Origin of the sequence: Nocardia sp. NPDC051929 (assembly GCF_044548645.1) — a bacterium.
GTDB classification, from domain to species: Bacteria; Actinomycetota; Actinomycetes; order Mycobacteriales; family Mycobacteriaceae; genus Nocardia; species Nocardia sichangensis.
Genome location: NZ_JBIUCG010000019.1, coordinates 113,807 through 170,458, shown reverse-complemented (window position 1 = coordinate 170,458; position 56,652 = coordinate 113,807). Strand labels below are relative to the sequence as shown.

53 protein-coding genes (2 of these 53 only partly in view) are annotated in these 56,652 nt (G+C 68.9%); 25 read left to right on the top strand and 28 right to left on the bottom strand.

The window, feature by feature from the left end; genetic code table 11:
* Positions 1–196, bottom strand: partial view of a CoA transferase gene (locus tag ACIHAX_RS25945; RefSeq protein WP_397280063.1) — the 5' end (the start) only. 1,145 nt of this gene lie to the left of the window's left edge; 196 of the gene's 1,341 nt are visible here — the first part of the coding sequence; the start codon lies at positions 194–196; the stop codon falls past the left edge of the window.
* Positions 197–761: 565 nt separating this feature from the next.
* Between ACIHAX_RS25945 and ACIHAX_RS25940 the strand changes: the two genes are divergently transcribed.
* Positions 762–1,304, top strand: a complete 543-nt coding sequence (locus ACIHAX_RS25940) for a hypothetical protein (RefSeq protein ID WP_397280061.1) — start codon at positions 762–764, stop codon at positions 1,302–1,304.
* 56 nt (positions 1,305–1,360) lie between these two features.
* Positions 1,361–2,230, top strand: a complete 870-nt coding sequence (locus ACIHAX_RS25935; protein ID WP_397280059.1) for a serine hydrolase — start codon at positions 1,361–1,363, stop codon at positions 2,228–2,230.
* Here ACIHAX_RS25935 and ACIHAX_RS25930 read toward each other — a convergent pair.
* Positions 2,215–3,165, bottom strand: a complete 951-nt coding sequence (locus ACIHAX_RS25930; protein ID WP_397280057.1) for a LysR family transcriptional regulator — start codon at positions 3,163–3,165, stop codon at positions 2,215–2,217. The two genes, ACIHAX_RS25935 and ACIHAX_RS25930, sit on opposite strands and share 16 nt — an antisense overlap.
* Before the next feature lie 83 nt (positions 3,166–3,248).
* On the opposite strand from ACIHAX_RS25930, the gene ACIHAX_RS25925 reads away from it, so the two are divergent.
* Together ACIHAX_RS25925 and ACIHAX_RS25920 are read left to right on the top strand one after the other, a co-directional pair.
* Positions 3,249–4,229 (top strand): MBL fold metallo-hydrolase, encoded by a 981-nt coding sequence (locus tag ACIHAX_RS25925; protein ID WP_397280055.1) that lies wholly within the window; start codon positions 3,249–3,251, stop codon positions 4,227–4,229.
* 134 nt (positions 4,230–4,363) lie between these two features.
* The gene (locus tag ACIHAX_RS25920; RefSeq protein ID WP_364436240.1) at positions 4,364–5,122 is read left to right on the top strand and encodes an alpha/beta fold hydrolase; all 759 of its coding nucleotides are present in this window, start codon (positions 4,364–4,366) and stop codon (positions 5,120–5,122) included.
* A gap of 14 nt (positions 5,123–5,136) precedes the next feature.
* On the opposite strand, the gene ACIHAX_RS25915 is transcribed toward ACIHAX_RS25920, so the two are convergent.
* From ACIHAX_RS25915 to ACIHAX_RS25905, 3 genes are all read right to left on the bottom strand, one after another.
* Positions 5,137–5,526, bottom strand: coding sequence for a DUF2784 domain-containing protein (locus ACIHAX_RS25915; RefSeq protein WP_355078435.1), 390 nt, complete (start codon positions 5,524–5,526; stop codon positions 5,137–5,139).
* A 46-nt stretch (positions 5,527–5,572) separates the two neighbouring features.
* A complete protein-coding gene (locus ACIHAX_RS25910) occupies positions 5,573–7,003 on the bottom strand; it encodes an SDR family NAD(P)-dependent oxidoreductase (protein WP_364436244.1) in 1,431 nt (476 codons plus the stop codon).
* A 98-nt stretch (positions 7,004–7,101) separates the two neighbouring features.
* Positions 7,102–8,034 carry an alpha/beta fold hydrolase gene (locus tag ACIHAX_RS25905; RefSeq protein ID WP_364436247.1) on the bottom strand — a complete coding sequence of 311 codons (933 nt, stop codon included), beginning with the start codon at positions 8,032–8,034 and terminating at the stop codon, positions 7,102–7,104.
* A gap of 351 nt (positions 8,035–8,385) precedes the next feature.
* On the opposite strand from ACIHAX_RS25905, the gene ACIHAX_RS25900 reads away from it, so the two are divergent.
* A complete protein-coding gene (locus ACIHAX_RS25900) occupies positions 8,386–9,531 on the top strand; it encodes an acyl-CoA dehydrogenase family protein (RefSeq protein WP_364436250.1) in 1,146 nt (381 codons plus the stop codon).
* Entirely contained in the window at positions 9,515–10,210 is a 696-nt protein-coding gene (locus tag ACIHAX_RS25895; protein ID WP_355078431.1) for a helix-turn-helix domain-containing protein, read from the top strand. The genes ACIHAX_RS25900 and ACIHAX_RS25895 overlap by 17 nt, the downstream gene beginning before the upstream one ends.
* Here the strand turns inward: ACIHAX_RS25895 and ACIHAX_RS25890 are convergent.
* Complete coding sequence (locus tag ACIHAX_RS25890) at positions 10,192–10,518, bottom strand: hypothetical protein (protein WP_355078430.1); 327 nt, start codon at positions 10,516–10,518, stop codon at positions 10,192–10,194. The two genes, ACIHAX_RS25895 and ACIHAX_RS25890, sit on opposite strands and share 19 nt — an antisense overlap.
* 230 nt (positions 10,519–10,748) lie before the next feature.
* Here ACIHAX_RS25890 and ACIHAX_RS25885 point away from each other — a divergent pair, with 230 nt between their 5' ends.
* Positions 10,749–11,507 carry a hypothetical protein gene (locus ACIHAX_RS25885; RefSeq protein WP_364436255.1) on the top strand — a complete coding sequence of 253 codons (759 nt, stop codon included), beginning with the start codon at positions 10,749–10,751 and terminating at the stop codon, positions 11,505–11,507.
* A 6-nt stretch (positions 11,508–11,513) separates the two neighbouring features.
* On the opposite strand, the gene ligD is transcribed toward ACIHAX_RS25885, so the two are convergent.
* The 5 genes from ligD to ACIHAX_RS25860 all read right to left on the bottom strand — a co-directional run bounded on the left by ligD (position 11,514) and on the right by ACIHAX_RS25860 (position 15,511).
* Positions 11,514–12,515 carry a non-homologous end-joining DNA ligase gene (gene ligD / locus ACIHAX_RS25880; RefSeq protein ID WP_364436258.1) on the bottom strand — a complete coding sequence of 334 codons (1,002 nt, stop codon included), beginning with the start codon at positions 12,513–12,515 and terminating at the stop codon, positions 11,514–11,516.
* On the bottom strand, positions 12,512–13,597 hold the full coding sequence (locus tag ACIHAX_RS25875; RefSeq protein ID WP_355078452.1) for an ATP-dependent DNA ligase: 1,086 nt from the start codon (positions 13,595–13,597) through the stop codon (positions 12,512–12,514). Before ACIHAX_RS25875 ends, ligD begins: the two co-directional genes overlap by 4 nt.
* Before the next feature lie 126 nt (positions 13,598–13,723).
* A complete protein-coding gene (locus ACIHAX_RS25870; RefSeq protein ID WP_397280050.1) occupies positions 13,724–14,155 on the bottom strand; it encodes a cold-shock protein in 432 nt (143 codons plus the stop codon).
* A 2-nt stretch (positions 14,156–14,157) separates the two neighbouring features.
* A complete protein-coding gene (locus ACIHAX_RS25865) occupies positions 14,158–15,258 on the bottom strand; it encodes an SPFH domain-containing protein (RefSeq protein ID WP_356969673.1) in 1,101 nt (366 codons plus the stop codon).
* A gap of 19 nt (positions 15,259–15,277) precedes the next feature.
* Positions 15,278–15,511, bottom strand: coding sequence for a hypothetical protein (locus ACIHAX_RS25860; RefSeq protein ID WP_364436260.1), 234 nt, complete (start codon positions 15,509–15,511; stop codon positions 15,278–15,280).
* A gap of 107 nt (positions 15,512–15,618) precedes the next feature.
* Between ACIHAX_RS25860 and ACIHAX_RS25855 the strand changes: the two genes are divergently transcribed.
* Complete coding sequence (locus ACIHAX_RS25855) at positions 15,619–18,666, top strand: tetratricopeptide repeat protein (protein WP_397280047.1); 3,048 nt, start codon at positions 15,619–15,621, stop codon at positions 18,664–18,666.
* A gap of 12 nt (positions 18,667–18,678) precedes the next feature.
* Here the strand turns inward: ACIHAX_RS25855 and ACIHAX_RS25850 are convergent, their stop codons facing one another.
* Entirely contained in the window at positions 18,679–19,308 is a 630-nt protein-coding gene (locus tag ACIHAX_RS25850; RefSeq protein WP_355078424.1) for a TetR/AcrR family transcriptional regulator, read from the bottom strand.
* A gap of 171 nt (positions 19,309–19,479) precedes the next feature.
* On the opposite strand from ACIHAX_RS25850, the gene ACIHAX_RS25845 reads away from it, so the two are divergent.
* Positions 19,480–20,979: a condensation domain-containing protein gene (locus ACIHAX_RS25845; protein WP_364436267.1), complete on the top strand. Its 1,500-nt coding sequence runs from the start codon at positions 19,480–19,482 to the stop codon at positions 20,977–20,979.
* A 12-nt stretch (positions 20,980–20,991) separates the two neighbouring features.
* Here ACIHAX_RS25845 and ACIHAX_RS25840 read toward each other — a convergent pair whose 3' ends face one another.
* Genes ACIHAX_RS25840 through ACIHAX_RS25825 form a run of 4 tightly spaced genes read right to left on the bottom strand, consistent with a single transcriptional unit; the run spans position 20,992 to position 26,376 of the window.
* A complete protein-coding gene (locus ACIHAX_RS25840) occupies positions 20,992–22,317 on the bottom strand; it encodes a pyridoxal-phosphate dependent enzyme (protein WP_364436270.1) in 1,326 nt (441 codons plus the stop codon).
* Entirely contained in the window at positions 22,317–23,831 is a 1,515-nt protein-coding gene (locus ACIHAX_RS25835; RefSeq protein WP_364436273.1) for an alanine racemase, read from the bottom strand. Before ACIHAX_RS25835 ends, ACIHAX_RS25840 begins: the two co-directional genes overlap by 1 nt.
* Positions 23,828–25,114: a heavy-metal-associated domain-containing protein gene (locus ACIHAX_RS25830; RefSeq protein WP_397280043.1), complete on the bottom strand. Its 1,287-nt coding sequence runs from the start codon at positions 25,112–25,114 to the stop codon at positions 23,828–23,830. Before ACIHAX_RS25830 ends, ACIHAX_RS25835 begins: the two co-directional genes overlap by 4 nt.
* A complete protein-coding gene (locus ACIHAX_RS25825; protein ID WP_397280041.1) occupies positions 25,111–26,376 on the bottom strand; it encodes an aminotransferase class V-fold PLP-dependent enzyme in 1,266 nt (421 codons plus the stop codon). Before ACIHAX_RS25825 ends, ACIHAX_RS25830 begins: the two co-directional genes overlap by 4 nt.
* A 138-nt stretch (positions 26,377–26,514) precedes the next feature.
* Here ACIHAX_RS25825 and ACIHAX_RS25820 point away from each other — a divergent pair, with 138 nt between their 5' ends.
* Positions 26,515–26,946, top strand: a complete 432-nt coding sequence (locus ACIHAX_RS25820) for a pyridoxamine 5'-phosphate oxidase family protein (protein ID WP_355078418.1) — start codon at positions 26,515–26,517, stop codon at positions 26,944–26,946.
* On the opposite strand, the gene ACIHAX_RS25815 is transcribed toward ACIHAX_RS25820, so the two are convergent.
* The 4 genes from ACIHAX_RS25815 to ACIHAX_RS25800 all read right to left on the bottom strand — a co-directional run bounded on the left by ACIHAX_RS25815 (position 26,943) and on the right by ACIHAX_RS25800 (position 30,227).
* Entirely contained in the window at positions 26,943–27,377 is a 435-nt protein-coding gene (locus ACIHAX_RS25815) for a CBS domain-containing protein (protein WP_397280039.1), read from the bottom strand. The genes ACIHAX_RS25820 and ACIHAX_RS25815 overlap by 4 nt on opposite strands.
* Positions 27,378–27,479: 102 nt before the next feature.
* Positions 27,480–28,784, bottom strand: a complete 1,305-nt coding sequence (locus ACIHAX_RS25810; protein ID WP_364436284.1) for a helix-turn-helix domain-containing protein — start codon at positions 28,782–28,784, stop codon at positions 27,480–27,482.
* Between the two features lie 186 nt (positions 28,785–28,970).
* Positions 28,971–29,207 carry a hypothetical protein gene (locus tag ACIHAX_RS25805; RefSeq protein ID WP_356969653.1) on the bottom strand — a complete coding sequence of 79 codons (237 nt, stop codon included), beginning with the start codon at positions 29,205–29,207 and terminating at the stop codon, positions 28,971–28,973.
* A gap of 222 nt (positions 29,208–29,429) precedes the next feature.
* Positions 29,430–30,227, bottom strand: a complete 798-nt coding sequence (locus ACIHAX_RS25800; RefSeq protein WP_355078414.1) for an SAM-dependent methyltransferase — start codon at positions 30,225–30,227, stop codon at positions 29,430–29,432.
* A 326-nt stretch (positions 30,228–30,553) separates the two neighbouring features.
* Here ACIHAX_RS25800 and ACIHAX_RS25795 point away from each other — a divergent pair, with 326 nt between their 5' ends.
* Positions 30,554–30,775 (top strand): DUF397 domain-containing protein, encoded by a 222-nt coding sequence (locus ACIHAX_RS25795; protein WP_039797917.1) that lies wholly within the window; start codon positions 30,554–30,556, stop codon positions 30,773–30,775.
* Positions 30,776–30,865: 90 nt separating this feature from the next.
* Positions 30,866–31,753, top strand: coding sequence for a helix-turn-helix transcriptional regulator (locus ACIHAX_RS25790; RefSeq protein WP_355078413.1), 888 nt, complete (start codon positions 30,866–30,868; stop codon positions 31,751–31,753).
* Positions 31,754–31,911: 158 nt separating this feature from the next.
* Here ACIHAX_RS25790 and ACIHAX_RS25785 read toward each other — a convergent pair whose 3' ends face one another.
* From ACIHAX_RS25785 to ACIHAX_RS25770, 4 genes are all read right to left on the bottom strand, one after another.
* Positions 31,912–32,139, bottom strand: a complete 228-nt coding sequence (locus ACIHAX_RS25785; protein WP_355078412.1) for a hypothetical protein — start codon at positions 32,137–32,139, stop codon at positions 31,912–31,914.
* Between the two features lie 294 nt (positions 32,140–32,433).
* A complete protein-coding gene (locus ACIHAX_RS25780; protein ID WP_043690427.1) occupies positions 32,434–32,736 on the bottom strand; it encodes a putative quinol monooxygenase in 303 nt (100 codons plus the stop codon).
* A gap of 64 nt (positions 32,737–32,800) precedes the next feature.
* Positions 32,801–33,460, bottom strand: coding sequence for an SDR family oxidoreductase (locus ACIHAX_RS25775; protein WP_356968221.1), 660 nt, complete (start codon positions 33,458–33,460; stop codon positions 32,801–32,803).
* Between the two features lie 34 nt (positions 33,461–33,494).
* Complete coding sequence (locus tag ACIHAX_RS25770) at positions 33,495–34,064, bottom strand: DUF2599 domain-containing protein (RefSeq protein ID WP_364436293.1); 570 nt, start codon at positions 34,062–34,064, stop codon at positions 33,495–33,497.
* A 99-nt stretch (positions 34,065–34,163) separates the two neighbouring features.
* Between ACIHAX_RS25770 and ACIHAX_RS25765 the strand changes: the two genes are divergently transcribed.
* Complete coding sequence (locus ACIHAX_RS25765) at positions 34,164–35,291, top strand: lipase family protein (RefSeq protein WP_397280035.1); 1,128 nt, start codon at positions 34,164–34,166, stop codon at positions 35,289–35,291.
* A gap of 10 nt (positions 35,292–35,301) precedes the next feature.
* On the opposite strand, the gene ACIHAX_RS25760 is transcribed toward ACIHAX_RS25765, so the two are convergent.
* Positions 35,302–35,544, bottom strand: coding sequence for a hypothetical protein (locus ACIHAX_RS25760; RefSeq protein ID WP_355078408.1), 243 nt, complete (start codon positions 35,542–35,544; stop codon positions 35,302–35,304).
* Positions 35,545–35,888: 344 nt separating this feature from the next.
* Here ACIHAX_RS25760 and ACIHAX_RS25755 point away from each other — a divergent pair, with 344 nt between their 5' ends.
* From ACIHAX_RS25755 to ACIHAX_RS25725, 7 genes are all read left to right on the top strand, one after another.
* The gene (locus ACIHAX_RS25755; protein WP_355078407.1) at positions 35,889–37,064 is read left to right on the top strand and encodes a lipase family protein; all 1,176 of its coding nucleotides are present in this window, start codon (positions 35,889–35,891) and stop codon (positions 37,062–37,064) included.
* A gap of 234 nt (positions 37,065–37,298) precedes the next feature.
* The gene (locus tag ACIHAX_RS25750) at positions 37,299–38,672 is read left to right on the top strand and encodes a lipase family protein (protein WP_355078406.1); all 1,374 of its coding nucleotides are present in this window, start codon (positions 37,299–37,301) and stop codon (positions 38,670–38,672) included.
* A 187-nt stretch (positions 38,673–38,859) separates the two neighbouring features.
* On the top strand, positions 38,860–39,924 hold the full coding sequence (locus tag ACIHAX_RS25745; RefSeq protein WP_355078405.1) for a fused (3R)-hydroxyacyl-ACP dehydratase subunits HadA/HadB: 1,065 nt from the start codon (positions 38,860–38,862) through the stop codon (positions 39,922–39,924).
* A 304-nt stretch (positions 39,925–40,228) separates the two neighbouring features.
* Entirely contained in the window at positions 40,229–41,173 is a 945-nt protein-coding gene (locus ACIHAX_RS25740; RefSeq protein ID WP_356968212.1) for a helix-turn-helix transcriptional regulator, read from the top strand.
* Between the two features lie 85 nt (positions 41,174–41,258).
* Entirely contained in the window at positions 41,259–42,209 is a 951-nt protein-coding gene (locus ACIHAX_RS25735; protein ID WP_356968210.1) for a helix-turn-helix transcriptional regulator, read from the top strand.
* A gap of 139 nt (positions 42,210–42,348) precedes the next feature.
* Complete coding sequence (locus ACIHAX_RS25730; protein WP_355078402.1) at positions 42,349–43,008, top strand: helix-turn-helix domain-containing protein; 660 nt, start codon at positions 42,349–42,351, stop codon at positions 43,006–43,008.
* Positions 42,990–43,571, top strand: a complete 582-nt coding sequence (locus ACIHAX_RS25725; protein ID WP_355078401.1) for a hypothetical protein — start codon at positions 42,990–42,992, stop codon at positions 43,569–43,571. Before ACIHAX_RS25730 ends, ACIHAX_RS25725 begins: the two co-directional genes overlap by 19 nt.
* A 215-nt stretch (positions 43,572–43,786) precedes the next feature.
* Here the strand turns inward: ACIHAX_RS25725 and ACIHAX_RS25720 are convergent, their stop codons facing one another.
* Positions 43,787–45,337, bottom strand: coding sequence for an acyl-CoA carboxylase subunit beta (locus ACIHAX_RS25720; RefSeq protein ID WP_355078400.1), 1,551 nt, complete (start codon positions 45,335–45,337; stop codon positions 43,787–43,789).
* 564 nt (positions 45,338–45,901) lie between these two features.
* On the opposite strand from ACIHAX_RS25720, the gene ACIHAX_RS25715 reads away from it, so the two are divergent.
* The 4 genes from ACIHAX_RS25715 to ACIHAX_RS25700 are packed head-to-tail and all read left to right on the top strand — an operon-like array spanning position 45,902 to position 49,954.
* Positions 45,902–46,846 carry a transcriptional regulator gene (locus tag ACIHAX_RS25715; protein ID WP_364436310.1) on the top strand — a complete coding sequence of 315 codons (945 nt, stop codon included), beginning with the start codon at positions 45,902–45,904 and terminating at the stop codon, positions 46,844–46,846.
* Between the two features lie 57 nt (positions 46,847–46,903).
* Complete coding sequence (locus tag ACIHAX_RS25710; protein ID WP_364436313.1) at positions 46,904–47,854, top strand: acyl-ACP desaturase; 951 nt, start codon at positions 46,904–46,906, stop codon at positions 47,852–47,854.
* An 8-nt stretch (positions 47,855–47,862) separates the two neighbouring features.
* A complete protein-coding gene (locus tag ACIHAX_RS25705; protein ID WP_355078397.1) occupies positions 47,863–48,879 on the top strand; it encodes an alpha/beta hydrolase family protein in 1,017 nt (338 codons plus the stop codon).
* 40 nt (positions 48,880–48,919) lie between these two features.
* Positions 48,920–49,954, top strand: a complete 1,035-nt coding sequence (locus tag ACIHAX_RS25700) for an LLM class flavin-dependent oxidoreductase (protein WP_397280030.1) — start codon at positions 48,920–48,922, stop codon at positions 49,952–49,954.
* 15 nt (positions 49,955–49,969) lie between these two features.
* Here the strand turns inward: ACIHAX_RS25700 and ACIHAX_RS25695 are convergent, their stop codons facing one another.
* Both ACIHAX_RS25695 and ACIHAX_RS25690 read right to left on the bottom strand, forming a co-directional pair.
* Complete coding sequence (locus tag ACIHAX_RS25695; protein WP_355078395.1) at positions 49,970–51,007, bottom strand: fused (3R)-hydroxyacyl-ACP dehydratase subunits HadA/HadB; 1,038 nt, start codon at positions 51,005–51,007, stop codon at positions 49,970–49,972.
* Positions 51,008–51,051: 44 nt separating this feature from the next.
* Positions 51,052–51,657, bottom strand: coding sequence for a YdcF family protein (locus tag ACIHAX_RS25690; RefSeq protein ID WP_397280028.1), 606 nt, complete (start codon positions 51,655–51,657; stop codon positions 51,052–51,054).
* Positions 51,658–53,235: 1,578 nt separating this feature from the next.
* Here ACIHAX_RS25690 and ACIHAX_RS25685 point away from each other — a divergent pair.
* Positions 53,236–56,652 carry the start of an SDR family NAD(P)-dependent oxidoreductase gene (locus tag ACIHAX_RS25685; protein WP_397280026.1) on the top strand. Its footprint extends 13,278 nt past the window's final position, so the window shows 3,417 of its 16,695 coding nt (coding positions 1–3,417); its start codon is at positions 53,236–53,238; the stop codon falls past the right edge of the window.

Sequence of the window (56,652 nt, the reverse complement as noted above, 5' to 3'; positions counted from 1 at the left end):
CCACCGGGGCCAGACCGCGGGCCGCTCGCATGCGGTTCGCCGCGGCGGTCAGCGCCGCCACCGAACCGGCGGCGAGTGCCCAGACCGGTAGTGTCGCGGCGAGATTGCTACCCGGATCGGGCGCGGGGGAGATGGGCGAGGCGGTGACACCGATACCGGCCTCGTAGTCCTGGACGAGCCGTGCGTGCGTGTTCACTCGCTTCAGCGTAGTTGGCGGTACGGCGAACTCGGGTGCGGTGGTCGTCACAGCCGCGCCGGATGCGGTCCGCGGCTTCCGCACCGCACCGTCGTTCCGTGGCGTCACCTGCGCCGATTCGGTCCGGCGACCAGTGCGACCCGCATGCGGGCGCGCCGCGCCTCGATGCGGCGGGGTGGTCGACGAACGGATGGCGCGCCCGTCCAAGTGGGACCCATGGACAGGCCCGAACGGCGACCGCAGGATCGCACAAGGGCGACGCCGGGATAGCGGATGAAATGCTGACGAGCTCGAGGCCCCGGCGTCTCGGACGGTGGTGGATGCGTGCCGTGGCAGCACCATGCCACACCAAAGAGACTGTCCGAGCGCACTTCTCGCCAGTGAAAATAGTGGGGGGCGCGAAGACCGGACGTATCGGCCAGCATGTCCACATGCTGCACCGCAGCAGCCGGCGCGGTGACGTCGCGCCGATCCGATGACCTGTCCGTCGCGTGCGGGCAGAGGGGCAGAGCATGGCCGGCGCACCGAACTGCCACGCGTCGGCCATAGGTGAGGTCGATCGACGATGACGAACGTCTACGCCGGAAGCGCGGAATACACGGTGCCGACGATCAGAAAGAAGCCGAATTCACCCGCGCGAGAACGCGTGCCGGTCTTCGGCATCGACCTGCGGCCGCGCGCGGCTCTGCTCCCGGACCGGGTCCGCTCCGCGCCGATCGCACTCGACTACGAGCTGATGGCCGTGCAGGACGCGCAGAACGCGGGGTACCTCCGGGAGATCCAGGACCTCGCCGCCGAGCGCGCGGCACTCGGCACCGCCGGTCACGACCAGGCGACGCGATTGCGCGTGGAGCAGCTCGAGGCGGGGCTCGCGGCGGCGATGACGGACGCGGCGGCGGCGGGAGTCGCCGCGGGCGACGTCGATCGTGCGGTGGAGTACGGCCGCGCCGGCGCCTACTGGGCCGACCGCCCCGCGCACCGCTACCTCGGCCGGATCGCTCAGTTGACCGACGAGATGAGTTCTCGTCTCACGGAATTGGCCGACTATCGGCAGCGGATCGCCGAACTCGAACAGCGAATCGCGCGGACGAGCCCCGGCGGGGCCTGAGCCGTCCGGTACGCCCCGGTGCCGTACCCGCTCCCGCCGACGGGGATGCTGCATCGGTGCAGGAGATCTTTCGGACTGTCGGCGTCGAGGGGTGGTTGCATGCCCGGTGCGTCGATTGCGGCGCCGAGGCGGGCCTCCGGGCGGACGAACCGGTGGTGCTCGCCTCGGTGGTGAAGGTGCCGCTGGTCCTGGAGTTCGCCAGGCAAGTAGCGGCGGGACAGTTGGACCCCGCCGACCGAGTGCGGGCGCGGGCGGCGGATCGGCTCGGCGGCGTCGGCACCGCGGGCTGCGCCGACGACGTCGAGTTCAGCCTGCGCGACGCGGCGTACTTCGCGCTCACCGTCAGCGACAACACCGCGGCGGACCTGCTGTTCGACCGGGTGGGGCTGGACAACGTGCGCTCGCTGCTGCGCGAACTGGGCCTCGCCGCCACCCGTGTGGTGGGTTCGCCGCGCACCGTGGTGCAGTCCATGGCCGAGGACATCGGCGCCGCCGACGCGGTCGAGTTCGCCCGCCGGTTTCCCGCGCTCGACGCCGAGCAGGTGCTGCGCACCCGCGCGCTGGACCCGCTGCGCACCACCGCGAGCACCCCGCGGGAGATGGCGCGGCTGCTCAGCATGATCGCCCGGGACGAGGCGGGCGCACCGGAGGCGTGCCGGTGGGTGCGTGATCTGATGCGCCAGCAGGTGAACTGGTACCGGCTCGCCGCCGCCTTTCCGCCGGACGTGCAGGTCTGGGCCAAGACGGGGACGCTGCCCGGGGTGCGCAACGAGGTCGGCGTCGTCGAATTTCCTGATGGAAAGCGTTATGCCGTAGCGGTTTTCACTCGAGCGGCGACCTTGGCGCAGCGGCTGCCGGAGGTGGATCGCGCCATCGGCGCAGCCGCCGTCGAGGCGATCGGCCGGATCGTTCACGGCGGGCCGTAGACGACGTTCCATGGCCGTTGCGGCGGGTCCGCGACCGGACTCGGCCGTGACGCGCCGTCGCCTTGCAGCACCGCGACGACCAGTTCGGCCAGCTCGCCCACCAGTGGATGCGCCACGCCCACCGGCCAGGCCAGCGACAACCGATGACTCAGCGTGCCCTCGGGCAGTGGCCGCCAGACCACGCGGGGTTCCTTCTGCGCCACCATCCCCTGGTCGAAGGCCACGCCCCGCCCCGAGAGCACCATGCCCAGGACGAATTCGGGATTGCGCGCGTGCTGCACCGAGGCCGGGCGGAAGCCGTGCTCCCAGCAGCGGCGCAGCGTGGCGTCGTAGAGTCCGGGCGCGGCCGCGCGCGGGAAGATCACCAGGCCGTGCCCGGCGAGGTCGGCCAGTTCCAGCGCCGACCGCGCGGCCAGCGGCGAATCGCGGGGCAGCACCACGCCGAGCGGTGTCTCCACCACCGGGCCGAGTTCCAGGCCGACCACGTCGACCGGGTGTTGCAGGACCCCGGCGTCCAATTGACGGTCGGCGAGCAGCCGGACCTGCTCGGCGGTGGTCAGTTCCTGCAGATCCACCCGGAGGTCTCTGGCCTCGAACGCGGTGAGCAGCGCGGCGAGCACCCGCCCGGCCAGTTCGGGCGGCACTCCGATCCGCACGGCGTCCATCTCGCCCCGATGCGCCTTCCCGACCAGCGTTCTCGTCCGCTCCCAGCGCGCGAGCAGGTCTCGCGACTCGGCGAGCAGAATCTGCCCGGCCTCGGTGAGTTCGACGCGGCGGCTGTCGCGCTCGAACAGACGCGCGCCGAGGTCGGCCTCCAGGCGGCGGATGCGCTGGCTCAGCGGCGGCTGGGCGATGCCGAGCCGCTCGGCGGCCCGCCCGAAATGCAATTCCTCGGCGACGGCGACAAAATACCGGAGCTGGCGCAGCTGGTCCACGCTGCGACGATATCTCTTCCGATATCACCGAGCGTCGACACCGGTCTTGGACACGGCCGCAGGGCATGTGGTGTGGTGCCCGCATGACAGGTTTCGGACGGCGTGAATTTCTCGGCGCGACGGCGGGCGCGGCCGCGCTGGCAGGGTTAGTCGCTTGCGCTACAACGGATTCCGCCGACAATGGTGCGGCGACTTCGGTTCCCGGGGGCGGATCGCCCGGCGGGGTGACGCTGCGGTGGTGGGGCAACAACAGCTGGGAGATCCGCCTGCCGGGGGGCAAGGTCGTGCTCATCGACCCCTGGCTGACCAGGTTCCATACCGGAACCTACACCGCCGAGGGCGCGGATCCGCAGACCCCGATCGCCGTGGACACCGCGCTGATCGACCACTACGTCGACAGCGGTGAATTGCGCGCCGATCACATCCTGGTCACCCACGGCCACTACGACCACCTCACCGACGTGCCGTATCTGGCGAAGAAGACCGGAGCGACGGTGCTCGGCACCGAGACGCACCTGAACCTCATGGCCGCGCTCGGCGCCCCGGAGCAACAGCTCGCCTTGGCGACAGGCGGCGAGTTCCTCCGTTTCGACGGATACACCATCCGGGTGCTGCGTTCGCTGCACTCCGCATCCGGGGCGCGCGCCACGGTGGCTTTCGCGGGTACCCGTCCAGGCCTGGGCGCGGGAGAACTACCGCAGCCCAGAGTGATTCGTGATCTGGTCGAGGGCGGCACACTCGCCTACGAGGTGAGCGGCGGCGGCGTGAGCGTGCTGAACTTCGGCGGCTCGAACTACATCGAGTCGGAACTGGCGGGCTTGCGCCCGGACGTGCTGCTGCTGCCCGCCGGAGGCGGGAAGATTCAGGACTACGTCGGGCGCCTGCTGCGCGCCACCGGCAATCCGCGCTACGTGCTGCCCACCCACTGGGACGACTTCGACCATCCACTCACCGAACCCGCTCGCGACTGGGGCGGTCTGGAGCCGCTACGAGCGGCGGTGCGTGCGGCGAGCCCGCAGAGCACTTTCGTCACCGTGGACCATCTACAGACCTTCACGCCGTGACCGGCCTGGATCTCGCCGGGGCCGATCGGGCCGGGTGCCACAGCACAAGCGTCACCCGATGCGGCGGCCGTGGCGACTACCGTGGTCTGGTCCGGCCGCGCGCCGGGACATGCGACGGAGAAGGGAGATCGAACATGGCAGGCGGTATCACCGACTCGGAGTGGTTGCGGACGCTGCGATCCGAGGCGGTCGTGCGGCATCACCTGCTGTGCTTCCCGCCGGGCGGAGGCTCGGCCACGGCATACCGAGATCTCGCACAGCGGTTCGGGCCGGGTGTCGCGGTGTCCGCGGTCCAGTATCCCGGGCGGCAGGACCGGTTGGGCGACGACCTGATCACCGACCTGGCCGCACTGGCGGACCGGATCGCGCGAGAAGTGCTCGCGCAGGGCGAGATCGCGTCGCTGTCCTTGTTCGGCCACAGCATGGGCGCGACTGTGGCGTTCGAGACCGCGCGCAGGCTCGAGCGCGCCGGGCAGCCGCTGGCCGCCCTGTTCGTCTCCGGCCGTCCCGCACCGACATTCGAGGAGACGCAGCGGCTGCACCTGGCCTCCGACGACGCGCTCATCGATGAGCTGGTACGGCTGGCCTCGGATCCCGCTCCGCTGGAGATGCTGCGCGCCGAGCCGGGCCTCGCCGAACTCGTGCTGCCCGCCGTGCGCGCGGATTATCGAGCGGTCGAGACCTATCGTCATCAGCCGGGAGAACCGTTGCGCGTCGACATCGCGGCGCTGGTCAGCACCGAGGACCCGACGATGCGACCCGAACAGGCCGACGAGTGGCGAGCGCACACCAGGGGCGGATTCGATCGCGCGACGTTCCCCGGCGGGCATTTCTACCTGGACGAGCACGGCGCGCAGGTCGCGAGCTTCGTGGAGCGCCACCTCGGCGCCTGAGCACGGCCGCCTCGTCAGTGCGGTGCGTGCACACGGGTGGCCGGGGTGGCCCGCCTGCGCAGCGCCCACCCATAGCCGATCCAGGACGCCACCACCAGCGCGGCCACGACTGCCCGCACCAACCCGAGTGCGCTTTCGGGGTAGATCACGCCGGTGATGTAGTGATCGATGAACCCGCTCGACGGCAGCCGCTGCTCCCCGGCACGCTCGCGCGCCCAGTTCTCCAGATACGTGAGCGGGCAGTCGATGCCGAACACGATCGTGCTGAATCCCCAGCAGACCGCGAGCACATGCAGCCAGATCGTGCGCCCGAAGCGCCACGCGAGGAACCCGCCGACCACCACGTAGGCCACGAACGCGAAATGCGTGACGGCGGTGGCGTCGGCCAACAGCCGGTACAGCACGCCTCCAGCGTAACCTTCCCTCGCGCGGCGGGACCCGTGTCGGCCGCTACCACGGGGAAGGCTGATAGTCCTTGAGGAAGCAGCCGAACAGATCGATCCCGTTCTCACCCTGCACGATGGGGTCGTAGACCCGCGCCGCGCCGTCGACCAGGTCCAGCGGGGCGTGGAAACCCTCTTCGGCGAGGCGGAGCTTGGTGTAGTGCGGGCGCTCGTCGGTGATCCAGCCGGTATCGACCGCGGTCATCAGGATGCCGTCCTGCTCCAGCATCTCCCTGGCGCTGGTGCGGGTCAGCATGTTCAGCGCCGCCTTGGCCATGTTGGTGTGCGGGTGTCCCGGGCCCTTGTACGCGCGGGAGAACTGCCCTTCCATCGCGGAGACGTTCACGACGTATTTCCGGCGCGCCGCGGCGGCCGCCATCGCCGGGCGCAGGCGCGAGACGAGGATGAACGGCGCGACCGAGTTGCACAGCTGCACTTCCAGCAGTTCGGTCGGATCCACCTGCGCGACGGTCTGCACCCAGCTGTTGGTGTGCGCGAGGTCGGGCACCAGGCCGCCCGCGTCGATCGCGACGCCGCGAGCGATCCGTTCCGGCGTCGCCGATCCGGCGACCAAGGCCAGCTCGGCGACATCGGCGGCGGTGAGCGCCGGGGTGAGCGAGGCGGTCAGCGCGGTGGGGTGCGCCTGCATGGTCTTGCCGAAGCTGACCACCTCCGGCAGCGCGCCCGCGGGCAGCGGACCCGATTCCGCCTCGACCAAAGCGCTGTAGGCGCCGGGGGAGCGACGGACCGTCTGTGCGGCGTTGTTGATCAGGATGTCCAGCGGGCCCTGGGCGGCGACATCGTCGGCCAAGGCGACCACCTGGGCCGGATCGCGCAGATCGATGCCGACGATGCGTAACCGGTGCAACCAGTCGGCGCTGTCGTCCATCGCGGCGAAACGCCGGATCGCGTCGTTGGGGAAGCGGGTCGTGATGGTGGTGTGCGCGCCGTCGCGCAGCAGGCGCAGCGCGATGTACATGCCGATCTTGGCGCGGCCGCCGGTGAGCAGTGCCCGCCTTCCGGTCAGATCGGTACGAGCGTCCCGTTTGGTGTGGCTGCGCGTCGCGCAGTCCGGGCACAGCTGGTGGTAGAAGGCGTCGACCCGGGTGTAGCGCTGCTTGCAGATGTAGCAGGGACGCGGGCGGATCAGCGTGCCCGCGCTGGCTCCGGTGGTGGTGGAGCTGATCGGGATGCCCGAGGTCTCGTCATCGATCCGGTTCGGCGAGCCGGTCGCGGTCGCGGCGACCACCGCGCGGTCGGCGGCCGACACCGCCGCGCGCGCATCCGAGCGGCGCCGCTGCTTGAGCTTCTTGAACATGTGCCCGACCGCGCGCTGCACCGCCACCGAGTCGGGATGGTCCTTCTCCAGCGCTCCGGCCTGCTCCAGGACCCGAAGACAGGTCGCGAGGTCCTCGGGATCGATCATGCTTTCGGCCATCGCGGCGGGGGACATCCTTCATCGAGCTGGGCAGACGACCGGCCCATTGTCGCAAACTCGCCGGACCGGTCGCCCGCGCCCCGTCCGGTACGCCGTGGTCAGCTGCTGCGCGGGGTGATCGCCGCGCGGTCGGCGCGCAGGTCGTCGACGAAGTTGGCGATGGCCTCGGCGACCAACAACGGCTCGGTGATCGGCAGCCAGTGATTCGCCGGGACGGCGCAGCGCCACAGCTTGTCGACCCAGCGCGCGGAGGCGTCGTAGACGGCGGCCGGGACGAACGGGTCGGTGGTGTCGACCAGCAACTGGACCGGGACGGCGGTCCGGCGCACCCGCGGCTTGCCCAGGTGGTGCAGCAGATTCGCCTGCGCGATGCGCGCGCCCGCGAGCAGATCGCCACGCCAGGTGGGCGCGATCCGCGCGGGCAGCGGTGATACTCCTCCGAGCCCGCGCACGAACAGGCCGCGCAGGCGGGGCGGGTAGAGCCTGCGGGCCATGGGACCGGGCGTCAGCGCCCAGCGCGCACCGTGCAACCACCAGCCCAGATCTCGGAGTTCGCGGCCGGCGCGGGGCGCCAGCGCGCGCAGCCACAGGCCGAGATGATCGAGGTTCGGTCCGGCGATCGCGGTGAACGAGGCGATGCGGGTGTTGGCACGCTCGTCGCAGACCGCTTCCCACAGTTGCACCGCGCCCCAGCCGTGGCCGCATGTGTGCACCGGCCTGCGCGGGCTGGCGGCGTCGATCACCGCGAAGAAGTCCTCCGCCAGCGTGCCGAGGCGATATTCCGACAGTACGGCGGGAACGGCCGAATCGCCGTGGCCGCGAACGTCATAGGTGATGACCCGGAAGCCGTCGGCCAGCAGGGCCGCGACCGTGGACCACACGCTATGAGTGTCGGTGAGGCCGTGCACCAGCACCAAGGGCTCCGCGGCGGCATCACCCCATTCGAAGACGGCGAGTTCGGCGCCGTCCCGGTCGACCGTCCAGGTGCGGTCCGGTCGGGGCGTTTCGGTGGTGTCGAGCAGTTCGGTCATGTCCTTACCTCATTCGCTGCCGGCTACCGATCCGATGGCACGTCGCCGTCGTGCCCGATGTCAGTAATTCCGATACGGACAGTACGAAGGATTGACCCTTGGAGGGAAAGGTAAAACGTCCGAATATGGCGCAGCTCACCACCGGAATCGCGGCACGGGCGGCGGTTTCTCCTCAGCACTCGGCAGGCTGCCCGCCTCCGCTCGCGGTCGGGCCTGCTCATCCGGGCGCGGGCTCGCATTCGGGTGGCCGTGACGGTGGCTCGCTTCCCTTGTTGACAACTCGCCAATAGTTCGGGAATCTGAGGCGTAACCGGCGAAGGGGCCGGACCGGAGCTAGCAAAGGATCCAGCGATGGCGCGCGCGGCGTGGAGTGACGACGAGGTCGAGGCGGTACGAGATCTGGCGAAGACCTTCTTCGAGAAGGAGGTCGTGCCTCATGAGGAGAAATTCGTCGCGCAAGGGCACCCCGATCGCGCGCTGTACAACCGGGCCGGTGAACTCGGCCTGCTGTGTCCCGCGATTCCCGCCGAATACGGCGGTGGCGGCGGTACGTTCGCGCACGAAGCCGCCATCATCGAGGAGCAGGCCCGCGCCGGGGACGGATCGATGGGCATCCCCGTGCACAGTTCGATCATCGCGCCGTACCTGTACGAGTTCGGTTCCGAGGAACTCAAGCGGCGTGTGCTGCCCAAGGCCGCGAGCGGCGAGATCGTGCTTTCCATCGGCATGACCGAGCCGGGCACCGGATCGGACCTGCAGAACATCAAGACCCGCGCGGTACTGGAGGGCGACGAGTACGTCATCACCGGCTCGAAGATCTTCATCACCAACGGCTGGCTCTGCGATGGCATCATCATCGCCGCCAAAACCGACCCCACCAAGGGCGCGGCCGGTGTCTCGCTGATCTTCGCCGAAGTCGGTGACGACACTCCCGGTTTCAAGCGCGGGCGCATCCTGAACAAGATCGGCGGCAAGGCCCAGGACACCGCGGAGCTGTTCTTCGACGGCCTGCGTGTGCCCGCGTCCAACCTCCTCGGCGGCGCCGAGGGGCAGGGCTTCTACCAGATGATGCAGATGCTCGCGCAGGAACGCCTGGTCACGGCGATCATCGCGGTCGCCATGATGGAGAAGGCGGTGCAGCTCACCGTCGATTACACCAAGGGCCGCGAAGCGTTCGGCAAACCGCTGTTCGCCATGCAGAACACCAAGTTCGAACTCGCCGAGTGCGCGACCATCACCAAGGTCTCGCGCACCTTCCTCGACGACTGCATCGACAAGCACCTGCGCGGTGAACTCGACATTCCCAGCGCTGCCATGTCGAAATACTGGCTGACCGATCAGCTCGGTATCGTGGTGGACCGCTGCCTGCAACTGTTCGGCGGCTACGGCTACATGACGGAGTATCCGATTTCCCAGCTCTACACCGGCGCCCGCGTCCTGCGCATCCTCGCGGGCAGCAACGAGGTGATGAAGGATCTCATTGCCCGGTCTCTCTGACACCAGGAGTGCGGCCGCGGACGGTGGCGCCGACCCGGCGCTACCGCGCCGCCGCAGGCTCGAACCCGACGAGCGGCGCGCGCAGATCCTCGCCTGCGCGATCGACATGTTCGGCGAGCGCCCGTACGCGGCCGTCTCCACCGCCGAACTGGCGCAGCGCGCGGGCGTCGCGCGCGGTCTGATCAACCACTATTTCGGCAACAAGCGCGACCTTTATCTCGCGGTGGTGCGGCGCATGGTGACGTTGCCCAAACTCGACAACATGGTCGTGCCCACCGGCAGCTGGCGTGAGCGGGTCGATGCCAGCGTGCGCTGGCTGCTGGACACCATCGCCGAGCACGGCAGCACCTGGGTGAAGGTCACCAGCCACGAGGGCGTCGGCGACGATCCCGAGGTGCAGCAGATCCTCGACGCCGCCGACGACGCGGCGGCCGAGCGCCTGCTGCTGATGGTCGGCCTCGCCGATTCGGCACACGACGCCGAACTGCGCGCGATGGTGCGTGCCTATGGTGGTCTGGTCAAGGTCGCGGGCCGGGAATGGATCACGCGCGGCACGCTCACCCGCGCGCAGGTGCACGAGCTGCTGTGCGACATGCTGCTGACGCTGGTCACCGAATCGCTGCCCAAGGTCGACCGCAGGCAGTCACCCGGCGGCCCGGATCACCGCTCGCCGCTGTAGCGAATCGGACGCAAGGCGCCCGGCCCGTGGCCGTGGCGGCCGTGCTTCAGTTCGATCGCCTGTTCCCGGTGATGTTCGACGAGCAGGGCGCCGACGCCGGTGATCCACAGCGCGGCCGTCACGACCACACCGACGCCGGTCCAGCCGGTGAACCCGTATCCGGCGGCGGTCAGAGTACAGGCCAGCGCTACGACGCCGAGGGTGCACAACACGATGCCCGGGAGGTTGAAGTTGTCATCGAGCAAATCTCCGGCCCTGGCATGCCAATGCGGGGTATCCCGGCCGCTCGAGGTCGTCTTATCGGACATGGATCCTCCTGAAGAAAGGCTGCGGTCAGGTGGGTCGTATGTCGACCAGCATGCGCCTCGGCTAACAGATTCGCGAGAGTTGCGACACGTTTGTTATTACGGCCCGATCACAAATATCCGACACTTCGAATCAACTTTTCGCCGCGCGCGCCCTATTCTGTGTCGGTATATCGGGGCGGGTCCGGGCAGTCCGAGGTTCCTGCGCGGTGTTGGTGTGGAGAGGGACCTGAATGACACGGGCAGAACGGCGTGATACGGATCGCTGGCCGCAGGCGCGGCCGGAGGATCGCTGGTCGGAGCCGGAGCCCGACGGCGGCTGGGCGGACGAGGAGGACGAGCGCTGGCCCGAGCAGCCGCCGAGCCGCCGCCGAACCGGCCGACTGCGGGTGGAGATCCCGCCGATCGTCAATCCGTACGCGATTGTCGCGCTCGTGGCGGCGCTGCTGGGACTGTTCCCGGTCGCCATCGTGTTCGGCTTCATCGCCTTCAGCCACCCGCGCGGCCGGGTCATGGCGATGTTCGCGCTGCTGCTCGGCGTCGCCGAGATCACCGCGGTGGCCGGGTTCGTCCTGCTGACGGGCAACTGGCTGCCGGACGTGATGAACCGTCAGTCCGTGATCGCGCCCACGCCCGTCGCGTCGATGCCGACGACCGTCGAGCGTCCGGTGGTGACGACCACGGCGGCAGCGCCGAGCCCCGCTGTCACCACTACGCCGTCAGCGAGCCAGGGGCCGGTCACGAAAGGTTCGTCGTGCAGCGAGGCGCAACTCGGCCAGATCGGCAGCGCCGCCGACGGTGGCACCCTGATCTGCCTCACCACCTCCGGCGGCTACCAGTGGGCGGGCCCGCACGTCGTCGCGACCGCCGTGCAGCAAGCGGGGTCGAAGTGCGACGCCTCCGGGGCGAAGACCGGACGCACCGCCGACGGCCGGGCCCTGGTGTGCGAACTCAGCGGCCGCAGCGGCACCTGGGTGTTGTGGACCGAATAACGCTCGCTATTCGGCCTTCTTGGCGCGGCTCGGCTGCACCCTGGGCGGTTCGTTGGGCATCTTCGGATATTGCGGGGGCCACGGCGCGTCCATGAGACCGGCCGCCATGTCCCGGTCGGACATCTCCAGCAGCGGGGCGATGGACTGAGGCGCACGATCGGCCCACGGGTCCCCCGATGCGGCGTAGCGTGCGGGGACGGTCGCGATGGTCAGCTCGTCGGGCACCACCGAATCCAGATCCGCCCAGCTGATCGGCGTCGAGACCTGCGCGCCGACCTTCGGCCGCACGCACCAGGCGCCGAACACCGTTTTGTGCGGCGCGTTCTGATTGAAATCGATGAAGACCCGGTTGCCGCGTTCTTCCTTCCACCACTGCGCGGTGATGTCCTCCGGGAACCGGCGCTCCAATTCGCGGGCCAGCGCCACCGCGGCGGCCCGCACCTGATAACCGTCCCACTTCGGTTCCAGCGCCGAGTAGAGATGCAAGCCGCGTGAGCCGGAGGTCTTGATCCAGGATTCGATGCCGAGTTCGGCGAGCAGATCCCTGGTGCGTATCGCGGCGTGCCGGAGATCGGCGAAGGTGATTCCCGGCGAAGGATCGAGGTCGATGCGCAGCTCGTCGGCGATCTCCAGATCGTCGGCGCGGTTGGGCCAGACGTGGAACCCGAGGCATCCCTGGTTCACCGCCCACAGGATGTGGGCGAGATCGTGGGCGACGAGGGCGTCGCTGGTGGTGCCGTTCGGTGTGGACACCTCCACGGTGTGCAGCCAGTCCGGCGCGGATTTCGGCACCCTTTTCTGGAACCAGGACTTGCCGGACGCTCCGTCGGGATACCGCTCCAGCAGCAGCGGACGCCCGCCCACCACATTCAGGAACGGCTCGGCGATCGCCTGGTAGTAACGCACCAGATCGAGTTTCGTCTCGCCGCGCTCGGTGAAATAGATCTTGCCCGGATTGCTGATCGTGACGGTCCGGCCGTCGGTCTCGATGTCGACGGACTCGGTCATCGCGCCGCGCCTTCGCCGAACAGCGTGCTCAATTCCGCGGGCGCGACCTCGTCCAGCTGCGCGTAGGTACACGATTCCGGCGTCCGATCGGTGCGGAAGCGCACCAGCCTGCCGCCGTGGCGCAGCCGTCCCGACTGCACGTGCTCGTAGCGCACCTCGGCGACCAGCTCCGTCCGCAACGCCTCCCAGGACAGATCCTTGCCGCCGGTCCAGCGGCTGACGCCGCCGGGCATCTTGCCCTCCGCCGCCGCCTGCGCCGCGGCGTCGGCCCAATCCCGCCAGGGATGGTTGTCGAGCGCGTTCTCCCGCAGTGGCGCGAGCTCCTCGACCAGTTCCTTGCGCCGGGCCGCGGTGAAGCTGCTGGCCACGCCGACGTGGTGCAGGCGGCCCTCGTCGTCGAAAAGTCCGAGCAGCAGCGAGCCGACCCCGGCACCGTCCTTGTGCCAGCGGAAACCCGCCACCACGCAGTCGGCGGTGCGCTCGTGCTTGACCTTCAGCATCACCCGCTTGTCCTGGAGATAGGCGAGGTCGTCGGATTTGACCATCACGCCGTCGAACCCCGCGCCCTCGAAACGGGTGAACCAGTCCTCGGCGACGTCGGGATCGTGGGTGAGCGGAGTCAGGTGCACGCGCGCGAGCGCGGTGTCCAGGATCGTTTCGAGCAGCCGCCTGCGTTCGATGAACGGCTCCCCGGTCAGATCCTTGTCGCCGAGGGCGAGCAGATCGAAGGCCACGAAACTGGCCGGCGTCTCCGCGGCCAGCTTGGCGACCCTGGACGCGGCCGGATGCAGCCGGTTCTGCAAGGTGTCGAAATCCAGACCCTGTTCGGTGACCACCACGATCTCGCCGTCCACCACGCAGCGGTCCGGCAGCGCCTGCTTCAGCAATTCGGCGACCTCGGGAAAATACCTGGTCAGCGGCCGGTCATTGCGCGAGCCGAGTTCCACTTCGGCGCCGTCGCGGAACACGATGCAACGGAAACCGTCCCATTTGGGTTCGTAGCTCAGGCCCGGCTCGCGCGGCACCGCGGGCGCGGATTTGGCCAGCATCGGCCGCACTGGTGGCATCACCGGTAGCTCCACGCGATCCTCCTCGGGTTCGATCCTCACCCATGTCGACGGTGCGCGCGGACCGAACTCATCGGTATGCGGCCGCGGCCTCGGCTCGATCGTAGGCGGGTGCCCCGACAGGTTCGTGGACTTCGCCGGTCAGTTCTCCAGCCAGCCGTGCTGGTCGGCGAACGCGGTGAGCCGGTCGCGGATGGTGAGGATCTCACCCGCGGTGAGCGCGGGGCTGGCGTCCAGGAGCAGCTCGGTGATCAGGCGCTGGTGCTCGGCGACGGTGAGCTGTCCCGAACCGGCCCTGTCCTTACCCTTGTGCCGGGCGGCGGGTGCGGACGACCCGCCGACCACAGTGAGATTGACCGCCTTGGGTCCGCGGTCGCCTTCGGTCACCTCGAACTCGAACACCCGTCCCTGTCGCAACTCGTCCTCGTCCAGGCCGATGTCGTTGACGTGGACGAACACATCGGGTCCACCGTCCTCCGGCCGAATGAATCCGAATCCCCGAGAGCTGTCGAACGACACCAATTTCCCGATGGACACCAACACCCGCTCCTCGTCGCCGTCGCTACTCGGCAACTTTAACGCGCCTTTTCGCCGTCGTCGGAGGAAAGCGCCTTTTGCAGCGAATTGAAAACGGTCAGTCCCTGACCGACCATTCCGTTCACCAGTTCGCTGACTCCGTCCGGTCCGTTCAGCACGGTGAGATTCGCGTTCGCCAACCCGTTCGACGCCTGCCGCACGATTTCCGGAAGTTGTTCGATCAACAACTGATCCAGCGCGATGCGGTTGTTCGACGCGGCCGCGTCGGCCTGGATCCGGGTCCGGTCGGCTTCCGCCTCGGCCAGGATGCGCACCCGATCCGCTTCCGCCTGAGCGGGTTTGACGACCTCGGCCTGCAACTGCTGCTCACGCAGCTCGGCCTCCTTGCGCGCCTGCTCGGCCTGGGCGGTGAGCACCTCCTGCAACGCCATCGCCTCGGCGAGCGGGCCCGCCTGCGCCGCCTCCGCGTTGGCCTTGTCGATGTCGCGCTGGTACTGCGCGCGCAGGATCGCCGTCTCGCGCTGATATTCCGCTTGCCTGCGCTGGGATTCCTGCTCGGCCTGCGCCGCCGCCTGCGCGGCCTGCGATTGCGCGATCTGCGCGTCGCGCTGGACGGCGGCATTGTGCGGGGCGGCGAGCGCGGCGATATAGCCGAGGTTGCCGTCATCGATGGACTGGATCTGGAACGAATCGACCCACAGGCCGATGTTGCTCATCTCGACTTTCGACGCGACGAGCACTTCGTCGGCCAGTTTCTGCCGCTCCCGGATGATCTCCTCGACCGTCATCGAGCCGACGATCGAACGCAGGTGCCCGGAGAAGATGCGTCCGGTCAGCACCGACATCTCCCGCTCCTGCTCGGAGAGGAACCGCTGGGCGGCATTCACGATGGAGGAGGTGTCGTTGGCCACCTTGAACGCGATCACAGCGCGGACGTCGAGCTGAATCGCCTGTTTGGTGACGCACCGCTCCTTGATCTCGGATTCGAACATCGCCAGCGACAGGTAGCGCACCTTGCGGAACAGCGGAATCACCCAGGCGCCGCGTCCGATGACTACTTTGAACGGCGTGTTGTCGCGGCTCTTGCCGCCGCTGACCAGCATCGCCTCGTCCGGGTCCGGCACATGGTAGCCCAGCACGTCTGTCTCCCTTACTTTCTCAGGTTTCTGCTGCCGGGTCCGGGGCGAGCGGAATCCACGGGACGACGTCGACGACGCGCCCCGGATGGACCGCGATGACCAGCACGGTCGCACCGGCCGGGATCGGCTCGGCGGACTGTGCGATGTACAGCTCGGTTCCCCCGCGAATCGCGACCAGGACCTCGCTCAGCGTCCCGGCACCTCGGATCGGCGATGTGAGCGTACCCGTCAAACCCACCACCGGGTCGGTCATCGCGCGATCTCCTTCTTCCGGCTCTCGGACCGTCACCCTACGTCTCGCACAGCGCCTTTCGGTATCGGTGCGGCGGAACGGCGCGGCGGCGCGAGTATGTTTCTTGCATGGGAGGTCGGCTGGCGCTGGTGGTGGGGTCGGAATGCGCGGCGCTGGGAGATCTGGGTTTCACCGAAGAACTCGCCAACGGCTTGTACGGGAGTCTGACCGAAGCGGGCGGGTGGCGGCCCGCCATCGAGCTGGACGGCCCGGTGCTGAATCCCACTGCCGCGCAACTGCTCGAGGCCGTCGACGCTGCCTTCACGGCGGCATCGCAGCGGCAGGCCACCCTGCTGCTCGGCTTCATCGGTCACGGCGTGGCGACCAGCGCCGAGGACTTCTACTTGCTCGGCCACGATTCACCCGCTGATCCCACCTCGCACAACGCGTTTCACCTGACCCAAGAGATCCGCGAGCGGCTCGACCGCGCCGCGCTGGACGGGCTCGTGCTGCTCGTCGACGCCTGCGAGGCGGGGCAGGGCGTCCAAGGGGCCGCGCGCCGGTGGACCGATCTGCTGGCGCAGTCGGGCGGCCGGATGGAACTGCTGGTCGCCTCGGGCGACGGGCCGGCGTATTCCGGATGCTTCACCCGCACCATGCTCGCCACCTTCGACCTGGGCCTGCCGCTGCGCGGGGAGAACCTGCTGCCCTCGGACCTGGTCGATCCGATCGCCGTGCAGTGCACCCATCAACAGCCGCAGCATCTGTCGTTCAGTTCCGGCGCGGTGTCCCCGGCACAGGGCGTCGACCCGGGGCTGTGGCTGGTGCCGAACACCGCGCGCCACCGCGACGCGGTGAGCGGACGCTCCGCGGCCGGATTCGTCGACCAGCTCACCCGGCGTCTGCTGCTGACGCCCGATGTGCGCGAGCGTCTCGACGCGATCGTCGACGCGGGCAGCCACCGGCTGCGTGCGGTGCTGGGTCCGGCGGGCGTGGGCAAGTCCACGCTGCTGGCGATGCTGATCCGCCCCAGCCTGGTCGACGGGCTCGCCGTCACCCCCGACTACATCACCGCCGCGGTGTTCCTGACGGTGAACAGTTCGGTGGAGTCCGTGGCCGCTGAGCTGGCCGCGCAGCTCGACGCGCGCGTGCCCGGCTTCCGTGAGGCGGCGCGCGCGGCCAGGGCGCACCGGCCCAGGGACGAGTTCGACATCTTCGACATCCTGGTCCGCCGCCCGTTGGCGCGGCTGTCCACGGCGGGCCGCCGGGTCACCCTGGTGTTCGACGGACTGAACCAGCCGCAGGAGGGGACCAGGCGGTTGCTCGTGGCCGCGATCGCCGATCTGACCGGCCGCGAGGATCTTCGGCACGTGCGCGTGATCGTCGGCATCCGGCCCGGCACCGGCGTGGAGGACGATCCGGGGCTGGCGCACATGTACCGCATCGATATCGCCGAACCGGCGGCCGACGACATCGCCGCCGTGGTGGATTCCGCGCGCGGCACGGCGCCGCTGGGCCCGGTCGACTGGATCGGCTGGATCCAGCGGCTGCTGGCGGAGACCCCCACGGACGCGAGCGGTTCGCGGGTGGTAGCGGGTGGCTGGCTGCTCGCAGGCATCCTGCTGGAGGTCGCTTCGGGATTGACCGATGGCGCGGTGGCCTCCGGGATCGGCCTCGACCGGATCATCGCGCTGCGGGTCGAGACGGCGCTGCGCGGGCTCGATCCCGAAACCACCGGTGACACAGCGGCTCTGCTCGGTGTGCTGGTCGCGGCGGGTGTCGGGCCGGTGTTGCCGCTGGAGCTCTTGGATTCGGCGCTGTTGTCGCTCGGCGTCGACCTCAGCGCCGCCCGGGTCCGCGACATCGCCGTGAATCTCGGCACCCTGGTCACCCGCAGTCATCCCGGCACCGTTCGCGAGTCGCTCGGCGTGACCCACAGCGCGTTCCTGCCCGCGCTGGGCGCGGAATGCCACCGCCTCGGCGTGCGCATCCCGGACGCCCACCGCGCCCTGGTCGCGGCGATCCAGGCCGACGGAGGCGACCGGGCCGCGGACTACGCGCGCGGCGCGGCCGTACGCCACTGCCTGGCCTACGGCGATGCCGCCTTGGCCATCGACTTCCTGGAGAAACTGGAAACCGGCAGGTCGGCCGACGACCGCGACCTGTGGGCGGCGTGGACGCCCGACTTCGCCGAGTCACTGGGACCGGACCATCCCGACACCTTCATCACGCGGGAACGGTGGGCATATCACCGCGCCGAGAGCGGCGACCTGGTCGGCGCCGTCGCCGATTTCGAACAGTTGCTCGTCGACCGGTTGCGGGTGTTCGGACCCGACGATCCGGCCACCTCGGACACCCGCGACAAGCTGGCGAGCTACCGCGCCCGCTGCGGCGACTACTCCGGCGCTGGCGAGGAGTTCGAGCATCTGCTCGCCGACCGGCTGCGCCTGCTCGGGCCCGACCATCCCGAAACCCTGCGCACCAGGAACAACCTGGCGTCCAATCGCGGCGACGTCGGCGATTTCGCCGGGGCGATCGACCGGTTCGAACAGCTGCGCGCCGACCGCGCCCGCGTGCTCGGCGCCGATCACCCGGACACCTTGCGCACCCGCAACAGCCTCGCGTACTGGCGGGCGGCAAGCGGCGATCTCGCAGGCGCACGGGCCGAATTCGAGCAGTTGGTAGCCGACTATCTGCGCGTCTTCGGCGCCGACCATCCCAATACGCTCGGCGCGCGCAACAACCTCGCGGCGTTCCGCGCGCGCAGCGGTGATCTGTCCGGGGCGGGCGCGGAGTTCACCCGACTGCTCGACGATCGTCTACGGGTGCTCGGACCGGACCACCCCGACACGCTGCTCACCCGCGGCAAACTGGCCGCCTACCGCGCCGACAGCGGCGATCTCGCGGGCGCGATCACCGACCTGGAGAAACTGCTCGGCGACCGGTTGCGCGTGCTCGGCCCGGACCATCCGGACACCTTCGACACCCGCAACGAACTCGCGGGCTGCCGCGCCCGGCACGGCGACCTGACCCGCGCCGTCGCGGAACTGGAGGTGTTGCTGGTCGCGGAGTTGCGCGCTCTCGGCCCCAGTCACGGCGCCACCATTCGGACGCAGAACACGCTGGCGTACTGGCGGGGCCGGTCCGGGGACCTACCGTCCGGCCGCACCGGGTGACGCGCGGGGCGGTCAGGGACGGTAGAGCGAGCGGTACACCGTGAGCATCGCGAGGCAGTGCTCGATGATCTGCTCGCGGGTGGCGCGCAGCGAGCCGTTCAGCCATGCCGAGAACATGCCCGCGTTCCCGCTGGCCATGGTCACCGCCGCCAGCCTGCGCTTGACCGGATCGTCGATGTGGCCGAACAGATGGTCCTGCATGATCCGGGTGAAGACCGGCATCACCGCGAAGGTGGTCTGCCCGAGCCCGGTGCTGGAATACGGCTCGACCAGGAACAGCCGGGATTTGCGCGGGTCGGCGAGCACCTTGTCCACCAGGATCTCCGACAGCGCGCGATCGCGGGACGGGTCGTCGGTGGCGGCGAAGGCCGTCATGGGTTCGAGGAATTCCTCGGCGACCTGACGGTAGAGCACGTCGAGCAGCTCGTCGCGGCTGGCGAAGCTTTCGTAGAAGTAGCGGTCGGTGAGATTGGCCTTACGGCACACCGCCCGCATGGTGACCCCGCTCGCGCCCGACTCGCCGATCAGATCGAGCGCCGCTTCCAACAGCGCCGCCCGCCGCGTCTCCCTGCGCTCGGTGAGCGTCGTCCCACCCCAGATCCGTGGGCCCCCGTCGTCGTCTGCGTCCTGACCTGTCTGCACGGCCCAACGATAGTGCCTGGCGGCGCGCCCCGGCGCCGCGCGCACCCGCCCCGCCCTCCCCGGTCTTGCCGAACTGGATTCCGCGCCGTCACGGTGCGGTAACTGACGGTTTACTCGACCTGGTTACCTTGCCTGGGTTGCTCGGTGGTTCGGTAGTGGAGGTGACGGCGCGTGCACAACTCCGCTGCGGCGATCTCGTCCGAAGGAATCGGTCACGTACTCGGGCATGCGGGGATGCGCCCCGTACGACCGGCGGTTCGGCCTCTCCCGCCGCCGCGGCGGCCGCTGCCGCTGGCCCGTGGGCCGCGTCCGGCGCACATCCCGCTCGCCCCCGCGCAGGAACGGATGTGGCACGCCGCGCGGGCCGGGAACTCGAGTGACTGGAATGTGACTCGCGCGGTGCGACTGTCCGGACCGGCACTGCGGCCCGAGGGGATCGTCGCCGCGATCGACGACGTCGTCGCCCGGCACGAACCGCTGCGCACCCGTTACCCGAGGACCGCCTCGGGCCCGGCCCAGGTGATCGTCCCCGCGGACGAGGCCGGGGGGCGGACCGACGTCGTCCTGGCCACCGAAGCCGAATTGCCGAGGCATATCGCGGAATTCGCCGCGATCGAGTTCGATCTGGAGACCGACCTGCCGCTGCGCGCCCGGCTGTGCGTGCTCGGACCGCACGAGGTGGTGCTGGTGCTGGTCGTGCACCACATCTCGATCGACGGGCGGTCAGTGGCCCCGCTGCTGCGCGATCTCGGCACTGCCTACCTCGCCGGACAGGACGGAGCCGCGCCGGACTGGCCGCCGCTGCCGATCGACTACGCGGACTACACCTTGTGGAAGCACGCCCAGCTCGGTGACTACTCCGACGAATGGAGCCGCGCCACGCAGCAGTTGCGGTACTGGGCCAACACCCTGGCCGGTCGGCCGCCGGTGCTCGATTTCCCCTGCGTCCGGCCTCGTGCCATCCGCCGAGGCGGTGCGAGCGCGGGCGCCGTCGTACCGGTCGCGTTCGCCGCCGGTGTGCACCGTGCGCTGCTCGATCGGGCGTGCGCGGCGCGAGCCAGCCTGTTCATGGTGTTGCAGACCGCGTTCGCGGTGGCCGTCGGCGCTTTCTCCGGCAGCGCCGACGTGACGGTGGCCACCGCGGTCGCGGGCCGCGATCACCGGCTGCTCGACGACCTGGTGGGCAACTTCGCCGACGACGTGCTGATGCGCGTCCGGCTCGACCGCGCCGCCGACGCGGAGGAACTGCTCGATCAGGTGCGCGGGGTGGCGCTGGCCGCCTTCGCTCATCCCGATACACCCGGCCAGCGGCTGAAGCGCTGCCTGCTGCAGGACGCGGCCTACCCGCTGTTCCAAGCGACGCTCATCCTCCAGCGCGGCGCGGCCGCCCAGCCCGCGGCGGACGCTTCCGGCGGGGTGAGCATCACCGAGGTCGACACCGGAATCGTCCGCGCCAAGCACGACCTCGAATTCGGTCTCGTCGACCGGTACGACCGGCTCGGTGCGCCCGCGGGCATCGACGGCGTATTCATCTACCCGGCCGCGCTGTTCGAGCGGGGAACCGCGGTCGCTTTCACCGAATTGTTCACCGCCACAGTCGAACTCCTGGCCGCCGGTTACCGTGGTCCGGTTACCCCGTTGCTGACGGACTTGTCCGCCGGGCGGCGGTGAGCCCGCGGGCGATCAGCCTCGTTCCAGCGGCAACCCCGCATCGCGCCAGGCGACCACGCCACCGGCCAAGCTGGTGGCGTCGTAGCCGGCTCGCCTGGCCCGTGCGGCGAACCGCACCGACAGTTCACCGACGGGGCAGACGAAGACGACGGGGCGCGAGCGCGGGAACGGGATGCCGTGCCCGAACATGTCGTCGAGCTGGTCGTCGCGGATGTTCAACGCGCCGGGGACGTGCCCGATCCGATAGGCCATGGCGCCACGGCTGTCCACGATGGTCGGGCGTCCGGTCCGGTCCAGCTCGGCGAGCTGCTCGGGCGACAGCCGCGGCACCGCCGCCAGCTCCTCCGCGGTCGGGGCCGCTTCGCGTTCGGCGCGCCCGAACCGTTCCGGCCTGCGCTTCTTGATGTACGACAGGTACGGTTCGAGGCGATCGCAGACGATGAACACCGCCACGAGCGGATCGTCCGGATCCCTCGCGGACACATCGAGCGCGCCGAGCGTCTCCAGCGCGGCGGCGTAACTCGCACCGCTGGTCGGCCCGGCCAGGACCCCGTATCCGCTCGCCAGGCGCAGCGTCGCGTCCACGGCGTCGCCCGCCGTCACGGTCACGATCCGGTCGTAGAATTCCGGCTGGAACAGCCCGACGTCCCACATCTCGCTCTCCGAACGGATGCCGGGAATGAAGTCCGATCGCTCCGAAACCACTGCGACGGTGCGCAATTCGGGATTGTGCTTGCGCAGGTAGGTAGCGGTCCCCCTGGTGGAACCGGTGGTGCCGAGCCCGCCGATCAGATAATCGATCCTGGTGATGCCATCGGCGGCCAGGTCCTCGTGGATCTCCCGGCCGGTGCCGTGGTGGTGCGCCTCGATGTTCTTCTCGTTGGTGTACTGCGACAGATGCCGGTACGTAGCGGGCTGCTGGGCCATGGTCGCCTCGATCACCGAGTAGACGTCGTTCGGCGTCGTCGGGTCCGGGCACTCGGAGAGGCCGGGCAGTTCCACGATCTCGGTGCCTAACAGCTGCAGCAGATCACGGACCTCGCCCACTTTGATCCGGTTGGTCACCGCGCGCAGGTCGATCCCGTACATCGCGCCGAGGACGCGCAGCGCTTTGGCCGTGTTACCGCTGGACGCCTCGATGAGTGTCCGGCCCTCGGCGCGGATTCGCGCCAGGTCGTCGCGCAGCATCGCCCAGGCCACCCGGTCCTTCACCGAACCGAACGGGTTGTGCGACTCCAGTTTCGCGTAGAGTTCGACATTCGCCAGCCCGTGCACCGCGGGGTCGAGCCGCAGCAGCGGCGTGTTGCCGATGAGTTCGGTGATGTGGTCGTATCGCATCAGGGGGCCTCGACGGATCGGACCGGACGGTTGACGAGGTCGGTGGCGTGCGGCGCGATGTGACGCGGCCGGGAAGACTCGACGGGGAAATCGGGCTCGTAGTCGGCGTCGTGCACGACCCGGAACCCGTCGGGCGTCCGGGTGACCGCGAGTTTCGCGGGCAGGGGATGCATGGAGGCCGTCGCGGCGGACAGGTCCATGTGATAGGCGGCGGTATTCGGGAACACCACCGAATCGCCCGGCCGGGGCCGCGCGGGCAGCCACACCTTGTGGTTGGTGATCAGATCGCGCTCCAGGCACAGCCGCCCGGCGAGGTAGACGCCGACCGGACCCCTGTCGCGGTCGCCCGCGGTCGCGTCATCGCCGGGCAGGAGGATCGGGTCGACCATGACCTCCTGATCGGCGGGCGTCACCGAATCGCGGCTGAGGTCGACGTGCACCAGCACGCTGCCGTCGGCGACCTCCTTGACGAACTCGACTGTGGCCACCGTGATACCCGCGTGATCTACCAGCGCCTTGCCCGGCTCCAGCCACATCTCCAGCAGATTGTCGCCCGCCACCTGCGCCACCGTGCGTCCGCCGTGCCGCTCCAGCGGAGCGTCGAGCAGATCGGCGAGCATGCGGTCGGCGGCGATGGTGTTGGCGTACTTGTGGAACACCGGTGTGCCGTGCACGGCCCCGCCCGCGACGTGGTAGCCGAAGGTGTTGCTGCCCCAGGTCATCGGCTCCCCACGGCCGAGCAGCGATTCGCGCAGCGCGAGCACGTAGGCGTCGAACCGCTCGGCGTCGGCGGTGAACACCTGCCGGAAGCCGCCGCCGATGTCGAGCACCGACGGGGTGAGCCCGTGATCGTAGGCGCGCTCGATCAGTCGCAGGCAGGTGTCGATCGCCCGGACGCGCTCACCGAGGTCGCCGGAGTCGAGGTGAAAGGCGAAGCCGAGGAAGGCGATCCGCCCGCGCCGCGCCGACAGCAGATCGAATGCCTGCCCGACATGCGCGAGCGGTATCCCGAACCGGCTCACCTGTCCCGCGTCGAATCCGGAAATTCGCAGTAGCACAGGCACTTCCGCTTGCGTTCCGGCCAGTTCCGCGATGCGGCCCAGCTCCCAGAGGTTGTCCACGTTGATCGTGACCCCTCGGTCGACGAGTTCACGCAGGAAGGCTTCCCCTTTCGGGCCGGTGACCTCGATGCGCGCCGGATCGAACCCGGCGGCGCGGGCGCTGGACAGTTCGTGCGGTGAGGCGACGTCGACGGCGATGCCCTCGCGTTCGGCGGTACGGACGAACGCGCGAGACTGGTTCACCTTGTGCGCGTAACAGATCCGGTGGCCGGGAAGGCTCCGCTCCAGCACGGAACGCAGGCGCAGGAGATTCTCCGAATACACCTGCGGGAACACCAGATGCGCGGGCGATCCGAATCTCGTCAGCGTTTGCGTCGGGAGGCCGGGAGTGTCGAGAAAAGCGCGGACGATCGGGTGGAGCTTCGCGGGCAGCGCCGGCGGCCACGGCGTCATACGGCGGCTTCCGACGGCTCGGTGGCCGACGCCCGCGGCGCGTCGTCCGGCCGCTGCGCGACCGGGTTGTAGCCGCCGTCCCGGATCGCCTCGAACGCACGGGCCCGATTGCGCGGGCTGCGGAACTCGGCCACCACCCGTTTGCTGTCCAGGTCGATCTCGACCACGCGGATGTCCATCGACTCCAGCACTCCGCCGATCGTGCGGACGCAGTGCTTGCAGGTCATGTCGGGCACGTAGAACACCTGGTCCTCGGCGGTCGCGACCCGGTCGGCGGTCGCCTCGTCGAGTTCGGCGCTCACCTCGGCGACCGCGCAGCGGCCCGCGATCTCGGTGAACGTCGCGACGAATCGGTCGACCAGCAGCGGGAGGAGACTGAAATGCCCGCTGTCGAGCTGGTGTGGCGTGGCGGCCGGGCAGGCCGGATGGCTGCCCTCGGGCAGCAGGGCGTATTGCCGGGAGATCAGGTCGAGGTCGTCGTGGTACTTGGCGATCGCCTCGGCCACCGTGAGGCCTTCGGCCGTGGTGGCGCGCTCCATCACGGCGTGCGCGTCGGCGATGGTGGCGTCCTTCATCGCGCGCAGGGTCGCCACCGTCTCCGCCGAATAGCGGACGGTGCCGTCGGGTTGCGCGACCAGCGTCACCGGGATCATGCCCCGCCGGTAGGTCGAGGCCTGCAATTCCCAGAACCATCGCGTGGCGACCGCGGCGAAGATCCCGGAAACGCGGAGCCGTTCGGCGAATTCGGCGGCGTCGCGGTAGGGGGTCGCGTCCGCCAGCAACGCGTGCTGGGCCAGCACGCGCCCCGCCGCCTCGATGCCGACCCGGAAGATGTCGCGCGGATCGTGGTCGGTGGTCGTGCCGGCCAATACGGCGTGTTCGCGAGGTCCGAGCGCCGCGACCCGCGCGGCGAAATCGGCGTCGGCGTCCAATTGGCGCCACAACGCCAGGACCGTCTCGCGCGTCGCGATCGGCACCGACGGGCCGAGACCACCGGCACGGAAGTGCCCGGTATTCGGGATGCCCGCGCTGTCGGTCCACGCGATCCGATGCGTCGCGCTCGTCACCTGGTCCGCGCGGCACGGCCGCATGAACCGCTCCAGATACAGCCGCTGCGAGTAGGTGAGATGGCTGTCCGGCTCGAGACCCAAGGCCGTACAGGCGTATTCGAATCGCCGATGTCGGGGAGCGGGTACCGGTTCGGTGAACAGCCCTGGCTGCGCCAAGTCGGCCAGCACCCTGGACGCGGCCCGCCGGTCGTAGCGGGGGATGTCGTTACTCACGTGACCTCCTCGGCGATGGTTCGCACGCACGCGACGAATCGGTCGATCTCGTCGGGCGTGTTGTAGATGTGCGTGCTGACCCGCACCGAGCCCGCGCCGTCGGATTCGGCGGGGACGCAGTGCGCACCGGTGCGCACCAGGAAACCGAACTCGCTCAGGACGAATCCCGCGTCGGCGGCCGAGATCCCCTCCAGGGTGAAGGAGACGATGCCGTAGCCGACTTCGCAGGTCGCGTGCGCCGGGCCGGGCAGGAACTCCAGGCCGGGAACCGGTCGCAGCCCGTCGATCAGCCGCAGGGTCAGGGCGCGATTGTGCGCGGCGACGGCGTCGAGTCCGAACGATTCCAGCACCTCCAGCGCACTGCCGAGGGCGAGGATGCCAGGAATGTCGGGCGTTCCGCCTTCCAGCAGCGACGGCATCGGCCCCGGGCGCAGCCCGCCGGGACCCGGTTCGACGCCGGAGTTGCCCCCGGGCAGGAACGGCGTCAACCGGTCGTGCACACGCCGGTGGCAGTAGAGGATCCCGGTGCCGGGCGCACCGAACATCTTGTGCGCGGCGAAGATCGCGAAATCCGCATCGAGCGCGGTGACGTCGACCGGAAGATGGCCGCCGCTCTGCGAGCAGTCGAAGCACAGCAGGATCGCCGGATCGATCCGGCCGCGCAGTTCCTCGAGAGTGCTCAGACCGCCGAAGACATGGTGCAGATGCCCGGTCGTGATCAGCCGGGTGCGCGGGGTGATCTTGGCCAGGATGTCGTCGGTGTCCGCCTCGCCCGCAGCGGTCACCCGGTAGGGAACGAGGTGGATGCGGCGTCCGAACCGGGCGAGCAGCCCGCGCAAGTGCTGCCACGGGTACACGTTCGACGCGTGATCGCTTGCGTTGTAGAGGATCTCGTCGCCGTCGGCGAGCGCCGTCAGACCCCACGACAGCGCGACGGCGTTGAGTGCGGCGGTGGCGCCCGCGGTGAAGACCACCTCGTCCGGATGCTCGGCGCCGATGAACGCGGCGGCGTGTTCGCGGACGCGGGCGATCCGAGCCGTGAGACCGGTGGCCCAGGGGTAGGTGCCGCGGCCTGCGTTGGCGGTGTTGTTGCTGTGGTAGCGCTGAATGGTCTCGATCACCGGCAGCGGCTTCTGCGTGGTGGCGGCGCTGTCCAAATAGACCTCGGAGGCGCCGGCGAGGGCCGGGAACAGCGACCGCACCGCGGCGGGCGCGAACGTCGGGATTTCCGGCGGCCGGGGAATCTCCTCCGTCCGCGTCACCGGCGATCTCGGGGTGGGGGACCGCAACGTGACGCTCCCTTCCCACCGGTAACTCGGACGTCACCCACGATACGCATTTTCGATACGGACTTCGAAGTTTTGTCGTGGACAAAGGCTTTCACGACTAGCCTGGAACGTATGCCTCTGACCCTGCAAGAGCGTCAAGAGTTCCTTGCGCAGCCGCATATCGCGGCGTTCTCGGTGGCCGCGGGCACCGGTCGTGGCCCGCTCACCGTCCCGATCTGGTACCAATACAGTCCCGGTGACGAGGTCTGGATCCTGACCGGCCCGGAGTCGCAGAAGATGCGCTACATCCGGGAGACCGGCCGGTTCGGTCTGATGGTGCAGCAGGCCGAACCCACGGTCCGCTACGTGAGCGTGGAGGGCCCGGTCACCCGGATCACCCCGATGACCGACGAGATGCACCGTGAAATGGCCGCGCGGTACGTACCCGCCGAATCGGTCGACACCTACCTGAAGGCGGCCGAGGCCTACGGTGAGCAGGTCGCCGTATTCCTGCGGCCGGAGCACTGGCTCTCGGCCGATCTGGGGAACCTCAGCGAGCTCTAATATCTGCCCTGCAGGTACTCCACGAGGTGTTCGCGTTCGTCCGCCAATTCCGAGATCGCGCTCTTGACCACATCGCCGATGCTCACGATGCCGACCAGCCTGCCCTCGTGCACCACCGGCAGATGCCGGATGCGGTGGTCGGTCATGGTGCGGCGCAGGCCGTCGACCCGGTCCTCGGGCGCGCAGGTGCGCACCGCGGAGGTCATGATCGCCGAGACCGGCATGTCCAGCAGGTCCGCGCCCCACGCGTGCAGACTGCGTACCACGTCGCGCTCGGAGACGATGCCCGCGATCGTGTTGCCGTCGGGGGAGACGACGACAGCGCCGATGTTCCGCTCGGCCAGCGCGGCGAGCAGTGTGCGTACCGTCGTATCGGGCGCGACCGTGGCCACGTCGCTGCCTTTTCTGTGCAGGATCTCCGAAATTCGCATATTTCACCATCCAGACGTCGCGGCACTACCAGGATCGCAAGTTCACGGTCCGGTGACCAGCACGAATCCGTTACAGGCCACGATCAGGTCACGGCGCGGACGTCACAGGCGACGGGCGACGCTGCGGTCCAGATCCCGGGCCAGCAGGGCGATCGCCGCCTGTGAGATGCCCGCCGAGGTCGCCAGGTCGATCGAGGTGAGCTGGGCGATGCGGCGCAGGCGGTAGTCGACGGTGTTCGGGTGCACGAAGAGCTGGCGCGCGGTGAGCTGCCGGTTCATGTCGTTGCCCAGGTAGGCGCGCATGGTGTCGAACAGCTCGGGATGGGCGTCGAGCGGGTCGAGGATGGTCGCGATCCGGCGCGTGGCCGGGCCGCTGCGGGTGAGCTGATACTCCACCGCCAGATCCGACATCTGGTAGAGACCGGGCGGCCGGACGCCGACGCGCACGAGATTGAGCAGCTCGTGTGCCTGATCGGCCGATTCGGGGATCTGATCGGTGTCGGTCGGCACCACGGTCGCGGTGAGCGGGACCTCGGCGGCGACGGCGAGCAGCTCGAGCGTGGCGGCCGTGAGGACGGTCTCGGCCTCGTCGCCCGACGGGATGAGCAGTGTGCCGCCCTTGGCGCTGAGCAGCGCGAGCGCGCGGGAGGCGAACACGGTGGCCAGCTCGGACTGTAGCCGTCGCAGTTTCCGGCGCGCGGCGACGTTCCCGTCGACGCGCGGATCGCGCTCGTCCGGATGCTCCGGAATCGACAGGGCGACAACCTGATACGCCTCCGCGATCGGAATACCCGTCTGGCGGGCCAGAGCCGAGCTGCCGCGCCCGCTCAGCAGCGCCGAGGCGAGCGTCTGCGCCGCCGTCTGATGCTCCTTGGCGACCAGGTGCTGTTCGTCGACGTAGGCATCGGACACCGCCGCGGTGATCGCCTCGAGCAGTTCGAGGAGCAGATCGGCGGCGACCAGCACCTCCTCGACGTCGTCGGCCTCGGCGGGCGCGGTGACCAGACCGAAGGCGATGCGCAATCCTTCGTGGTAGGCGCGCAGGATGGTGCTCAACGGCACGCCCTCGCGCGCCCAGCGGGCGGCGGCCGCGCGCACCGGGCCGAGTTGCTCCTCGTCCGGCACGGTTCGCCGGTCGAACATCTCTGCGGCGAGGTTCAGGCAGCTGCGGGTGAGTTTCGTGACGTCACCGCGGATCTGCTCGCCGGGCAGGGTGCGGCAGGGCGCCATGACGTTCTCGAAATATCCGACCATGTGCGAGGCCACGCTGTCGGTGTTCTGCAAAGGCACCGAAGCCGGCTGTCCACCGATTTCCAGCACCGGGTCGGACGAGTCGGCGGACAGATCCAACGCGGAGTAGGTCATGACGAGTTCGCTCCCCAATGCCACGTCGGGCGTGCGAGACATCGCGCCCGAGTCGATCGATCACTATACGAAAGGGCTGTGTGGACCGGGAGTGATCTGTGAGATCGCTTGGGATCGCTCCGCATTCCGTAGTGACCCGATGACGGACGCGCAGCGCGCGGCCCGGATTACGGTGCTGGAGCAGGGTTTACGAAGCGGCGAGGCACTCGCGCGCCGGGATGTGGCCTGTTATTCGTCGTCCAGCCCGGCTGACAGATACGCGGCTGCCGCCAGCCACTGCCTGCACTGCGGACCGTGGACCTCGTGGGCGTAGAGGATGTCGCGGGCCTGCCGGTAGGTGAGGCCGCGGGGCTCCACACTGCAATCCGTCGCGGCGAACTCGGGCGCAGGGTACTGGCGGAAGGGCTCGGCGCCGGCGCCGTCGATGACGGCAACCCGGGGGGAAGTTCGAAATGGCTCGATCATTCGACTACCCCTCGCGTCCGACGTGTGGCGGGGAGGCCGACGTACTGGTAGCGCAGACTCGAACTCCCTGCGTACCTCCCCGATTTCGAGTTCGAGTCTATTCCTCCGTCGCTTGCAAATGCAAGTACATCTGCACGATCGGTCGGAGAAAAAACCGGCGGCGGCCGCCGGTGGTGACCGGCGACCGCCGCTGTGCCGCTTGCGGTTTGGCGTTCAGGGGCCTTACGGCTTGCGCGCGACCGCGCCGTAGGCGGAGATCGGACGGGACTCGCCCACCTCCGTGGCGCCCGAGCGCCACTGCGTGATGGACACGAAGCCCGGCTCGACCAACTCCAGACCGTCGAAGACGGCCTTGATCTGAGCCTGCGGGCGGGGGACATAAGGAGTGCCACCGGTGCCGGTGTAGTTCTCGCACAAGGTGACATACGCCTTGCTGTCGTCGGTGCCGTCCCACATCACCAGGTAGCTGCCCGACGGCACGGCGTCCAGCACGGTGCGCACGATGCGCAGCAGCTCGTCGTAGGTCTTGGCGTGGCCGAGCACGCCCATGAACATCACGGCGATGGGCTCGTTGAAGTTCAGGACGTGCTTGGCGTCGGTGATGATCCGCTCGGGATCGTGGTAGTCGGCGTCGATGTAGGTGGTGACGCCCTCCGGCGTGGTGGAAGTGAGCAGCGCCCGCGCGTGCGTGAGCACCAGCGGATCGTTGTCCACGTACACGATCCGGGACTCCGGCGCGACGCTCTGGGCGACCTCATGGGTGTTCTGCATCGTGGGCAGGCCGGTCCCGATGTCGAGGAACTGGCGGATGCCCTGCTCCCCGGCGAGGTAGCGCACCGCGCGGATGAGGAACTGGCGCGACTGCACCGCCATGGTGGTGATGTCCGGATCCACCTCGATCCCGGCATCGCCTGCGATGCGGTCGATCTCGTAATAGTCCTTGCCGCCCATCCAGTAGTTCCAGATGCGCGCGGAGTGGGGTATGTCGGTTCGGATGAGGGGGCTGTGGTCTTCGGTCATGGGGTTGTACTCCTAGGCAGAAACGGGTCCGCGGCACTGCCGTGCAGGTGGGTGCGTGGGGTTGTCGCGAATGACTGGTACATCCGATGTGCACTGTGACAGTACAAGATTCGCGCGCGTCCAGAGGGGTGGATCGGCGAGCTGATCTCGGTGTTTCCGGGTCGAGGTGATCGTGTTTCACATCTGTCGCCGGATGACGCCGATCCGCGGGCGCACAGAGGGCGAACTTCGTGCTATCGTCCGGTGTCGGTGCAGATGCAAGAACGTTTGAACGTGCATCTGCACGAACCGAATCGCCTGACTGCGGTAACGGAGGAGTGGGGAAGATGTCGGATACATCCACCAACGAGATCATCGGAACTTGGCGAAAGAGTTCCTTCAGCAATCCGAGCGGCAACTGCGTCGAGGTGGCCGAAACGGCCAACGGCCAGGTGGCAGTACGTAACTCGCGGGACCCGGAAGGCGGGGTCTTGATCTACACGCGTCCGGAGATCGACGCGTTCGTCCGCGGCGCGAAGGCCGGGGAGTTCGACTATTTGACTAGCTGAGCGGTAACATTGGCGGTCGGTGCGGTGTGTCTCGCGACAGGTGGTTGTGACACACTGTGGGCAACCCCCGGAGTATCGGAGACGAACTCGATGATCGCTGAACCCGATGACGATGGTCATGTGCAATCCGTTGTCGCGGAACGTGGTCCGACCGTGCTACGCATCGCATTGGGCGGCCAGCTGCGCAAGCTTCGGGAGAAGAAGGGCATCACCCGTGAAGCGGCGGGTGATGCGATCCGGGGATCGCACGCCAAGATCAGTCGTCTCGAGTTGGGCCGTACCGGCTTCAAGGAACGCGACATCCGCGACCTGCTGACCCTTTACGGCGTTCACGACGCCGAGGAGCGCGAGTCGTTCCTCGAGTTGGCCAGGCAGGCCAACGAGCCCGGCTGGTGGCATCGCTACAGCGACCTGCTGCCGCAGTGGTTCGGCACCTACCTCGGCCTGGAACAGGCCGCGAGCAAGATCCGCACCTACGAGTCGCATCTTGTTCCCGGACTGCTGCAAACGCCCGAATACGCCCGGGCGGTCGTATCGCTCGGGTACGAGGACGCCGACACGGATCGGCGGGTCGCGGTGCGTCAGCGCAGGCAGGAAATCCTCTTCCGCTCGGACCCGCCGGTGGTGTGGGCGGTGCTCGACGAGGCCGCGTTGGTGCGGCCCGTCGGTGGCGCGCAGGTGCATCGAGAGCAGATGCTGCATCTGGTCCGGCTGGCGAAGCTGCCCAATGTGACGATCCAGGTGCTGCCGTTCACCGCGGGGGAGCACGCCGCGGCGGGCAGCTCCTTCAGCATTCTGCGTTTCGCCGAGGCCGAACTGCCGGACATCGTGTATCTCGAACAGTTGACCAGCGCGTTGTATCTCGAGCGGCGGCAAGACCTGGCGTTGTACCTGTCGGTGATGGACCGCCTCAGTGTGCAGGCCGAGCGCCCGGACAAGTCGATCGCGATCATGGAGAAGTATGCCGAAGGGCGCTGAGGCCACGCGGTAGTCTCGGCGCCGCCGAAGACCCGATACGCCGAGCGGCCACCTCCCAAATCGGAGGTGGCCGCTCGGTTTTTCTTTGCTGTCCAATCGCTCGGCGGTGGTAGCCGCCGAAAATTTCGTTATCCGCCGGGCTCGGACGGCGGGACGATCTACTGCTTGATGAAGCTGGAGGCGATTCGCCAGAATGTAGCGGGCTGCAATGCCTCGAGATCCCAGTCGTCGGCCATCGCGTGCGCGGTGGTGACGATGCGGTCGATATCGAAATCGTGCCGAGTCGCCGCCCCGGTGGATTCGACGGCATCGATCACGTATGCCACGGCGGTTTCTCGGGAAAATGCGGTATCGGTGTGGCCGCTGTGGGCCGATAATGTGCTCATATGTCTACCGTTCGCCGGCTGGTCGGCCAGTGCGGTGTCGGCTGATCCGAACCGGCCGCCGGTAAGTGGATGTTCCATTCGAATGCCCCTGTTTCTGGCGGCGGCAAACCCATGGCGGCTTCGGCCTTCGGCTCGCCCACGCGGCCTCCCCTGGTGGTCCCCTGTAAAGCGTTGCGGGACCGAGTTTATGCCGCCGTACCTTTCAGATGCAAGCACATCTGCACGATCGATTGCACGTGCGCACTGCGTATTTCGCGGCCGGAAGTTTGCGGAAACGGTGCCCGACGCGAAATTTCAGTCGCGGCCGAATAGGACGTCCGTGCTGTAATCGATCTGTGTACCCGGCTCGACGAATTGGTCCGCCGCGGCCCGCCAAGCAAGAAAATGTTCGGTGAAACGGTGTGCTTCCGCCGCCTCGTCGTCGGTGTAGAGCTGATAGAGAAAGAATCGGTGGGGGTCCACCCGATCTGCGCAGATGTCGAAGCGCAGACAGCCGGGCTCGGTCCGGACGGAGGCGTCGGCGCTGCGGGATATGGCTGCCAGGAACTCGGCGCGGGAGCCGGGGCGGATCTTCATCGAGACGATTCGACTGAACACGGTTGTTCTCCCATCGTGACCGTTGCGGTCGATCGGCAAGGGCGGTAGCGGGGTGCGCGACAGCTCAATCGGTCAGATGTGCAATTGCCTGGCTAATCGGAGTGTCACCCGAGACGAGTTCGAGGGTCAGCCCGTATGCGGGCGCGGCGGGCAGCAGTCCGGCCAGTACGGCGGCCACATCGGCGCGCGGGACCTCGCTGCGCCCGACCGGGGCCGGCGCGAGAGTCACCAGACCGGTGCCGGGGGAGTCGGTCAGGCGGCCGGGGCGCACAATGGTCCAGTCGAGATCTCTCTCGCGCAGATCGTCTTCGGCCTTGGTCTTCGCGTCGATGTACGCCGCCCACACGTCGTCGGAACCGGGAGCGACCGGCTGCCCCGCGCCCATCGTGGAGATCTGCAGGAAGCGGCGCACTCCGGTGCGCTCGGCGGTCTCGGCCAGCCGGACGGAGCCGCCCAGGTCGACGGTGTATTTCCGGTCCACGCCGCTGCCCTGCCCGGCGCCGGCGGCGAAAACCGCCGCGTCGCCGCCTTTTACAACGTCCTCCACCTCGTCTGTGCCCGCCTTCTCCAGATCGCACAGCACCGGTTCGGCGCCGGTGGCGCGTACGTCGGCGGCGTGCTCGGGGTCGCGGATGAGGGCGGCGACCTCGTGGCCGTTCGCGGTGAGCAATGGGGCCAGCAGCAATGCGATCTTCCCGTGTCCGCCTGCGATGACGACGCGCATGGATCGCTCCTTCCGGTCGGGGCGGCGCCCGCGCTCAGCGCTCGGGGCCGCCGGGATTACAGCGCGCTTCGACGGTGGCCTGGTAGCCCACCGCCGGGCGCCACGGTTCCAGGTTCCAGCTCGGCTTGTCCGGCTGGACCAGCCGGGCCCACGCCCAGTGGCAGACGAACTGATCGCGCATGCCCGGTGCGTCCGCGTCCGCCGACTCGGCCACGACCTCCTGCCACGCCCGTTCGTCCGAGCCGGGAAAGGTGGTCCGCCGACCGGCCTGCGTCGGGAAGACGAGCAGCCGGGGTCCGTCGATCGCTTCGGTCCAGGCGACGTGATCGATCAGCGGCTGTCCCGCGTAGGGGTCGACGGACGGCACGGCGGCCTGCGGTATCGATATCGGCGCGGTCGGTACGGTGGTGGTCGTGGTGCCTGCGGTCGTGGTCGTGTCCGCCGAAGGATCGGGCGAATCGTTTCCACAGGCGATCGGCAGAGGCAGCAGCCCCGCCGCGAGCAGTACGGCGGCGCGGCGCCGGGTGACGAGGCGATACGGGTACCGCTGCGCCACGGTCGAGCCTCCTGTGTTCTCCTCGGCACCGGTTTCCGGCGTGCTCATCCGAGCCTAGCGAGCCCGGGCGGTCCCGGCGAGGTCGCCCGGCCGGGCCACCGATTGTGGTGGCTTGCCGGTGCGGCCGCGGCTGGGGATAGTCGGTCGGTGCGGTGTGGACGGTTCATGGCGGGGGCGGCGGGCGTCGTGGTCTCGGTGACGGTCGCGTTGGCCGGGCCCGCGGAGGCCGGGGTGGACGAGGCGCCCGGCACCGTGACGGACCTGGCGGAACTGGCGGACCGTCTGCACGTGGCAGGGGCGACGACCGCCGAACGGCTGACGTATCGGTCGCGTGGCCCGCGCGGGCCCATGCTGAGCACCGGAGTGCTCTATCTGCCCGAAGGCGCTCCGCCGCAAGGGGGTTGGCCGATCGTCGCCTACGCGCACGGCACTTCCGGGATCGCCGACGAGTGCGCGTTCACGCTGCGACCCCGGGACTACTACCTGACGTCGGTGTACCCGGATCTGCTGCGCGCGGGCTATGCGGTGGTGATCTCCGACTACGTCGGACTCGGCACCCCCGGCGTGCATCCCTATCTGGACGGTCCCGCCCAGGCCCGCAGCATCATCGACGGCGTGCGCGCGGCACGGGCGGTCGCCCCTTCGCTCGGTACCCGCTGGGCGGTGTTCGGTCAGTCGCAGGGCGGGCACGCCGCGCTGTTCACCGCCCATCTCGCGCCCGGCGACGCACCGGAACTCGATCTGCGCGGCGCGGCCGCGACCGGCGCACCGTCGAATCTGGACGTGGTGTTCCCGCTGGCGGGGCCTTGGCTGCCGCGGCTGCCGCTGCAGAAGACGACGACCTATTTCGGCATGCTGCTGGCCGGATTGCGCGCCAGTGCGCCGGAGCTGGACATCGACGGCTACCTGACCCCGGTGGGCCGGCACGTCCTGCGCATCGTGGAAGCGGGCTGCGCCGCCGAGGCGGACGCGCAGGTGTCCGGCATCGGCATCGGGGCCATGCTGTCGCGGCCATTGGACGACCCCGCGCTGCTGGCCGCGGTGCGCGCGATGTTGAAGGTGCCGACGAGCGGCTACTCGGTGCCGTTGTACCTCGGTCAAGGGCTGACGGATCTGGAGGTGCCCGCGCCGCTGACGCTCGAGCTGATCGCCGAGCTGCGCTGCGCGGGCACCGATCTGCGGGTGGACTGGTATCCCGGCGATCATCTCGGCGCGGCGCGCGAGGCGTTTCCCGACGCGCTCGACTTCCTGCGTGGCGTGCTCGATCGGCCCTGAGTCCGCTCACTCAGCGCCAGAGCGAATGGCACGGTAGCCTGCGCAGGCCGGGACGGACCTGGCCGTCGACGGTGACGGTGAGCCCGGCGTGTGCGGCGGCCGAGGTGAACTCCCACGCCTCGGTTTTGGTGGCCGCGTATTCGAGGACCAGCGCGTCCTCGGGAGTGGGCCCGTCGAAGTAGACGGTGATACGCCGGGTCGGCGGTTCTCGGGTGTCGTCGCGGTCAGCGAGTCTGCGCACAGTGCCGTCCATGCCACTGTCTCCTTCCGGCCTGCGCGGCAGCCGCGCCGGTAGGACTGACGGTAAAGGGCCGCCACTGCTGAGAACATGTTGCAGGTTATCGGCTGGAAATGTCACAGAACGGACGCGGCGTCGTGGGGTACAGTCACCAGCCGGGGCGCATCGCGGGCACAGCCCGGGCGACCCAAACTTGTGAATTGTCAACATGATCGCGTCGGGCGGTACCCAGCGCGGGTGATGTTGCCGAGGATGAGCACAGCGTCGGACGATTCAGGAGGCACACGTCGATGAGTCAGCGCCCACGTTCGTTGGGTAGGGGAGTGGGGCGAAGACGTCTCGCACGTGCGATCGGAGCGATGGCCGCGGGGCTGGTGCTGATCGCGAGCATGGCCGGCGCGGCGACCAGCGCGCCGCTGTATCCCGAACCCGATCCGGATCCCTTCTACGCGACGCCCGCGGACATCGCCGACCGCAAGCCCGGCGACGTGATCGCGACCAGGGTGATGCCGCCGCTGGCGATCTTCCCGGAGACCACGGTGACCGTGATCCGATTCCGGTCGACGAGTTCGGAGGGGAAACCGATCGCGGCGACCACCACGGTGCTGACGCCGAAGGCGCATCGCGCGGACGGTCCGCTGCTGTCGTTCCAGCACATCATCAACGGGCTCGGCTCGGAGTGCTCGGTCTCCCGGGTGCTCTACACCGGCGACCCGAACCTCGTCGTGCGGGAAGCGCCCGGCTGGAACGTGCTGCTGGCGCGCGGCTGGAGCGTCGCGCTGCCCGACCACCTCGGCCCGAATTTCGCCTACGGCGCCGCGAAGCTCGGCGGGCAGATCACGCTCGACGGGATCCGCGCCGTCAAGCAGGTCAACGAACTCGGGGTGCAGCGCAGCCCGGTGGCGATGGTCGGATACTCCGGCGGCGGGATGGCCACCGCGTGGGCCGCGGCTCTGCAGCCGAAGTACGCGCCGGAACTCGACATCGCGGGCGCGGCCATGGGCGGCGTGCCGATGAATCTGGTGAAGATGCTCGAGGGGCTGGGGCTCAACCCGCACCCGGTGTTCGGTCTGGCGTTCGCCGCCGGGTTCGGGCTGGAACGGGAGTACCCGACTCGCTTCCCGCTGAGCGACCAGCTGAACGAACGTGGTCTGGCCGCTCGCGCGCAGATCGCCAACAGCTGCACCAATGACATCCTCTCGACGGGGGCGGGTCACGGTGCGCTGGACTTCGCCAAGACGACCTCGATGATCACCGACAACACCGCGCGCGCCGTGGTCGAGGAGAACAGCCTCGAACTCTACGACGGCGTGCCGAAGACGCCGGTGTTCGAATGGCATTCGCCGATCGACGGCCTTATCCCGATCGACGCGGTGGTCAACACCGACAAGCGATGGTGTTCGGCGGGCGCCAGGGTGCAGACCGAGGAGATCCCGGTGCCGGACCATTTGACCGCGGCGGTGCTCGGTATTCCCGCGGCACTGAACTGGCTGGACGCTCGTTTCCGAGGGGAGCCGGCGCCGAGCAATTGCTGAGCGACGATACGTGAACGGCCGAGCCGGGACCCCACTCTTCGGAAAGGGGTCTCGGCCGGTTGTTGCGATATGGATACGCGACAACACAACTCGGACGCTTTACTGCGTCCAGTCCAGGGCGCTGACGTAGCCTGACGTCCTGGCTCCCGGTCTGACAGGGGACATTTCGGGGGTCGAAGGCCAGTGCGCCCGGGTGCCAGACGACGTTGCCGTTCGCACCCGAAGGCGTGTGCCATGAAGATTTCGCGTGCCATTGCTGTGGCATTGCTCGCCGCCAGCTCGGTCCTGGCCGTCCCCGCCGCCGCAGAGCCGCCGCCCGCGCCGCCGCCGGGCGGGTTGCTGCCCGCGCTACAACAACTCATCGATCAGGTGATCCCGCCGCCGCCGATCGCGCCGCTGCCGGAGCCGATTTCGCCTGCGCACGAGGCGACTACGCTGTCGCCGTCGCTGGCCGCGCTGCGCTCGGCCACGCTGCCCTCCGCCGTCGGCGACCCGATGTTCGACCTACGGCCCGCGAATCTCGACGAATCGGCCGAGGGACAGGTCATCGAGGTCCGCGACGTGCGCGCGACGGCCGCGCCGTTGCTGCTGCTGCCGATCCAGCGTGCGCTGCTGGTGAAGTACCGTACGACGGACGCGCACGGCGCACCGTCGTACGCCACGGCGACGCTGATCGTTCCCGCCGCACCGTGGCCAGGGCCCGGTCAGCGGCCGGTGGTGGTGAACAACCTGCCCATCGATGCCCTCGGCCGTACCTGCACGCCGGGATACACCCTCGCGCACGGGCTCAACCCCGACACCAGCACCACCGACTTCCTGCCGCCTACGACGCATCTGGCGGCGCTGCGCGGGTACGCCGTGCTGATCCCGGACCACGAGGGCCCTTCGATGGCCTACGCCGAACCCATCGTGGCCGGGCACGCCGTACTCGACTCGATCCGGGCGGTGCGCGGGCTGCTGCCGGAGGAGTTCGGCGCCGCGAAGTTCGGCCTGGCGGGATATTCCGGCGGCGCGATCGCGACGCACGGGGCGGTGAAGCTGATCGACGGCTACGCACCGGAATTGGCGGACGTGATCGTAGGCGCGGCGCTGGGCGGCGTGCCCGCCGACTTCGAGATCCTGGCCCGCAGCATGAACGGCAACCTCGCCTCGGCGATATTCATGGGTGCCGTGTTCGGCATCGGCCGCGAGCGGCCGGAGATCCTGGCCGGGATGAACAATCTCGCCCGATGGGTGGCCACCTCGCCGGTGAAGAACATGTGCGGCAGCAGCTTCGGAGCGATCGGCGTGCTGATGCTGCCGATCGACATCGCCGCGAATTTCCCCGATCCGCTGCATTCGGCGCTGGCCGCGGACATCTATCGGGTGACGAAGATGGCCGGGATGCGGTCGGCGACTCCGCTCTACGTCTACAACGGCGAGCAGGAGTTCTGGATCCCGGCCGAGGGCGCGCGCGATCTCTATCTGGAGCAGTGCGGACTCGGCGTGCCCGCGGTGTACCGCAGTGTGCTTGGTGAGCACATCATCGCCGGTGCGCTCGGTTATCCGGAAGCCATGATCTGGCTGGACGACAGGCTGCGGGGAGTGCCTGCGCCCGACGAGTGCTGACCGTGTGACGGCGCTCGGGGGAATCCGGTAACGCGGTGTGCCCGCTATGGCGATCAAGACTGTGTCCCCCTTCGGCCCTTCGGTTGGTATGCCCAGATCTGGCGAGGGCGCTCCTGCGGCGTCGTCGCGGCTTCGGTACGGTGGGCCGGGCCGGTCGGGGGTGACGGCGGATTCCCGAGAGAGGCACATGAACGACATCACGACCACCGCGTCCGAACAAGCCAAGGCACTGGTGGGGCGGCAATATCGCCTGACCGACTCATACGAGGTGGGGCGCGAGAAAATCCGGGAGTTCGCGCGAGCGCTGCAGGACGGCCATCCCGCCCACCGGTACGAAGACGCCGCGGCGGAACTCGGCTTCGACGGGCTCGTCGCGCCGATGACGTTCTCGTCGATCGTGCTCATGTTGATGCAGCGCAAGATGTTCGAGTCCGTGCTCACCGGGTATGACCTCGGCCAGGTGCTGCAGACGGAGCAGACGATCCGGGTGCACCGGCCGATCGTCGCGGGCGACCAGGTGCGGTGCGAATCCTACATCGAGTCGTTCCGGCAGTTCGGTGACAAGGACTTCATGGTCACCAGGAACGTGCTGAGCAACCAGCACAAGGAAGTGTTGCAGACCGCGCACACCACGGCGGTGGCGCAGACCGGGGTGGACCTCGCCGCCGATCTGCGCGCGGCGGTCGAGGGCGTGATCATGACCGGGCAGTCGGCCGCCGACCGTGCGAACGCGGCGGCCGGGCGCGGGTCCGGCGACGACGGCGGGCTGGTCGAGAGCTTCGACGAGGCGTTGCAAGCGGACACCCCCGACGAGTCGCGCACGCCCCGCACCGTCCCCGCTTTCGAGGACCTGTCCGTCGGCATGGAACTGGCCCCGCGAACAGTGCTGCTGTCTCGTGGTGATCTGGTGAATTACGCAGGCGTCTCCGGTGATTCGAACCCGATCCACTTCAGCGACGTGGTCGCGCGCAGCGCCGGACTGCCCGACGTGGTGTCGCACGGACTGCTGACCATGGGCATCGGCGCCGGGTATCTCACCTCGTGGCTCGGTGATCCGGCCGCCGTCACGCGGTACGGGGTGCGGTTCGCCGGGTTCGCCCCGGTTCCGGCGACCAGGGCGAGCGCGATCGAATTCCGCGGTCGGGTCAAGCAATTGGACCCACAGCGCCGCGCGGCCACCATAGCCTTGACCGCGACCTGCGGTGACCGCAAGCTGTTCGGTCGCGCGACGGCGGACGTAGTGCTGCGCTGAACCGAGCGGCCCGCCGTCACCGGATTCGGCGGCGGCGGGCACCGGGTCGTGCGGTCATCGCTTCGGTGCGCGGGTCGCGCAGCGGAACTATTCGGCCGCAATGGTTTTCGGTATCGCCGCGCGCCCCGCGGCCAACTCGTCGCTTTGCCTTCCGTAGTTCGTCTGCTGCCGGACCGATGGTCGGCGAGCAGTCATCCCGGCGACCTTGAAAATGATCTTGCGGATGTGCTTACACCTGCGCATACGCTGCCGTTCGTGGGGTTCGGTGCTGGAGTGCGGGCACCGCACATGCGAGACTCGGTACATGCGTGCTTCGGTAGTGCGGCCTCAGAACGAATCCATCGCTCGTGGAACGGCTCCCGCCGCCGAGGGCGGCCCGACCGCCCTACGGATGATCCTCGGCGGGCGGATGCGTCGGCTGCGTGAGGCGTGCGGCATCTCACTGGAGGAAGCGGGCGAGGCGATCCGTGGCTCGCACTCGAAGATCAGCCGCTTGGAACTGGGGCGTACCGGCTTCCGGGAGCGGGATCTGGTGGACCTGCTCGCGCTGTACGGCGTCACCGACGAGGAGGAGTGCGCGGAGTTCAAGCGGCTGGCCAAGCAGGCGAACACCTCGGGATGGTGGCATCACGACGCCGACTGGCTGCCGAAGTGGTTCGACACCTATCTCGGGCTGGAGCATGCCGCCCAGTTGATCCGCTGCTACGAGCCGCGGGTCGTTCCGGAACTGCTGCAGACCCCCGAGTATGCCCGCGCGCTGTTCGTGCTCGCTCATCCGCACGAGGACGAGGAGTCGATCGAGCGGCGCGTGGCCCTGCGGATGCGCCGCCAGGAGATCCTGACCAGGCCGGACCCACCCCAGATGTGGCTGATCGTCGAGGAAGCGGCGCTGCGGCGCAGGATCGGAGGATCGCAGGTGTGGTTGGCCCAGCTCGACCACCTGCTGCGGGTCGCGGACGCGCCGAACATCACCGTGCAGGTGCTCGCCGATCACGTCGGCGGCCCCGCGGTCTCCGACGGCGCGTTCACCATGCTGCGTTTCGCCGAGTCGGATCTGCCGGACATCGTGTATCTCCAGCAACTCACCGGCGCGCTGTACCTGGACAAGGACGCCGATCTCGCGGCTTACCGGGCGGTGGCGAATCTGCTGTCGGTGCACGCCGCGCCCCCCGAGTACACCCGCGATCTCATCGCGGCCTTGCGCGAGCGTGAGCCGCAGATCGTCGAGCTGCCGTCCGGCCCGGCCTGACCGGCCCGGTGGAACCACGAATGCGCGGCGGTACAGGGACTTTCGGCCGTAGATAACGACTGGGACAACATGGCAGACTCGGGGCATGCGTCCTTCGAACGTACGACAGGCGGCCGATGCGGCGGGGTTCGGCGCTCAGCCGGTGTCCGGAGGCGGGCCGACGGTGCTGCGGATGGTTCTGGGCGGCCGGCTGCGTCGCCTGCGCGAGGACCGGAAGATCACCAGGGAAGCGGCGGGTGAGGCCATTCGCGGGTCGCATTCGAAGATCAGTCGGCTGGAGCTCGGGCGCACCGGCTGCCGGGAACGCGATCTGGTCGACCTGCTCGACTTCTACGAGGTGACCGACCCCGCCGAACGGGATCGATACCTGGAACTGGCCAGGCAGGCCAATGCGTCGGGCTGGTGGGCGCGAGACAACGACTGGTTGCCGAAGTGGTTCGACACTTACCTCGGGCTGGAACAGGCGGCCCGGCTGATCCGCTGCTACGAGCCGCGGGCGGTCCCCGAACTGCTGCAGACCCCGGAGTACGCCCGCGCGCTGCTCACACTGTCGCATCCGGGCGAGCCGCAGGACGCGATCGAACGCCGGGTCGCGCTGCGCATGCGCAGGCAGGAAATACTCGCCGGTCCGCACCCGCCGCAGGTGTGGATGCTCATCGAGGAGGCCGCGCTGCGCCGCAGGATCGGCGGCTCGACCGTCTGGCGCGCGCAGCTGGACCGCGTGCTGCACGCGGCGGCGCGGCCGAACGTCACGATCCAGATCCTGGCCGATCACGTGGGCGGCCCCGCGCTCACCGACGGCGCGTTCACCGTCTTGCGCTTCGCCGAGGCCGATCTGCCCGACATCGTCTATCTCCAGCAGCTGACCAGCGCGCTGTATCTGGACAAGATCGCCGACCTGGACGTTTACTACACGGTGCTGAACCAACTTTCGCTGCTGGCCCCGTCACCGGAGCATTCCGGCCAGCTGCTCCAGATCTTGCGCGACGGCATTCCGCCGACCGTCGACGAACCGGTGGACAACCCGAGAAGCTGACCGGCCGCTGGCCGCCCTCCCGACGTCTTCCCGGGCGATTCGGCGCGCCCGAAGCGGGCATCTTCTCTGCGAGGTGATGCGCATGCCGGGCAAGAGCAAAGTATTGTCCCATTGGGACAATAGGGGTATGCTCAGGTGCATGAGCGACGACGGTGTCGGTCTGGACGGCCGTCGGCTGCGCACTCGGCGCAGCCGTGAAGCGCTGTCGCGCGCGGCGTTCGACCTGCTCACCGAGCGGGGGCTCGACGCGGTGGCCGTCGAGGACATCGCGCTGCGGGCCGGTGTCACCCGGCGCACGTTCAGCAGGCACTTCGCGTCCATCGAAGAGGCGATTCTCGGCGATGTCGACCAGGATGTGCACCTGTTCAACGAAGCCCTGAGCCACCGTCCCCTTTCCGAGCCGCCCCTGATCGCCTACCGCGGCGCCGTCCACGATTGGCTCGCCACCGAGTACGGCGGGGCCCGTGCGTCGCTGCTCGCCCGCCGCTGGGCGCTGTTCCAGCGCTTCGAGGACGAACCGGAACTGTTCGCCGGCTATCAGCGCATCCGCATCGACGGGCAACGCGAGTCCGTCCGGATCATCGCGGCACGGCTCGGCGTGGATCCGCAGACCGATCCGCGTCCGGCCGTCGCCGTCGGCGCCGGTGCGGGCATGCTGCTCGCGGCGCTACAGAGTTGGGCGGCGGGCCCTGATCCGATGGGCCTGCCCGGCCTCGTCGAAGAGTTCTTCGACACCCTCGTCACCCTCACCGCCGAAATTCGCAACGAGGAGTCACCGTCATGCCTACCGGGTCGGTGAACATGTACCGCCGGACGTGCCGCCGCGTCGGCTTGGATCGCAATCCGCTGCGCCGCAGTGAAGATCGTGTGCAGACCGGTGTCGCGGTGCTGCTTGCCCTGGTGTTCCTGATAGTCGTGCCCATACTCGCGCTGACCGTCGGCGGCCGGGTGTACCGCGTCGAGACGGCCGCAGTGCGGGCCGAGACGGCACGCTTGCATCGAGTCGACGCCACCGTGATCGAAACCGGGAAGGCGCCGCTGTACGCGCCGGTGGTGCCCGCGCGTGTGTCCTGGAAGGACGCCGACGGCGTGGCCCACACCGGCGACTATCAGTCGACCACGGTGGTCGAGCCGGGTTCCACCGTGCCGATCTGGCTGAACGAACGCGGCGCGATCGTGGAGCCGCCGTCGTCGACCCAGCCCGCCAGCAAGGCGGTGATGCTGACCGCCGGTGCGGTGTTCGGCGTTTCGATCGTGCTCGTCGGCAGCTATCTGCTGCTGCGCCGAGGTCTCGATCGGCGGCGGCTGCGCAGGTGGGAGACCGAGTGGGTGGCGGCCGATCTCACCTGGGGGCACGGCTGAGCCTTGGTGCGGCGTGCCCGCCGGGCGAGGGTAGGGAACAGGCGCAGCGGGCACGTCGCGTGCCGCGCCGCTACGCGGCGAACGAAGCGGGCCCGGCACTGACCTGAGATTAAGGCATCGGCGTGCCGGACGGCCCGGTTCGCCGCTGATCGCCGGAGATCCCACCACATAGACCCGGTTATGTTGTGACACAGCATAACCGGGTCCGCTGCGCCTCAGACCGGAAAAAGACTGTGCTTGCGGGGGTTGGGCTCGGCGCTCGCCTCTTTCTCGCGCAGCAGACGCAGCGCCCGGCGGATCTCCAGTCTCGTCTGCGAAGGCTCGATCACCGCATCGATGTAGCCGCGCTCGGCGGCGATCCACGGCGTGGCAACCGTCGTGTTGTACTGCTCGATCATGGCGTCGCGCACGGCCGCGCGGTCCTCAGGGGCCACCTGGGCGAGCTGCCGTTTGCCGACGATGCTCACCGCGCTCTCCGCACCCATCACGGCGATGCGCGCGGTCGGCCAGGCCAGGCTGACGTCGGAGCCGAGTTGCTTGCAGCCCATCACGGCGTAGCCTCCGCCGTAGGCCTTGCGGACCACGACGGTCACGATCGGGACGGTCGCCTCGATCACCGCGCGGAAGAACCGTCCGCCGCGCTTGATCACTCCGCTGCGCTCTTCCTCCACGCCGGGCAGCACGCCGGGGGTGTCCACGACGAAGATCAGCGGCAGCCCGAAGACATTGCACAGCCGGATGAAGTGCGTCGCCTTGTCCGAGCACTTGGCGTCGATCGCGCCGCCGAGGACCAGCGGCTGATTCGCGATCACCCCGACGCTGCGCCCGTCCACCCTGGCGAAGCCGGTGATCAGGTTCTGCGCGGTCGCCGCGCTGATCTCGTGGAAGTCGCCGTCGTCGAACAGGCGCAGCAAGATCTCGTGCATGTCGTAGCCCTGCCGATCGGAGTCGGGAACGATCGAGTCCAGCTCCAGATCGTGCGGCGTGACCTGCGGCTCCAGGCCCGGATTGACGACCGGGCCCGGCTCGAGGCAACTCGACGGCAGGTAGCCCAAATAGGTCCTGGCCCAGTCGAAAGCGTCCTGCTCGGTGGCGGCGACATGGTGGACGGTGCCGTTGGCCGCCTGCGCCTGCGCGCCACCCAGTTCCTCCATGGTCACCTCCTCGCCGGTGACCTCCTTGATCACCTCGGGGCCGGTGACGAACATGTAGGACTTCTCGGTCGCGATCAGAATGTCGGTGTTGACCGGTGCGTAGACCGACCCGGCCGCGCATTTGCCCAGCATGATCGACACTTGCGGGACGAAGCCCGACAGTCGTTCCTGGCGGCGGCTCATCAGCGCGTACCAGGCCAGCGAGGTGACCGCGTCCTGGATGCGGGCGCCGCCGGAGTCGTTGATCGCGACGACCGGGCAGGCGTTCCTGGTGGCGAAATCCAGCGCCGCGGCGACCTTGCGGCCGAACATCTCGCCGACGGAGCCTCCGAAGACCGTCTGATCGTGGGCGATCACCACGACGGGCCTGCCGTCGATCCGCCCGCGGCCGGTGACCACGCCGTCGCCGTACATGGCTCCCGGGGTGCCCGGCTGGCGCACCAGCGCGCCGGTCTCCACGAAACTCCCCGGGTCGAGTAGCGCGCGCACTCGCTCCCGCGCGCTGGGAATGCCCTTGGTCTTGCGCTTCGCGATGCCGTTTTCGCCTGCGGGCTCTTCGGCCAGTTCCAGAATCCCCCGCAGCTCGTCCAGCTTGTCTCGCGTACCGCTCATATGTGTTGTCGCCCTTCGAAACTCGTCGCGACGCCGTACGGCAGCGCGACGCTCGATGCTATCGGCGGTGCGATCTGCTGCACAGCGGTTCGGATGATCTGATGGAACAGCTCACAGGTTTGCCTTTCGATGCCTCGGTTCATAGCACGCGACGCCCCGGCTCACGGCGACGACACGGACTGTGTGACGTCCCAATCGTGGCCGTAGGTCGCGATGAACCGTCCCCAGAGCGCCGGAGGGGACTACTCAGGGCGGTGCCGACGGATCTAGGGTGATCTCGACGCAGCGCCGGAAATGCGCGGACGGCGCTGCGTCACACACTCCGGAAATCGGTGCGCCCGCGAAGACATCGGGCCGGATCCGAAAATAGCGGTGCCGCAGCGGTTCTGCCTGTGCGGGACGCGGGCTGCGCGAATTCCAGCGAAAGTTGTGATTGCGCCCAACGGGTCGGGCGGCCGCTGATGACTTACCCGATGCGGCGGAACATATCTCGATTCCATCACGATCCGACGCTAACCTTCGGGAGGCATGATGGGCAGGCAGTCGAGAACGAGTACCGAGACGTTGACATCGAAACTCGTCGCACACCTGGCCGGGCGCTCCGGCCGCGACGCGTCCGGCGATGTCGCGACGACCGCACGGAACTGTCTGGCGGCCGCTGTCGAACTACTGGCTCCGCGTCCGGCGCCCGCGACGGTCCGGCCGCCGGAGATCGCCGGTTTCGCCTCGCGCTGGGCACGGGAGGGCATCACACTGGAAACGGTGCTCGGCGCATATCACGACGAAATCCGTAGCGGCCTGGAATTCCTCGCCGACGAGGTCGCCGACGAGCGAACCGATCATTTTCTCGCGGGTGCGCGATTGGCGGTCCACGTACTGGAGATGGTGACCGTGGCGGCGTCGACCGCTTATGTCGACGAGCACCGCGCGGTCGCGCGGGAACATCAGACCGCGGCGCAGACGCTGGTCTCCGCGCTGCTGGGCGGGCACGCGGTCGGCGAACTCGCCAGGGCGACAGGCATTCCGATCGCACGGTCGTATCAGGTCGTCGCGCTGGGCATTCCGGCGCATCCGGACGAGCGAAGACCCGGCACGGGCACGGACGCGGCCCGACGCAAACTCCGTCGCGTGCAGGCCGCGCTGGCCGGTCCGCTCGGCTCACGGGCCTTGTCGGTGCTGTCCGCCGCGGGCGGCACGGTGCTGGTGCCGCTCGACGACGTGCCCGCCCGCACCGGAACATTCACCATGACCGACGACGTGCTGGCCATCGTCGGTGAGGCCGCCGAGGTCCCGTTGACGGCCACGGTGGCCACCGGCCGCACCGCGCGCATCCCGGAACTGGCCGGTCGCGCCCACGATCTGCTGGACCGGCTGCGGGCTGCGGGCGGGCCGCCGGGGCTGTATCGGGTGGCCGACGCGGGCGATGCCCCGGCTTGTGAACTGCCCCAGCCGGGCCATATGGCCATCGTCACCTCGCCCAACGATCGCGTGATCGGCCGTTCTGCCTGATATTCCGCCGCTATCGTCGACTGTGCCCTGATCTCGAGGGTGAGCAAAGGAGTTCGAGTGACCACCGCGTTGACCGATCGCGATATTCTGCGCGAACTGGAGCCCACCGCCGAACGCCTGCTCAACGACCATCTGCGCAAGGCGAAATCCTGGAATCCGCACGATTACGTGCCGTGGGACGACGGCCGCAATTTCGCCGCCCTCGGCGGAATCGATTGGGAGCCGGGTCAATCCGCGCTTTCCGAGGTCGCGCAGACCGCGATGATCACCAATCTGCTCACCGAGGACAATCTGCCGTCGTATCACCGGGAGATCTCGGAGTCGTTCTCGCTGGACGGGGTATGGGGTACCTGGGTGGGCCGGTGGACCGCCGAGGAGAACCGCCACGCCATCGTGATGCGCGACTATCTGGTCGTGACCCGCGCGGTCGATCCGGTGCTGCTGGAGCAGGCGCGGATGGCGCATATGACCACAGGTTTCGCCACACCCGGCGAAGAGGAGCGGTTGCTCCATTCGGTCGCTTACGTCACGTTGCAGGAGCTCGCGACCAGGATCAGCCACCGCAATACGGGAGCGGCCTGCGGGGAACCGGTCGCCGAGCGTATGCTGCAGCGAGTTGCCGCCGACGAGAACCTGCACATGATCTTCTACCGGAACATCAGCGCCGCGGCCCTCGACCTGGTGCCGAACGAAGCGCTGCGCGCCATCACCAGCGTGGTCACCCGATTCCAGATGCCGGGGCTGACCCAGCCGAATTTCCGGCGCAACGCCGTGCTGCTGGCCAAGCACGGCATCTACGACTTGCGTCAGCATCTCGATGTGGTGGTGCGTCCGGTGCTGCGCGCGTGGCACGTCTTCGAACGCGACGATCTGACCGGCGACGGCGAACGAGCCCGCGAGGAACTGCACGCCTACCTCGAAGACCTGGAGATCCGGGCGCGCCGGTTCGAGGAACAGCGTGAACGCGCCGCGGCCAGACAAGCAGAACGGGCCGCCGCAGCCGGATGAGCCCACGTATGCCGATCACCGCGGTGGCGATGGCCCTCATCGCCACCGCTGCCGCTGCGCCCGTTCTCGCCGATCCGGTGCCGCAGACCCCGCCGCCCGCCGTCGACCCCGCCATGACCCGCACCGGGCTGCTCTCGATCGAGGACCTGGGCGGGGGGCACGAACGGCTGTCGATCGCCTCGGCGGCGATGCGCCGGATCATCACCGTCGACATCCTGCGCGGCAGCGGAGCGGCGCCGCGCCCGGTGCTGTACCTACTCGACGGCGTCGACGGCGATGCCACGTCCGCATGGCTGACCAAGGGCGCGGCAGCCGAGTTCTTCGCGGGCAAGCCGGTGGACGTGGTGCTGCCCGGCGGCGGCACCGGCAGCATGTACAGCGACTGGGTCCGGCAGGACGCCGCACTCGGACTCAACCGCTGGGAGACGTTCCTCACCACCGAGCTCCCGCCCATCGTGGAGTCGCTGCTGCGCACCGACGGGCGTCGCGCCATCGCCGGGGTGTCGATGGGCGCACAGGCGGCGATGATGCTCGCCCAGCGCCATCCGGGCTGGTATCGCGCCGTCGCCGGGATGAGCGGGTGCTACTCCACCGCCGACCCGCTGGGGCACGCGGTGACCACCATCACGGTCGCCTCGCGCGGCGGCAACGTGAACAATCTCTGGGGCCCGCCGACCTCACCGGAGTGGGCCGCGCACGACAGCCTGCTGCACGCGGAGAACCTGCGCGACACCGCCGTTTACCTCTCGGCGGCCACCGGGCTGCCGACGGGAGCCGATCTGGTGTCGGTCGCGAACTCCCCGTCGGTCGCGGAAGCGCTGCAAACCGCAGGCGGCGGTGCTGCGCTGGAAGCGGGCGCCCGGGCCTGCACCGAGCGGTTCGCCGACCGCCTGTCCCAGCTGAACATCCCCGCCACCCTGGAGTACACCGCGGCGGGCATGCACACCTGGCCGGACTTCCAGGCGCAGCTGCCGAAGGCGTGGCGGGTGCTTGCGCAGGCACTGGGGCTGCCCACGCCGTCGTGAATCGGCGGAATGAGCGCGGCGCGCTCGCGTTGACACCGATATGACCTCGGCGCTGTCCCCTGTCCGGTTCTCCGTTCTCGATCGCTCGCGCGTCCGGCGCGGTCAGAGCCATCCGGCCGCGTTACGGGAGACCGTCGAGTTCGCCCAGCTCGCCGAACAGTGGGGCTATCACCGTTTCTGGGTGTCGGAGCACCACAGTGTGCCCGGCGTGGCGGGCTCGGCGCCGACCGTGCTCGCGGCCGCGGCGGCAGGAGCGACCGAGCGGATCCGGATCGGCACGGGCGGTGTGATGCTGCCCAACCACCAGCCGCTGGTGGTCGCCGAGCAGTTCGGCGTGCTGGAATCGCTCTACCCGGGACGCATCGACATGGGTCTCGGCCGCTCGGTCGGGTTCACCGACGGCGTGCGGCGAGCGCTGGGGCACGACAAGCGCGACGCGGAGGATTTCGACGCCCAGCTCGCCGAGCTGCTGGGGTACTTCGCCGAGGGCAGACAGGGGGTGCACGCGTGGCCCGCCGAAGGGCTGCGTATCCCGGCGTTCCTGCTGGCCACCGGGTCCGGCGCCGAGCGGGCCGCCCGCTTCGGGCTGCCGCTGGTCATCGCCGCGGTCGGCGGGGAGGACCGCATGGTGGAGGCTATCGAGCGCTATCGTGCACTGTTCCGCCCCGCCGCGGTGGGCGCGGCGCCTTACGTCGTGGTCTCCGCCTCGATCGTGATCGCCGACAGCGCTCCCGAAGCGCATCGGCTGCTGCTGCCGGAGGCGTGGTCCGGCGCATACGCGCGCACCCATGGCGAGTTCCCGCCCCTGATACCGCCCGTGGAAATCGAAGCGCGCACCATGACCGATCGGGAGCGCCGGATCTTCGACGAGGGGTTGCGCGGCCACCTGTACGGAACCGAGGACGAGGTCGCCGGCCGACTGGAGCGGCTGGTGGGCAGGACGGGCGCCGACGAAATCCTCGTACACACCAGCACCTACGATCGCGACGCGCGGCTGGATTCGCACCGCCGCCTGGCTTCGCTCGTCGGCCTGTCGCGCGTGGCTGTCCGCGATCGGGCCGGTACAGCGGCCTGATCAGCCGGTGCTCGCCTATGGGAAGCGCACTTCGGCGGCGGCATAGCCGAACAGTCTGCGTCCCTCGGCGCGCGCGTCGACCGCGATGGTCGCCCGCCGCCTGCGCGGGTCGATCGAGGTGACCCGGCCGCGGAATTGGATCACGCCGGTGCCGACCGGTGGTATGCGCAGGTGCTGCGCGTTGTGCGCGAACTGCACACGAAACCGGGTGAGGGCCGCGGGGTCGCCGAGCCAGGAGCTCAAGAACGAGGTGGCCAGACCCAGTTTGAGCATGCCAGGAGCGACCACGGTCGGCAGGCCGCTGGCGACCGCGACCCTCTCGTCGAACAGCACCGGATTGGATTCGCCCGTCACCCCGGCGTAGTTGACCAGGTCGCCACGGGACAGGCGCATGGTGCGAAGGGGCAGTTCGGCGCCCACCGACAGGTCGGCGAAAGCGACGCGCGGACGCGGTATCCGGCGCAGCGGCGTCGGCGCGAGGTGATCCGCCGCGGCCGGGACGACGGCGCTGCCCCGCGCCGGTGCGTCCGGGGAGCGATGGCCCATGGCGACCTTGCGTACGGCGTCGGCCAACCACGGATCGCGACCGCCCACCCGGGCGAGCAATGCGCTGGAGCCGGTCTGCACCACGGTGCCGTGCTGGTCGATGAGCACGCTCTTGATCGCGAGGACGTCGTAATCGCCGAAGTGCCGGAACGATTCGAAATAGACGTCGCAGGTCAGGCGATCGCCCGCCAGCAACGGCCTGCCGAAGTCGAAAACTTGGTCCGCGTGCAGGATCCGGGTCGGGTCGTAGCCGGTGATCAGCGTGTCCAGAATTTCGCGGTGCACTCTGGTGAGGATTATCGAGCTGAATGTGGCGGGCGCGATGAGCCCGGGAAAGCCGAGTTCGGCCGCGGCGTCCTCGCTCCGATGCGCGGGATGGGAATCCTGGACGGCGCGGGCGAATTCCCGGATCTTTTCCCGTTCCACCTCATAGCGGAGAGTGGAACGGTAACGATGGTCGATGAGCGATCTGGCCTGATCGGCCGGATTCACCGCGGTCTCGTTCATGGTTGCTCCTGTATCGCGAAATGGTGGACGACGGCGCGCTCTCGTCACGAGAGCGGACCGAACCGCCAGACCAGGGGCGGCATCTGCTCGGGAGTCACGGTGCCGACGACGTCCACCCCCGCGTCGTGGAAGCTGCCCACCGCGCGGGCGAGGTGGTCGGCCGAGGTGATCAACACGACGTCGCGCGCGCCGATCGCGCGCATGATCGTCGCCGAGCGTTCGGCGTTCTGCACGGTCGTGGCCGCCTCCGGTTCCAGATGGATGCGCGCCGCGGGTACGCCGCGAGCGATCAGCCAGTCCGCCATCGCCCGTGCCTCGGTGACACCGTTGTGCGCGTTGCCGCCGGTCACGATGATCGGCGAGAAGGGAGCCAGCAACGCCTGCAGGTATCCGGCGTGCAGGCGGTCGACCAACTCCGGGCGCATGGCGCCGTCGGGCAGCAGCCCGTAGCCGAGCACGACGATGGCGGTCACCGGTCCGCGCGGTGTGGGCATGGGCGCGGGGACCGGCGCCTGTGGTCCGGCGGTCACGGATCCCCAGTCGGCGGAGCCCGAGCCCTCCGCCGCGGCGGAGGGGAGATGGGTCGCGGCGGCGGCGACGGCGACCACGCCCAGCAAGGTGCGGGCGAGACGAACCACGATGGCGGACATGGGATCTCCAAGCGGTTAGCCACCGGATGGCCACCGATGGCTGGGGTGCAGCGTCCGTCCATGATGCGGCCGCAGGCCGTTGCGGAACCGTAATCGTCTGGTGATCTGGACAATTCACCGTCCGCGAGCCGCTCGCTTGTGCCCGACGACCTCGTCGGCGAATTCCGGGACCGGTCGTCTTCGCCTTCTTGTGCCGCTTCCCTAGCCGCGTCGAGTACGGTCGTGAGGTCTCCAGACCCGGCCGTGGCGGGTGGGCGGGTCGTGTTCGCCGGTTCTAGCGTTGATCCGGCTTCGGTGCCGTCGATCGGCGTGAACGGCCATCGAATGACCTGTTTCCGTCGAGCGCGTGGCTCGTGCCCTGACTTCGCCCGAGGGCTCGACGGAAGCACCGACCGCCACGCGTTGCGCTCGCCGGACGGGATCTCGCAACCCGCCTCTGTCCGGCGCGCACGTCCCCGGCGCGCGGCGGTGTGCCCACCGAGCGGACCCTCGCACCCCCGCTCGGTGGGCATCGGGGCGTATCGATACGACCGGCTCGAATTAGTTTTGTTCAGGTGAACAAAACTGCATTGCCGTGGCGTGTAATGTCGACTCACCGAGATGGCTCGGGTATCGAGCGGCGAGTGGGGCGTGTTCCAAGTATTCGTGTCGCAGGCGAGTGATCGTGAAATGCGGATATTCTGATCCGGTTCCGACCTGCGTTCCTCTTCCGGCGCTTCCGGGTAGCCTTGTGATATCTGCCCACTTCATGAATTCACGGGAAATATTCGGGCGGGTCGAAAACGGTAATATCCTCTTTCGGACTTGTTTTCGGTATGGGTAGCCAGCAACGAGGTTGTTACGCCCCTTTGCCGGATGGTACGTAGGCGGACCGCATGCCTCGCTCCGGCGCGTGCCGGGTCGGCGCTCGGGAACCGCAGCGACGTCGGATGTCTCGGCGGTGGTTTGCCCATCGAGTCGAGCGGTGCGCACTCGCGGCATTCGCACACGACATCGATGCGAGCGGCCTGCTGCCGGGCATTCGCCCTCTCCTCGTTCCGTGCGTCGGTGGGAGGCTCGATTCGCCTGTGGTGGCCCGGCGGGTCCATGTTCGATCTTGAAACAGGGCAGGTCCGCGTATCACTTGCGGGAAACTGGAACGGCTGGCAGGCTAACGCTCAGCACGCGACTGGACGGTCGTCCTGTCGCTTTGCTCTGCCGAAGAAAGATTGTGCGTGTGCCATGGGTTCGTCTTCTCAGCAATGGGAAACAGAGTGTTCGCCGCGAATAAAGAATCGTGGTATATGAAGTGCTCTATGGTGTCGGGTTTACCGTCAGTGAAGGTGGCCTCGAGATGTCCATCTCGGTAACCGCCGAGAAACATTCTCCTGCCGAAAAACACGGTCGGGCCGGCGAGCACGGGCGAGCCACCCCGCTCGCGGGTACCTCGACCGGCTGCTTCGTCACCGATACCTGATCGAACTACTCGGTAGTTCTCGCCGACCCGCGCCGCTGCTCGCGACGCCGGGTTTCTTCGTCGACCCTGCGATACCCGGGATGTGAAACGTGGACTCGAGCGCTGGTGAATCGTCCGACCGCATGTTGGAGTACCTGAAGAAGGTCACCGTCGAGCTCATGACGACTCGCGACGATCTGACCCAGTTGCGGGAGAAGATCGACGAGCCGATCGCGATCGTCGGCATGAGCTGCCGCTATCCGGGCGGCGTCGAATCGCCGGAGCAGCTGTGGGAGCTGGTCGCGGCGGAAGTGGACGCGGTGGGCGGGTTCCCGGCGGACCGGGGCTGGGACGTCGAGGGGCTGTACGACCCGGATCCGGACCGCTTCGGCAAGGTGTACACGCGGGAGGGCGGCTTCCTGCGCGGCGCGGGCGACTTCGACGCGGGATTCTTCGGCATCGGCCCCCGGGAGGCGGCGGCGACCGACCCGCAGCAGCGGCTGCTGCTGGAGGCTTCCTGGGAGGCCCTGGAGAACGCCGGTATCGCCCCGACCTCGCTGCGCGGCAGCGATACCGGCGTGTTCGCCGGTGTCATGTACGAGGACTACGAGCACACCGCCAGGGCCGCTGGACCGATCGCGGAGGGCTACGCGGGTATCGGTTCGACGGGCAGTGTGGTCTCGGGCCGGGTGGCCTATACGTTGGGCCTGGAAGGCCCTGCCGTGTCGGTGGACACGGCGTGTTCGTCGTCGCTGGTGGCCATCCACCTGGCCTGCCAGGCGCTGCGGCGCGGAGAGGCGTCGCTCGTGCTGGCGGGCGGCGTCACGGTGATGTCGACACCGTTCCTGTTCGTCGAGTTCTCCCGGCAGCGAGGTCTGTCGCGGGACGGTCGATGTAAGGCGTTCTCGGCGGCGGCCGATGGGGTGGGCTGGGGCGAAGGCGTGGGCGTGCTGGTGCTGGAGCGCCTGTCGGATGCGCGGCGCTCGGGGCACGAGGTGCTCGCCGTGATCAGGGGCTCGGCGGTGAATCAGGATGGCGCGAGCAATGGTTTGACCGCGCCGAACGGTCCGTCACAGGAGCGGGTGATCGCCTCGGCGCTGGCCGCGGCGGGGCTGACGCCCACTGATGTGGACGCGGTCGAAGCGCACGGTACGGGCACGTCGCTGGGAGATCCGATCGAGGCGCAGGCCCTGATCGCCGCGTACGGACAGCAGCGGGACGAGCCGCTGCGAATCGGTTCCCTGAAATCGAACATCGGTCATGCGCAGGCGGCGGCGGGTGTCGGCGGTGTGATCAAGATGGTGCAGGCGCTGCGCCACGGAGTGTTGCCGAAGACGCTGCACGTGGATGCGCCGTCGCCGCACGTGGATTGGTCGGCGGGGGCGGTGCGGCTGCTGACCGAGGCGGAAGCATGGCCCGCGTCGGCGCAGCGGGTGCGCCGTGCGGGTGTGTCGTCGTTCGGGATCAGCGGCACGAACGCGCATGTGATCGTGGAGGAAGCGCCCGCGCCGGTCGCCGGGTCCGACGGCGAGTCCGCCGATACCGAAGCCGGTCCGGCGTGCGCGGCAACCGTCGTTCCGTTGCTGGTGTCGGCGAAGACCGATGACGCGCTCCGCGCCCAGGCGGCGCGGCTGCACGCGTGGCTGCTCGAACACCCGGACGCCGACCTGTGGAGCGTGGCGTCCGCGCTGATCGAAACCAGGGCGCAATGGAATCGGCGCGCCGCGGTGGCCGGTAGCGATCGTGACCAGTTGCTGTCCGGGTTGGCGGAGTTGGCGGCCGGTACGTCCGCCGGTGCGCTCGAAGGTGTGGCCGGATCGGGGAAGACGGCCTTCCTGTTCACCGGTCAGGGTGCGCAGCGGGTGGGCATGGGGGCAGGGTTGTATGCGGCGTTTCCGGTGTTCGCCGCGGCGTTCGACGAGTTGTGCGCCGAATTCGATCGCTTGCTCGGGCCGGGCGTCTCGCTGCAGGACGTCGTCTTCGGCGCCGCGAGTGCGGATTTGCTGCACCGCACCGAGTTCACGCAGCCCGCGCTGTTCGCGTTCGAGGTGGCGTTGTTCCGGCTCGTCGAGTCGTTCGGCCTCACTCCCGATGTGCTGATCGGTCATTCGATCGGTGAGCTGGTGGCGGCGTATGTGGCGGGTGTGTGGTCGACGGCGGATGCGTGCGCGTTGGTGGCGGCGCGTGGGCGGTTGATGGGGGCGTTGCCCGAAGGCGGCGCCATGCTCGCTGCGGCGGTCACCGAGCAGCGGGCCGTCGAGATCACGGCTGCGCACGAGGGGCGACTGTCGGTGGCGGCGGTGAACGGTCCGTCGTCGGTGGTGTTCTCCGGCGACGCGGACGCCGTCGGCGCGGTCGAGCGGCAGCTGTCCGATGCGGGGGTCACGGTCTCGCGGCTGCGGGTCAGCCATGCGTTCCATTCCGCGCGAATGGATCCCATGCTCGCGGAATTCCGCGCAGTCGCACAGCGGCTGACGTACCGGATGCCCGCGATCGCGGTGGTGTCGAATGTCTCCGGGGCGCTCGCCGGGGCCGAATTCACCGACCCGGGTTACTGGGTCGAGCAGCTACGCGGTTGCGTGCGGTTCGCGCCGGGCGTGGACGCTCTCGTGGCCGCCGGGGTCCGCCGCTTCGTCGAAGTCGGCCCGGACGCGGTGCTGGCCGCGACGACACGTCGCTGCCTGGCCGAACACCCGCGGATCGAAGCCGAGTCGATGGTGACGGCCGCGTCGCGCCGTTCGGGCGACGAGGTGACGCAGTACATCACCATGCTCGCGCAAGCCCACACCGCCGGTGTCGAGGTGAACTGGCGCCCCCTTTTCAGCGGGCGGACACCAGAACGTGTGTCGTTGCCGACGTACGCGTTCCAGCGGCAGCGGTACTGGTTGGAGCCGCTCGCGATCGAGGCGTCACTCGAGTCATCGGATCATCCGATGCTTACCGGCGCCGTGCCGTTGGCCGGTCGGGACGAATGGCTGTTCACCGGTCGGCTGTCGTTGCGGACGCACCCGTGGCTGGCCGAGCACGCCGTTTTCGGGTCGGCGCTGCTGCCCGGCGCCGCGTTCGTGGAACTGGCGCTGACCGCGGGGGCCCGGCTCGGTGCCGGGTTCGTCGAGGAACTGCTGCTGGAAGCGCCGCTGTCGCTGACCGACGACGTCGCGATCGACGTGCAGCTGACCGTCGAACCCGCCGACGACGCGGGCGCGCGCCGGTTCGCGATCTATTCGCGTGCGGTGGTGCCCGGAGAAACCGAAGCGAGCGAGTGGATTTCACACGCCAACGGTGTCCTCGTCGCCGCCGCGGAGAGTGTGCCCGCCTGGGTCGAATCGGGATGGCGCGCCGCGCCGGAGGACGGGCGATGGCCGTCGAGCGGGGCCGAACCGGTGCCGGTCGACGGACTCTACGACCGGTTGGCGCGGCTCGGCTTCGGCTACGGTCCGCTGTTCCAAGGCGTCACCTCGGCTCGGCGCGACGGCGACGACCTGCTCGCCGAGGTGTCGCTCGCTACCGAGCCCGATGCTCAGGGACCGGCCTTCGGCATCCATCCCGCCCTGCTGGAC

Excerpts from the sequence above, each read along its gene's own strand:
- ACIHAX_RS25800 (WP_355078414.1), bottom strand. The coding sequence starts at position 30,227 with ATGACCGAAGACCACAGCCCCCTCATCCGAACCGACATACCCCACTCC.
- ACIHAX_RS25885 (WP_364436255.1), top strand. The coding sequence starts at position 10,749 with ATGACACGGGCAGAACGGCGTGATACGGATCGCTGGCCGCAGGCGCGG.
- ACIHAX_RS25805 (WP_356969653.1), bottom strand. The coding sequence starts at position 29,207 with ATGATCGAGCCATTTCGAACTTCCCCCCGGGTTGCCGTCATCGACGGC.
- ACIHAX_RS25705 (WP_355078397.1), top strand. The coding sequence starts at position 47,863 with ATGCCGATCACCGCGGTGGCGATGGCCCTCATCGCCACCGCTGCCGCT.
- ACIHAX_RS25920 (WP_364436240.1), top strand. The coding sequence starts at position 4,364 with ATGGCAGGCGGTATCACCGACTCGGAGTGGTTGCGGACGCTGCGATCC.
- ACIHAX_RS25790 (WP_355078413.1), top strand. The coding sequence starts at position 30,866 with ATGATCGCTGAACCCGATGACGATGGTCATGTGCAATCCGTTGTCGCG.
- ACIHAX_RS25745 (WP_355078405.1), top strand. The coding sequence starts at position 38,860 with ATGAACGACATCACGACCACCGCGTCCGAACAAGCCAAGGCACTGGTG.
- ACIHAX_RS25925 (WP_397280055.1), top strand. The coding sequence starts at position 3,249 with ATGACAGGTTTCGGACGGCGTGAATTTCTCGGCGCGACGGCGGGCGCG.
- ACIHAX_RS25810 (WP_364436284.1), bottom strand. The coding sequence starts at position 28,784 with ATGTCTCGCACGCCCGACGTGGCATTGGGGAGCGAACTCGTCATGACC.
- ACIHAX_RS25770 (WP_364436293.1), bottom strand. The coding sequence starts at position 34,064 with ATGAGCACGCCGGAAACCGGTGCCGAGGAGAACACAGGAGGCTCGACC.
- ACIHAX_RS25760 (WP_355078408.1), bottom strand. The coding sequence starts at position 35,544 with ATGGACGGCACTGTGCGCAGACTCGCTGACCGCGACGACACCCGAGAA.
- ACIHAX_RS25700 (WP_397280030.1), top strand. The coding sequence starts at position 48,920 with ATGACCTCGGCGCTGTCCCCTGTCCGGTTCTCCGTTCTCGATCGCTCG.
- ACIHAX_RS25940 (WP_397280061.1), top strand. The coding sequence starts at position 762 with ATGACGAACGTCTACGCCGGAAGCGCGGAATACACGGTGCCGACGATC.
- ACIHAX_RS25755 (WP_355078407.1), top strand. The coding sequence starts at position 35,889 with ATGGCCGCGGGGCTGGTGCTGATCGCGAGCATGGCCGGCGCGGCGACC.
- ligD (WP_364436258.1), bottom strand. The coding sequence starts at position 12,515 with ATGACCGAGTCCGTCGACATCGAGACCGACGGCCGGACCGTCACGATC.
- ACIHAX_RS25775 (WP_356968221.1), bottom strand. The coding sequence starts at position 33,460 with ATGCGCGTCGTCATCGCAGGCGGACACGGGAAGATCGCATTGCTGCTG.
- ACIHAX_RS25900 (WP_364436250.1), top strand. The coding sequence starts at position 8,386 with ATGGCGCGCGCGGCGTGGAGTGACGACGAGGTCGAGGCGGTACGAGAT.
- ACIHAX_RS25695 (WP_355078395.1), bottom strand. The coding sequence starts at position 51,007 with ATGAACGAGACCGCGGTGAATCCGGCCGATCAGGCCAGATCGCTCATC.
- ACIHAX_RS25730 (WP_355078402.1), top strand. The coding sequence starts at position 42,349 with ATGAGCGACGACGGTGTCGGTCTGGACGGCCGTCGGCTGCGCACTCGG.
- ACIHAX_RS25735 (WP_356968210.1), top strand. The coding sequence starts at position 41,259 with ATGCGTCCTTCGAACGTACGACAGGCGGCCGATGCGGCGGGGTTCGGC.
- ACIHAX_RS25690 (WP_397280028.1), bottom strand. The coding sequence starts at position 51,657 with ATGTCCGCCATCGTGGTTCGTCTCGCCCGCACCTTGCTGGGCGTGGTC.
- ACIHAX_RS25860 (WP_364436260.1), bottom strand. The coding sequence starts at position 15,511 with ATGACCGACCCGGTGGTGGGTTTGACGGGTACGCTCACATCGCCGATC.
- ACIHAX_RS25905 (WP_364436247.1), bottom strand. The coding sequence starts at position 8,034 with ATGACCGAACTGCTCGACACCACCGAAACGCCCCGACCGGACCGCACC.
- ACIHAX_RS25855 (WP_397280047.1), top strand. The coding sequence starts at position 15,619 with ATGGGAGGTCGGCTGGCGCTGGTGGTGGGGTCGGAATGCGCGGCGCTG.
- ACIHAX_RS25840 (WP_364436270.1), bottom strand. The coding sequence starts at position 22,317 with ATGCGATACGACCACATCACCGAACTCATCGGCAACACGCCGCTGCTG.
- ACIHAX_RS25820 (WP_355078418.1), top strand. The coding sequence starts at position 26,515 with ATGCCTCTGACCCTGCAAGAGCGTCAAGAGTTCCTTGCGCAGCCGCAT.
- ACIHAX_RS25750 (WP_355078406.1), top strand. The coding sequence starts at position 37,299 with ATGAAGATTTCGCGTGCCATTGCTGTGGCATTGCTCGCCGCCAGCTCG.
- ACIHAX_RS25910 (WP_364436244.1), bottom strand. The coding sequence starts at position 7,003 with ATGGCCGAAAGCATGATCGATCCCGAGGACCTCGCGACCTGTCTTCGG.
- ACIHAX_RS25795 (WP_039797917.1), top strand. The coding sequence starts at position 30,554 with ATGTCGGATACATCCACCAACGAGATCATCGGAACTTGGCGAAAGAGT.
- ACIHAX_RS25785 (WP_355078412.1), bottom strand. The coding sequence starts at position 32,139 with ATGAGCACATTATCGGCCCACAGCGGCCACACCGATACCGCATTTTCC.
- ACIHAX_RS25835 (WP_364436273.1), bottom strand. The coding sequence starts at position 23,831 with ATGACGCCGTGGCCGCCGGCGCTGCCCGCGAAGCTCCACCCGATCGTC.
- ACIHAX_RS25815 (WP_397280039.1), bottom strand. The coding sequence starts at position 27,377 with ATGCGAATTTCGGAGATCCTGCACAGAAAAGGCAGCGACGTGGCCACG.
- ACIHAX_RS25725 (WP_355078401.1), top strand. The coding sequence starts at position 42,990 with ATGCCTACCGGGTCGGTGAACATGTACCGCCGGACGTGCCGCCGCGTC.
- ACIHAX_RS25720 (WP_355078400.1), bottom strand. The coding sequence starts at position 45,337 with ATGAGCGGTACGCGAGACAAGCTGGACGAGCTGCGGGGGATTCTGGAA.
- ACIHAX_RS25890 (WP_355078430.1), bottom strand. The coding sequence starts at position 10,518 with ATGTCCGATAAGACGACCTCGAGCGGCCGGGATACCCCGCATTGGCAT.
- ACIHAX_RS25740 (WP_356968212.1), top strand. The coding sequence starts at position 40,229 with ATGCGTGCTTCGGTAGTGCGGCCTCAGAACGAATCCATCGCTCGTGGA.